Raw genomic sequence first — 44,186 nt, 5'->3', positions numbered from 1 at the left:
AGCGCCAACTCAATAGCGTCAGCTCAATGAGCGAAGCAAACAGCCCTTCCGATCATCAAGAGGAATCTGTTCGGGAAGAGCCCTCCGCCGAAGAGATGGTCGGTGTGTGGCACATCACCGGGATGGAGATGTGGGACGCAGACTACGTCAACATGGAGGCCCAGGCCTACATCCAAATTGAGAAGGGGGGCACCGGGGACGTCCAGTTTGGCTTGGTTACCGGGTCCATTGACGGATACGTTGAGGAGGCAGGCACCGACCCGCGGTTCACGTTCACGTGGGAGGGGCGTGGTGAAATGGACCCAGCGAGCGGAGGTGGGTGGCTGCGCCTTGCGGAGGAAAATCAGGCCCAGGGCATGATCACATTCCACAGGGGGGATCGGTCCCGATTTCAGGCCCGAAGAGCCTCTTGACGTCCAGAAACCGCTCGAAATGCCACTGAGAACCGATGGCCACCGCCTTCGACGACCACTCCCCGAACATCGATTGGGGAACTCAAAGCGGACGAGGACAGATTGAGGTTGACAAGAGCGGGTACCGCAGTTCGACGATCCGCGTCCTCAACATCGGCGAAATCCTGTGAGACGGAGACACCAGCAAAATAGAAAATGCCCCTGAACCGGCGTCTAGCGCCGCTCAGGGGCGTTTTTCTATCGGGGAAGAGCAGGTGCCCGAGGAGGGACTTGAACCCTCACGTCCTTGCGGACAACGGATTTTGAATCCGTCGCGTCTGCCAATTCCGCCACTCGGGCAGGAGGGGGCCAAACGGACATGATGGAGGGGCCGCTCGGCTGGCCCTTCGCTCAATTCATAGGGCAGCCCCTCGTTCCCACGTCCGGGCACGCTCAGGCCTCCATCTCGGCGTAGTGGTTGTGGAAACGAATAATGGCCTGAATGCCCTGCTGGAAACGGTCGAGGCCAAAGTGTTCGTTGGGGGAGTGGATCGCGTCGGAGTCGAGCCCAAAGCCCATGAGCACACTGTCGAGCCCCAGGTGCTGCTGGAAGTCCGCCACCACGGGGATCGTGCCGCCGTTGCGCACGAAGACGGGCTCGGTGCCGCGCACTTCGCCCATGGCCGTCTTGGCGGCCTGCATCGGCGGGGCAGACCGGTCGACGAGCACCGGATCCCCGCCGTGCAGCCGCCGCATCGAGAACTGCATCGTGTCCGGCACGGCCGCCTCCAGGTGGGCTTCCAGCTTGTCGTAAACGTCCTCCACCTGCTGGTCGGGCACGAGGCGCATCGAGAGCTTGGCGTGGGCCCGAGATGGGAGGACCGTTTTGGCGCCCTCATCGGTGTAGCCGCCCCAGATCCCGTTGACGTCCAGCGTGGGGCGGGCCGACAGGCATTCGAGCGTGGTGTAGTCGCCCTCCGTGCGGACGGCGTTGATGTCGAGGGCGTCCCGCCAGGACTGTTCGTCGAATGGAAGCTCGGCGTACGTCTTCCGCTCGGCCTCCGTCAGGTCCTGCACGTCGTCGTAGAAGCCGGGAATCGTGATGCGGTGATCGTCATCGTGAAGGCCCGCAAGAATGCGGCTGAGCGCATTGCACGGATTGTCCACGGCCCCGCCGAAGTTGCCGGAGTGGAGGTCGCGGTTGGGGCCTCGAAGCGTAATCTCGGCGTAGGCCAGCCCGCGCAGCCCATACGTGATGGACGGCGTGTCCGGCGAGAACATGGCCGTGTCAGAGATGAGCACGACGTCTCCGCCGAGCCGACTCCCGTTCGACTGGACGTACGCCCCCATGGCCATCGAGCCGGACTCCTCCTCGCCCTCGATGATGTATTTGAGGTTCACGGGCAGGTCTCCCTCCGCCGACAGGTACGCCTCGGCGGCCTTCACGTGCATGAACATCTGTCCCTTGTCGTCGCACGCCCCCCGAGCGTAGAGATTTCCGTCGTGCTGGGCCGGCTCGAAGGGGTCCGTGTCCCACTCCTCCAGGGGGTCCGGGGGTTGGACGTCGTAATGGCCGTAGACAACGACCGTAGGCTTCGCCGGATCGGTGATGTGCTCGGCGTAGACGAGGGGGTGGCCGTCGGTCGCAATGATCTCGGTGTGCTCCATCCCAATGCCGTCGAGGTGGTCGGCGAGCCACGCGGCGGCCCGCTCTACCTCGTCGTCATAGGCGGAGTCGGTGCTGACCGACGGGATGCGGAGAAGGGTCTTGAGTTCGTCGACGAACTGATCGGCGTGCGTCTCGGCGTAGGTGAGGGCGGTGTCCATGGAGGAGGGGTGTTGCGGAGAGCGGCGGTCGAAAGGCCGGACGCGAGGGCATTCCGGCCCGTGGATTCAAAGGGGGCGAAGATTTAGAAGAGCACCGAAGGGGAGGATACAGGAACGGCGGAAGCATGTCCAGCGGGGCGCCACACCGTTCTGAGTGTCGGCACCCCCGTCTCGCCGCCGGGCCGTCATGGGGCGTGCACGGCGTGCAGCAGGAGACGCGGGCTCTCGTCGGGGCTGTAGCGGCCCCCGTCGTAGTCCCCGAACAGCTCTACGACGTCGAGTCCCACCCGGGCGTACATCGCCGTCAAGTCGGACAGGGTGTAGAGGCGGACGCTTTCCTCGAAGGTGTCTGTCTGACCGTCGTGGTGGATGGTGATCGTTTTGTTTACGCGGCCGTCTTCAATCCAGCGGTCCTGGTAAATGGTGTGCCCGTCAGGGGTCTCGTGCTCGGAGGCGCCCAGCGACTCGGCAACGTAGGGCGCATTCAGGAAGTCCTGCAAGAACCAGCCGCCGGGACGGAGGGCCGTCGCCATGGCGTCGAGGGCACGCTCGTTCTCGGCATCCGTGTCGAAGTAGCCGAAGGAGGTAAACAGGTTGACGACCCCATCGGCACACCCGTCGCAGACCGGGGTGCGCATGTCGCCCACCTGAAAGGAAACGTGATCGGCGAGGCCGTTGTCGGCGGTTCGCGAGCGCGCCGCCGCGACGGCCTCCTCTGAGAGATCGAGGCCCGTCACGTGGTAGCCGCGCCGGGCGAGGACACGGGCGTGGCGGCCCCGGCCACAGCCGATGTCGAGAATGTGGGCCCGGGGGGATGGGGCGACTTCTCGCTCGATCAGGTCCACCACCCGCTCGGCCTCTGTCTCGTCCCGGTGATCGTACACGTGCGTGTACGCATCGCTCCAGAACCAGTCTTCGTACCAGGCCATAGTGGGAGAAGATGGGGCCGAGGGGACAAAACGGCGTGACAACGGGCCTAGTCGTCGCCAAGGGCCTCCTCGTAGGGAGAGATGACCTCTTCCACAGGGCGCGCGTCCGGATACCAGCTTACAATCTTGCGGACGACTTCGTCGAGCAGCGCGTCGGGGCACGAGGCCCCAGACGTAAGAAGCACGTCGACCGGGGGATCGTCGGCGGGAAACCAGTCTTCCGTCGATACCTCCTCCTGGACGTGCACGTCGAAGTGTTGAATCTCGGATGGGGCGTCGAACTCCTCGGCGTCCCGGATGAAGTAGGTGGGCATGTGCTCCTCGCACAGTTCCACGAGGTGGCTGGTGTTCGACGAATTGTAGCCCCCGACGATGATCCCAAGGTCGGCCCCGTCTTCGATGAGGGCCTGCGTCGCATTCTGGTTTTCCGTGGTGGCGTAGCAGAGCGTGTCGCTCGTGTCGGCGAAGTGCTCCTCCACGTCGGCCTCGCCGTAGCGGTCGGTCAGCGCGTCCCGCATGAGGTCGGCAATCGCGGCGGTCTCCTCTGCCAGCATGGTCGTCTGATTCACCACGCCGAGCCGGCGGAGGTCGGTCTCGGGGTCGAAGTCCTCCGAGTACTTGTCCTCGAAGTAGTCGTAGAAAAACGCGGTGTCCTTCTCGCCCCGGATCACCTTTGCCAGCTCTTGGGCCTCGTCCATGTCGCGCACGACGACCACCGGGCCGTCCTCCTTGGCATGGGAAAAGGTTGCGCGCGTCTCCTCGTGGTAGCGCTTGCCGTGGACCACAATCGAGTAATCGTCGTCCCCAATCTGGGCACTCTTGCGCCACACCTTTTCGACAAACGGGCAGGTCGTGTCGTACGCCTCGGTGTCGACGCCCTGCCGTTCGAGCTCCTGCTCCACCTCCAGCGTGGTGCCAAAGGCAGGAACGATGACCACATCGTCAGGCCCCAGTTCGTCGAAGGGGATCAGCTGCTCGCCCTTCGTGGTGCGCAGAAACTGGATGCCCCGTTCCCGAAGGTCATCGTTCACGTGGGGGTTGTGGATCATCTCCGAGAGCAGAAAGATCCGCTTGTCAGGGTTTTCCTCTAGGGCCTCGTAGGCGATCTCGATGGCCTGCTCGACCCCAAAGCAAAACCCGAAGTGTCGGGCGATCTTGAAGCGCACCGGACCGAAATCGATCACCGAAGGCTCAAGGTCTTTCTTGCGCGGATCGGTGGCCTGCCGCGCGTCCTTCACCGTTGAGATGATCGGACTCTCGTAGAAGGTCGGGACGTCAAACTGTCGCATGGGCACATGGGCATCGCGGGAGAGAGCGCACATTCCGTCCGGTCGTACGAGAGGGGGCCGGCGGTGATTCGGACGGGGCAAATGTGGAGGGCATGAAGGAGGAACAACCGGACGTGGGGTGCGCATGAGTGGCGAACCGTCCGCCCGATCTCATTCGGGGGGGCGGAGCGCAGCCTCTTTCCCGTCCGTGTACGCACCCGTGAGCACCCCCCAAGCCCGCATCGAGGCCATTGCCAACGCCGCCGCGGAGTGGCGAGAGCCGGACCATCCGCCCCGCAAGTCGGCTGTTGCCGACACCCTCCAAGCCCCCAACCGCTGGACGGAGGAGGCGCTCGACCATGCCCTCAACCGGTGGATGCAGCGCCTCACGCCGGAGGCCCTTGCCGATTGGCTCGGCGACGGGGCCCCTGAGACCCCGACAACCGTGGGGGTTTTGCACGGACCCTCCGGGCCGCTCGTGGGGCTCCGAGACGCTGTGGCGGTGTGGGCCGAAGGGCATGCGTATCTCGGGCACACGGCGAAGGCCTCGCCCGCCCTGCTTCCGGCCTTTTCGCGGGCCGTCGTGGACCGGGCCGACAACATTGACGCGGAGTTTGTTGGAAAAGAGCCACTCCTTGAGCGTGCCACCGCCGTGATGGCGCAGCCCGCCCGAGAGGGGGCCGACGCGGTCCACGAGGCGTGCGACGCCCACGGCATTGCTCCGGAGCATCGGCTCGTGCGCCCGTCGCAGGTCGTCGTGGCGGTTCTCGATGGACACGAGGGCGACGACGCTCAGGGGGGGCTGGCGGAGGACGCGCTGCTCTATGACGGCGGCGGGCACCGGCGGCTCGCACTCCTGTGGGCCCCGGTCGATCTGCCACCAGACCCGTACCTCGAGGCGATGGCGCGCTTTCGGGGCGTCTTCCCGGCGCACGAAGACACGCCGGGGGCCCTCCAGATGCAGAAGGCGTTTCTCGAGGCCCGCGACGCGCCCCACGCTCACGCCGAAGGGCTCGAGTTTCTAATGAGTCGGGGCGAACCAGACGTGCCGAGTCCCGAGGGGCACATCCGGTGGACGGAGTATGAAGACCTCGATACGGTGGCCCAATGGATTGAAGGGCACCGATCGGCCCTCGCTGCCGTCGTGGCCCGGAAGCCGCTACACGACCAGCTGCCCGAGGCCTGGCCCCTCCGCACCCCGGGCGATCTCCATCTCCCCCCCCTCATGGACGAGTCGGGGCATGCCATCGTGGACGTTCTCCGGGCCCTGCGCTGACGCTACCGCGCCTCCAGGTGGTCGGCCAGAATGGCCTCCACGTCCGGCTTCACGTGGCTCCAGTCCACGGTGGGGGCTTTCGATACGGTGACAAACTGGGGCGTGATGAACACGTCGTCCACGCCCGAGACCGAAAACAAGCGGTGAGCAAGCGGGTCGCCGTCGGCCTCCTCCGCCGACGAGTACGCGGCCATGCCGTCGTCGACGAACGGCCCCTCGTCTGTCGTGAACTTGAGGCTGTTCGGGTTCGGAGTGGGTTCCGCCTGGGGGGTGGCCATGGGCGTGCCGGAGCTAAGGTTGAAGGAGACGCAACTGTTTCCGGAAAACGCGAGGCATACGGGCGAGTTCACGACGGAACGACCGCCGGGGTTGTACGGTGAATTCACTTGCGTCTTCCGAAAAATATGGTATTTTGCGGCCCTTCACCTGTCACCCCTGTACTGCTCTGATTAGGTCATGGAGTCCCTTGACGACCGACCGTCGGCCCCGAATGCCGAACGTCCTGTGGAAGACGCGCCCGAGGGCGGCAAGGTGCGTCGCATCGCGGCCCACACGCAGGGGCTCTTCGCGGATCTGCGGGAGTGGATGGACCTGCGGGTCGACCTCGCGATTTTGGAGATGGAGGAGCGGCTCGACGCGTTCAAGAACGACCTGGCCCTCGGGCTCACGGTCGCCGTGTTCGCCTTCTTCGCCGCGTTCTTTTCGTTGACGACTGTGGCGCTGGGGGTCGGATGGCTGCTCGGGCACCCGTTCTGGGGCTTTCTTGCGGTATCGGTGGCGCTCCTCCTGATCATCGTGGCCCTGCGTGTGATGAAACCTGCCCTGATGCCGCCGTCCAACCTGCTGGACTCCCTCCGCGGAGAGCGGGCCGCACCGGACGAAGGGCCCTCGGCCCGTCCTGCCTCGGCCGCGGTGGATGAAGAGGACGCCGCCCAGCCGCGCGCGTCCACCTCCTCCACATCCAGCGTGGAGACGTAGTGGGGGCCTGGGCGCCCGCGGGCTCTTTTCGATCACTCTGTTCTACGCTCCCCTTTCCCCATGGACTCGGACTCAACCAGAGCGGACGTGGAGGCGCGCCTCCGAGAAACGGCGGACGCCATGGCCGATCGCTTTGACTCGCTTCAGGAGGAGGTGTCCACCACCGGGACCTCGCTGCGCGACTGGATTGTTCAGAACCCCCTGAAGAGCGTCGGCGGCATGCTGGCAGCCGGCGTGGCGGTGGGGGCGCTCTTCGGCGGCGGCCGCTCGCGACGCCCCGAGCACGCGGAGCTCTTGGATCAATACATCGACGCACTCCGCACGGAGGTCGAAGAGGCGATGGCGACGGGCGATACGCCGGGCGAGGCGGTAGAAAAGGCGCTGCGAGGGCGCGCCCCCCTCGTGGTATACCGGGGAGACGAGGAGACGTCGTCGACGGCCTCCGGTTCCGGCGGCAGTTTCCTGGGCGACAGCCTCGGCTTCGTGGTGCGCCTCGTGGCCCGCGAGGTGATTCGCGATCAGATCTTCTCTTGGCTCGGGGACACCGACGCGGAGGGGCTCGACGAGGAATTGTTTGAGTGAGGGGCAGGCCTCCGTTTCCGACCGCTTTTTTGCACGACCAACCGACACACATGCGATTGATTATCTTTGGCCCTCCGGGGGCTGGCAAAGGCACGCAGGCGGGACTGCTGGGCGAGCGCCACGGGATCACCCAGATCTCGACCGGGGACATCCTTCGAGACGCCATGGCCCAGGAGACCGAGCTGGGCAAGAAGGCAAAATCCTACATCGATGCGGGCGACTTGGTGCCAGATGCTCTGGTCCGAGACCTCGCGGAACAGGCCATCGCGGACGAGGGCTACGACGACTTCGTGCTCGACGGGTACCCACGCACCGATCAGCAGGCCGAATGGCTGACCGAATTCTTGGACGAAAATGGGACCCCGCTCGACGCCGTCCTCAGCATGGAGGTCCCCGACGACGCGCTCGTCCGCCGACTGAGCCGGCGCCGGGTCCACGACGAAACGGGAGAAACCTATCACCTGGACCACGACCCGCCGCCCGAAGACGTGGATCCCGACCTCATCGTCCAGCGCTCCGACGATGAGCCAGAGACCATCCGAAACCGGCTCGAGGTGTACCGGGAGGAGACCGAGCCGCTGGCGGCATACTACGAGGACCGTGACCTGCTCGTCTCGGTCGATGGGACCGGCGAAATTGAGGAGGTGTTTGGGCGCATCGAAGAGGCGCTCGACGCCCTCGAGCGCTAGGGCGTCCGCTGGATGGCTCCGCTGAGCACACTGGTCGACTTCCACTGTCTGATGGCTCCCTCTACAAAACGTGTGTCGTCCGAGGAGCACGTAGCGGCGCTGCGGACGCGCATCGACGACGCTCTGCCCCGGGTGGTCGACGGCCGATCGCCCGCCTCCCTCTACGACGCCGTGGAGCACGTACTGCGGGCCGGGGGGAAGCGGGTGCGCCCCATTTTGCTCCTCCTGGTGGCCGAGGCGTACGGCGCGTCCGTCGACCGGGCCCTGCCGGCCGCCCTCGCCGTGGAGGTCTTTCACAACTTCACGCTCGTGCACGACGACCTGATGGACGAGGACGACGAACGGCGGGGCGGGGCGACGGTGCACGTGAAGTGGGACCCCGGCACGGCGGTCCTCGCAGGGGACCTCATGATGGGCTTGTCCTACGACCTTCTGGGCCAGGTCGACGGGGCGGACGTGGAGGCGCTTCATGCGGTCTACCACCCCATGGTGGAAAGGCTCTGCGCCGGGCAGGCCCTCGATGCCTCGTTTGAGACCGAGGAGGCAGTCACCGTGGCGTCGTACCTGGACATGATCGACCAAAAAACTGGAGCGCTTCTGTCGGCGGCCTTCGAGCTGGGCAGCGTCCTCGGGGGGGCACCGGCATCGGAGCGCGCCCGCCTCGGCACGGCGGGGCGGCTCGTGGGACGGGCCTTTCAGATTCAGGACGACCTGCTCGACCTCATCGCCGACGACGAGGAGTGGGGCCGTGGGGTGGGGGGCGACCTCGTGCAGGGCAAAAAAACGTTCTTGACCCTGCGGGCGCTGGAACGGGCCGAGGGGGAGGAGCACGCCTGGTTCGCCCGCCTGGTGACCGACGGAGGCCTGCCCCGAGCGGACGTGCCCGAGGCCCGCGACCGGATGGCCGACCTTGGCATTTTTGAGGAGGCCCGGGCGGCCGTCCGCACCTACACCGAACAGGCCCACGACCATCTGGACCCCCTTCCGGACACGGCCGCGACCGAGGCGCTTCACTGGCTCCTCGATCGCCTGCAGGCCCGCGAATATTGATTCAGGTCGGGGCTGCGCTGCCCTGTCCGCCGCCGAACTCTGACTGGATGTCGACGTGCGGATCGCCCCCGTCGCCCCGCTTTCACCGCCCATGATTGAGCGTACGGTCACCATCCGCAATCGGGCCGGCCTGCATACGCGGCCCGCATCGATGCTCGTCAAGACCGCGTCTCGGTTTGACGCGGAGGTATACCTGCGTCGAGACAACTACGAGATCAACGGAAAAAGTGTCATCGGGGTCATGACCCTGGCCGCCGAGCAGGGCGCGACGTTAACGCTCGTCGTGGACGGGACAGACGAGACGGAAGCCGCCGACGCGCTCGAGGCGCTGTTCGAAGATGGGTTTGGGGAAGAGATGTAGGCCGTCTGTCCCGGCGCAGGACCGGGCTCCGTGCAAGCCGCCGACACCGCCCAATTATTGCTGTTATGGACGAACCGTCTACGGACGTGCCGGGCGACGACGAACGCATCATCGAGGGCACGGGCGCAGCGCCCGGCGTTGCCGTGGGGACTGCGTACCGTCACGAGGCGTCTGCACCGCGCGTGCATCATGGTGCCATCGCGCCGGATGAAGTAGACGCGGAGCTGGACCGCCTGGCCAACGCCGTGCAACGGGCCGAGCAGGAGCTGGAGACGGTTCGCACGCTGGCCCCGGACGCCCTGGCGGCGGACACCGATGCCATCTTTGAGGCACAGGCCCTGATGCTGCGCGACGAAGATGTCCTCCAGGCCATCCGGCAGCGGATTCGGGAGGAGAAGGAACCGGCGGGGACGGCGGTGCAAGAGGTGTTGGGGGCCCATCGAGAGCGCCTCGAAGAAAGCGACGACGCGCAGCTACGCACCGGGGCCGACGACCTTCTAGAGGTGGAGCAGCGACTGCTTCGGGCCCTGCGCCGGAGCACCACGATGGCTCACATTGGTGCTCAGTCGGTAGTGGTGGCTGAGGACCTGACGGCCACAGACCTCCTTCGCTTTCGTCAGCACGATCTGTTGGGCGCGGCCTCCGCCCAAGGCGGCCCCGCCTCTCACGCGGCCATCGTCGCCCGGGCGCTTGGGCTCCCGTTCCTCGTCGGGGCCGGGGAGGCGCTCCAGGCGGTGGCGTCGGGGGAGCGGGTTATCGTCGATGGGACCGAGGGCCGCCTGGTCGTTCAGCCCCGGGCCGCCACCGTCGAGGAGTATCGGCAGCGGTCGGCCGACACATCGCCGCCGATGGGGAGGGGGACGGAGAAGACGGGTCGTCCCCTTCAAACCACCGACGGCCATCCAGTGACGCTTCGGGCCAACGTGGGGCTGGAGGCGGAGCTCGACCGTCTCCGGTCTGGACCCGGGGACGGCATTGGGCTTCTCCGCACCGAGTTGTTTCTGCGGGCAAAGGGCGATCCGCGAGCGGTCCCCGAAGAGCAGCAGGTGGAGCTGTACCGAACCGCTGCGGAGGCTGCTGGAAGTGCAGGGGCGACCATTCGCCTCCTGGATTTGGGAGACAAGGACCGGGGGCCGGGCCGGGCTGCGGGGGCGCCCGAGAACGATCCAGTCTGGGGGTGGCGAGGCCTGCGCATGCTTCTGGACCGGCCCGATGAGCTCCTGCGCCCGCAGCTGCGGGCCCTCCTGCGGGCCAACCAGGAAGGCGTGCTTCGGGTCCTGCTCCCGATGGTCACGGACGTCGCGGAGGTGCGACGCGTGCGGCAGGTGATGGACGAGGAGAGCGATCGCCTCACAGAAGACGGCGTGCCCCACGACTCCAACCTTCCCCTCGGCATAATGGTAGAGGTGCCCGCCGCGGCCCTGCAGGCCCCTGCCTTCACCGAGCTTGTGGACTTCTTTTCTGTCGGCACCAATGACCTTACGCAGTATGTCCTGGCGGCGGATCGAGGCAGCGGCCGGTCCACTGTGCGGCACGATGCGCTGCACCCAGCCGTTCTTGGGCTGATTCTGCGCGTCGTGGAGGCGGGCCGGATGTCTGGCTGTCCGGTCGAAGTCTGTGGGGAAATTGCGGGCGATGTGCAGGCGGTGCCGGTGCTCCTGGGGCTTGGGGTCGACACCCTCAGCGTCTCGCTCCCGTCGCTCCCCGGGGTTCGCCGGATCATCCGGTCGGTCGGGTACGACGCGGCCAAGGCCCTCGCCCGCGACGTCCTGCAAGCGGACGACGCACAGGCGGTGCGCCGCCGCGCCCGAGCCTGGATCGACACCCATCTGTCGCCGGCCGAGACGGCCGGCTCGCAGGACGAGAACGCCCGGGACCCGACTGCCTCCGATTGATAATGTGCGGCGGCGCCAAGATCACGTCGGGTTCGTTCGGGCCCCCTCGTCTGTCACGACTCTTCCCGTCACTTCCAATTTCAAGACCATGTCCGACTCCATCCTCGACCGCGTAAAGGAAGACCTCACCGATGCCATGAAGGCGCAGGACGACGTGCGTCGGCGGTCCCTGCGCTCCCTCCGGGCGGCCCTCGCCAACAAAGAGATCGAACAGCGCCAGGGGGGCGACGAAGAGACCCTCAGTGCGCAGGAGGAACTGGCGGTCGTTCAGAAACAGGTGAAGCAGCGCCGTGACTCGATCGAGCAGTACGAAGAGGCCGGGCGGGACGACCTGGCGCAGAAAGAGCGGGCGGAAATCGAGGTCCTCGAGACGTATCTGCCGGACCGACTGAGCGACACCGAACTGGCCGAACGCCTCGACGCCATCATCGACGATGTGGGGGCCACCTCGATGGCCGACATGGGGCCGGTCATGGGACGTGCCATGGACGAGCTGCGTGGGCGGGTGGACGGCAATCGCGTGCGAGAGATGGTGCAAGACCGCCTCTCGGGCTAATTTTGTCTTTGGGGGCCTCCCCCAGAGAGGCCGAGGGGAACATGAAGGCCCCTGCGCCTGGAGCCTGTTTTCTCGCCCCTCAGGCCAGGTCGGGCTTCGGTGCTCCGCACGGTGAACCATATCGCCGCAGACCGCTTTACATCGCTGCACTTTTTCTTCATCTTTTGGGCGCGGTCCCACATCCAGTGCACCGGCGGTGTTGACATGCTGACTCTGCTCGACTGGTTCATTCTTCTCATTCTTCTCGCGGGACTGATCCGCGGGTATCTGGTGGGGGCCGTGCGTCAGGTGGCCAGCCTGCTTGGGCTCGTGGTCGCGCTTCTTTTTTCCGTAGAGTTTATGGGAGCGATGGGGACGCTCATCGTGGAAAGCCTGGGCCTTGCGTCGTCTGTCGCCCCACTCGCCGGGTTCACAGTGCTGTTTCTAGGGGTGTACCTTCTGTTTCTCGTCCTGGCCCGACTTCTGGAGCAGCTATTCGACACCCTGTCCCTCTCGGTTCTGAACCGGGCCGCTGGAGGAGCGGTCGGCGGGGTGAAGGCCGCGCTGCTCCTGAGCCTCCTCTTTCTGGTGCTTGCGGGCCTGGAGCTTCCGGAGGAGGAGACGCGGAACGACTCGGCTCTCTACCGCCCAGTCGCACAGCTCCTGCCCGAGACGATCGAGGCGACTGAGGACTGGTTCCCGGCGGCCAAGCGAGCGGCCGACCAGCTGGGGCGCCAGGTGCGGTCTCGGGTGGACCCTGTGCCTGGATCGTCTGAGCCCGAGGGGGAGCGGTCGAGCCCGTATTCCGACGTTTGGTGAGCCGCCCGGTCCGCCCCAGGAAGAGCCCTGTACTGCCCGATCACAGCTGCCACGTGCACCGCAATCAAATCGGCCCGTTCCTATGCCCGTACTCGGAAGCGACATCTCCATCGACCTCCACATTGTCGGGGACGTTGAGCTCGACACCATCCGTGGCCTCGTGCAGGAAAACGGACGCCTCCGTCCGGGGCTTGCAGGGGACCTGCAGCGGGCCATCGAGGACACGGCCCGTGAGGTCCTGGAGGGGGCAGGGACGGACGACTATACCCTGACCGTTGACCTGAACCTCGTGCGGGACCGGGTGCCGGGGGCGCCCCGCCAGCGGGTGGAGGCGGACCTGAACGTTGAGGGCGATCGTTCCGCCCTGGCCGCGGCAGACGATGCCCTGGATGCCCCGGAGCGGGCCCAAATTGCCGACGCGGCGGAGGCCGAGCTCAACGACCGCCTGCGGAAAAAGGAGTTGACCGACGTGGTGGACGCGACCGTCATCGTGACGCCCGTGGAATTTCGGTGAGGCGGGAGGGCCCGGAAACAGCGCGGGCGCATCGGGAATTTCCCGTAGCCCCCATTGGTTCTTCTTCTTGTCCGCGCTTGTTCGTTCCCGCGCATGATCCCGGTTCGTCTGGAGCTGAAAAACTTCTTGAGCTACGGCACGGAGGCCCCGTCTCTCGAGTTCGACCACTTCGACGTGGCCTGCTTGTCCGGGGGCAACGGGGAGGGCAAGTCGGCCCTGCTTGATGCGATGACGTGGGCCGTCTGGGGAGAGGCGCGCAAGTCGAGCGGCCGGCGCAAGCCCGACGAGGAGCTGATCCGGATTGGGACGCGACACATGCAGGTGTCGTTCACGTTCGACCTGGAAGACGCGCGCTACCGGGTGGTGCGCTCTTTCTCGCGCTCGGAAACGGGGAAGACCACCTCGTCCGACCTCGAGTTTCAGCTCAGCGACGCCGCGGGCGCGGAGTACCGTCCGCTGACGGGCGCCACCCAGCGCGAGACGCAGGCGCGCATCGAGGACACCCTGGGGCTGGACTACGACACGTTCATCAACTCGGCGTTCCTGCTGCAGGGCCGCTCCGACGAGTTTACGCAGAAGCGCCCCAGCCAGCGCAAGGAGATCCTCACCCGCATTCTCAACCTCAGCCGATACGAGGCCCTCGAGGACCGGGCCCGAGACCACTGGCGCGAGGCGAAAGAGCGGCAGCAGCGGGCCGCAGCGGAGGTGGAGCGCCTAGAGCAGGCCCTGGAGGACGTGCCGGACTGGGAGACGGAGCGCGAGGCCGTCCAGGCAGACATCGAGGCGCAGGCAGAGACCGTCGCCGACCTCCGCGACACGGAGAAGGCGCTGGCTCAAGAGCGGGCCGCCCTGGAGGCGACCGCCCGAGAGGTGGACTCCATCCGCGAATCGATTGCGGGTCTGGACGACCGCATCGAGGAGCACGCCGAGGAGATCGAGGCCCTCACGGGGCGCATTGAGGAGGCCGAGGCGCTTTTAGAAGACCGCACGGCCATCGCGGAGGCCTACGACGAGCATCAGGCCCTCGTAGAAGAGCGAGACGCGCTCGAGCAAATGCGCGAACGGCACCGCGCCGTTAAGCACGCGCTCGACGAAAAGTCGTCCGCCCTGCAGGAGCGACGCAACGACGTAGCGCGTCGCCTGGAGCGGTTGAGGGCCGAGCGGGCTGGGATCGAAGAGTCGCTGGCGGACTGCCGAGAGACCCTCACCCAGCGGGCCGAGGTGGAGACCCACCTGCGGCGGGCCCAGGCGGCCCGGCAGCGGGTGCCCGAGCGGAAGCGCGTGCGCCGGCGCCGGGACCAGCTGGAGCAGCGGAAGGCCGAGGCACGAGAGGCGATCGTGGGGGCCCGGCAGCAGCTTCGGGGCGAGATTGAAACCCTCCAGGCGCAGATCGAGGAGGAGGCCGAGGCCCTGGATCAGAAAGAGACGATTGAGGCGCGCATCGACGCGCTGCGCTCCAAGCGGGAGACGCGAAAGGCCCTGGATGAACGCATGGTGGAGGTCGAAAAGAAAGGGACCGCCCTGTCGCAGGCTGTGCAAGAGCAGGCGGGGCAGCTGGAAGCGCTGCGGAACGAACGCGAGCGAGAGGCCGAGGAGCTCCAGCGGTTTCGGGACGCCGACGGAGACGTGTGCCCGACCTGCGGGACTGAACTAACCGATGCCCACCGGGAGGAGGCGACGGCCACGCTCCAGGGGCACATCGACGAGCTTGACACGGCCATCGAGTCGGCGCAGGCGCGCCTGGACGAGGAAAAAGAGCGCCGGGCCAAACTGCGACGGACGTACCGCCGGCTTGCGGAGAAGCGGGAGGCGCTGGACGACGTGGGCGAGGCCCTCGCCACGGCCCAGGAGCAGAAGCGGTCGCTGGAAGAGACGGCGGAGGCGCTCGCGGCCCATCGCGAGAAGGCCGAGCGTCTCGGCCAGCGCCTCACAGAAGGACGTTACGCCGAGGGGGCGCGGCGGCGCTGGCAGGCCTGCAAACAGCGCCTCGCGGGCGTCGAGGTCGATGCGGACGCGTTTGAGGCCCTTCAGAACCGGGCGGCCCAGTTCGACCGGTACGCAGATCGGCTGCACGAGATCGAACGGGCGGCGGCGCGGCGCGAGGAGCTGACGCAGACGCTGAACGAGCGGGACGAGAAGATTGAGCAGCTTCGAGCGGCCCTGGAAGAAGACCGGGTGGCCGAGGACCTCCGGGCGGACATGGAGGACCTTCGAGAACAGATGGAGGCCCTTGATTTCGACCCGGACCGCTTTCAAGAAATTCGGGAGCGACTGCAGGAGCTAGACGACGTGCCGGACCGCCACAACGCCCTCGTCAACGCCCAGGAACACCGCAGCGAATGGGAGGAGCAGCGTGCTCGGGTGCGGACCCGGATGGAAGAGGCCGAGGCGGAGAAGGAGGCCTTGGAGGAACGCCTCGCAGAGTGCGAGTCGGCCTTGGCGGACAAGCCCGATGTGATCGCCGAGCAGGAGGCGGTATCCGAGCGGGTGGAGGCCGAAGAGGATGTGCTCAACGACTTGCAGCAGCGCCTTGGCAAGCTCGACGCCCAGCTAGAACAGGCCGCGGCGGACCGGGAGGCCCTGGAGGAGGCCCAGGAAGAGCGACAGGACGCCGTCGCCGACCGGCAGCGATACAAGCACCTCCGCGCCGCCTTCGGCAAGCACGGCATCCCGTCGCTTATCATCGAAGAGACGCTCCCCGACATCGAGGAGCGCGCGAATCACATCCTGGACCGGCTCACCGACGGCCGGATGCACGTGCGGCTGGAGACCCTGAAGGAGAAGAAAAGCGGCGGCACGAAGGAAACCCTCGAAATTATCATCACCGACGAGCACGGCGCCCCGCGGCCCTACGAGACGTACTCGGGCGGCGAGAGCTTTCGGGTGAACTTTGCCCTCCGCGTCGCCCTGGCCCAACTGCTGGCCGAGCGCAGCGGCGTGCGAGTGCGCACCCTGGTGATCGACGAAGGGTTCGGGACCCAGGACGAGGCCGGGATCGAGCGGCTCGTGGAGGCGATCCAGGCGATCCGCGAGGATTTTGCCAAAATCCTCGTCATCACCCACCTCGAACGGCTCAAGCGGGCGTTCCCGGTGCGCATTGAGGTTGAGAAGGACCCCTCCGTGGGCTCCACGTTCGAACTCGTCGGGGCGTAGCCCGAGCGTCGAAAACCGGCTCGACGGCCGATCTGCCGAACGGTGAAGGCGCGGTGACGTACAGCCCTACATCTGTTTTGCCCACGCCCTTTTTGCTGAGCACGCAAGCCCATGCCTGAGGACGAAATCGAGAAGCTCTACTACTCGATCGGGGAGGTTGGCGAGATCGTTGACCAGGAGCCCCACGTCCTTCGATACTGGGAGCAGGAGTTTGAGGTCTTGAGTCCCCGAAAGAACCGGGCCGGGCGGCGCGTCTACACGGAGGAGGACGTGGCGACGGTCGAGCGCATCCGTCATCTTCTGAAGGAGGAGAAGTACACGATCGAGGGCGCGCGGCAGGCCATCGCCCGGAGAGACGCGAGCACGGAGCCCGAGGGCGACCTCGAAGACGATTTGGAGGCCCTCCGCTCATTCCTTGTCGAGCTCCGCGAGCAGTTGGAGGAGTAGCCCTTGGCCGCATGCTGTGCTTTGAGCGGAAAAACAGGGCCCTCGGCGTGGGCTGAGGGGCCCCGTTCTGGAGGGCCCGGCACGGGTCTGTCGAAAGAGTGAAACGGACCCGCCATGCTCTGTCACGGATTTCTTCCGCCCATGCCGTCCGTGAAGTCGAAGGGGCGCCGCCCTTGAGGGCCCTCAGAGCGCGTCGAATGTCCACCCCTCGGCGGAGAGTGTGCTGAGAATGGTGTCCAGGGCCGGAAGGGTCACGTCCTCACAGATGGGGTTGTCGTGGAGGACGATCACGGAGCCGGGGCGCACGTGGCGGGCCACGAAATTTGCCACCCGGCGAGCCTGCGCCGTTTTCAGGTAGTCGCCCGGCATTACGTCCCACATCACCATCCGCTGGTTCTGCGCCGCACACCACTGGCGGAGGGCCTGCGTGGGATGGCCGTAGGGCGGGCGGAGCGCGCGGATCCGAGTGTCCGTGAGAGCCCGCAGCCGCCGCGTGGTGCGGACGAGTTCGTTCTGCAGCCGCTCGTGGGGCACAGACCACGGGTCGACGTGCGTGTAGGTATGGTTGCCGACCCGGTGGCCGGCCCGCACGATTTCCCGGGTCCGGTCCGGGTGGTCGTCCGCATGTTGGCCGACGAGAAAGTGGGTGGCCTGCGCGTTGTATTGCGCAAGCAGGTCGAGCAGGTCGTCCGTAAGCTCCTCGGTGGGGCCGTCGTCAAACGTGAGGTACGCGGTGTTGGCCTCCGCCCCCACCCGCCAGAGGAGGTCCGGAAAGAACCGGTGGAAGGGGCGAAGGCCGTGGGTGGCGAGGTAGGGAACGAGAACGCGCATTGCGGAGGGTGTGCGATCGGAGTCGATTCACAAGTCAGGCGAACGGGGCATTTCTATACTTCCGCGGTTGTCCCGGCGGGGCTTCTCTCCCTGAGGGATGTCATCAAGGCCCATCCGCCCGCGACAGGAATTGAGACCATAAGCATCAGAACGGTCGCGACGATGGATCGGAGCAGGCGGCGCTCCCCGAAGTGGGACGCGGCGGGAAGGGTGAGCAGCACGTCCGCGCCCATCTTGCCGAGGAGGGCGACAAGGATGGGTTGCCGCCAGGCCGGCAGGGCAACGGCAATGGCACTGCAGGCAAGCAGCACGGCATTGACCCCCCAGAGCCCCACCGCCTGGGCCTGCACGAACCGGGACGGTGAGCGGAGCGCGTGGTGGAACCGCTCGGCCTGCCTGCGGAGGAGGTCGACGAATGAGCCGGCGGCGGGGCGCGTCACGGCGGCCTGCAGCGCGGGACTGAAGGTAGACGGGGCGGACGAGGAAGGGCCCCGTGGCGCAGACCCCTCAGAAGGGGAGGGAGCCGAGGGGCGGGCGTCGGCGTCGAGGGCCCGGTTCGCCGTGCCGGGGCCGATGGGCAGGCCCAAGTGCGCAGCCCCGCCCAGAAGCGTCAGGCGGCCCATATGTTGCAGGGCTTCGAGCCGGGGCAGAAACAGGTCGTCGTGCTCTACCAGCGTGGGGCCGACCACGACCGAGGCATCGGCCCGGCACTGCCGCACCATCGAACGGGGCCACCCGGGCGGGACCTCGGCCCCGGGGGGGAGCGTCAGGATCACGTGGTCCGAGGCGGGGGCACTGCCGCCCGCCTTCGCAGTGGAGGCGTCAGGTCGCGCGACCTCGACGCGGTCCATCGGATACTCACACGACTCTAGGGCGTCTCGGAGGCGTGCCGCGTCCGCCCCCTGGCGAGGAACGACCGTCACGGGGGGCCACTCTGTGGGCGCGCTCGGCAGAGAGCGACGCCGGATGGCGCCAAAGCCCAGCGCCGCGGCCCCTGCCCCGAGCGCGTACGCTCCGACGAGGACGAAAAGAGTTGTAAGGACGACGGACGGCATGGGAAATCGTGGAGCGATGGAACGACCAGCTTGGAGGGAGGACGCTGTTCTACGGCCGGCGAAGCCGGTGGTGGGCCGGGCGCAGGGCGCGCAGGTCCTGATGAAGGGCAACCCGAACGCCCGTTACCCCCTCTGGGCTGACGCCGAGCGCAAGGTCGAGCGAGGGCACCTTGCGAAACGACAGCCCCACTCGGAGCCCGACGGACGCGGCCGGTCGCAGGGGGGCTGAGGTCTCGCTCACGTCCGGAGCATCGTCGAATGTGAGGTCGAGGGCCGCGTCGGTGAACACGTCGTCGTACACACTCGCGGCATGAAGACCCACATGGCCGTCGAGGCGAACCACGCCCAGGGGCTGGGCGAGGGGAAAGCGGTACAGTGCGCTGCCGATCAGACGGTCGGAGTCGACGAAGCGGTGTCGGGCCCATCCGGGGACCCGGCTGCCGCCAAACATGGGGCGCAGGTAGTAGGGCACGGAGGCCTCGCCCCGCGCGACGGTGTGGGCCAGCGACAGGTGTCCCACGAGACGGTGCGCGCCGCTGAGCGGCACCACCTTGTGGGCGCTGAGGTCCAAGCGGTCGAACCGCACGGAAGGGGACGCGACGGACGCGTACCGCGCCCAACCGCCGCGCAGGAGCACCCCACGTGTGGGACGAGGGCCTGGGGGACGGGTGTCGTACTGCACGTCGATGCCCACCCGGAGGCCGGTGTGGTCCGGCGACAACGGGCCGACTTGGCTGCTCGCCAGTTGCCGGAGGTGCTGCCGGGAGCGTGCGTCCAGATCGGGGGCCGTGGGGGTCGGCACGCGATCGACTCGATGGGCCGACAGGCCGACGTGCGGCTGGAGCAGCAGTCGCCGGTCGAGAAACTGCTGGCCGACCCGAATCCGGAGCTGGGCGGCGGAGCGCTCGATGGACTGCCGGGCGTCGGAGGATGCTCCGGGCCCGAGTCCGTAGAACCAGTCGCGGTTCGTATGGAGCCCGCGTGCGCTCACGAGCACGTATCGCCGGGCCCGCTCGGGGTTGGCGCTGGCCCAGGCCGCGGTGGCCACCTGCTCGTGCCGGGCCGGGGCCGCAGTCACGAGGGCCTGCGCATGACGACGCCCCAGGTGGTGTACCACGAGCCCGGCCCCGATGCCCACGCCGACCCGCGGGCTCCACGTGGCGAGGGGATAGAGTCGCAGGTTGATGCTCGGCGCGTCCGGAGCCCCCGGGAACGCCTGCCCGGCCGCCGGGGCCGCGGGCAGCCCCATCATCCCGGCGAGAAGAAGCACGAGTCCGACCCGGGCGCTCCGTCGGCGGAGGCGCGGCCTGGACGACCAGCGGAAAAAACGGGACAGAAGCGTGTGCATCAGTGGAAGCCGTCACCTATGTTGAAAGGGGTCCTGCCGCACGGCAGGGCGAGGGGGAGGTTTCAGTGTAACTGGTTCTTCCCGGTCAGTCATCAACCCCCGTATGCGAACCCTCGTAGTCGGAAGCGGTGGGCGAGAGCACGCGCTCGTCGAGTCCCTTGCTCAGAGCGATCAGGTGTCTGCCCTGTTCGCCGCGCCCGGCAATCCAGGCACGGCCCAGCAGGCCACCAACGTCGGCCTGGAGGCGACCGACCTGGCGGGACTGGTCGAGTTTGCGAAGACGGAGGACATCGATCTTACTCTGGTAGGGCCCGAACGGCCGCTCGTGGACGGGATCGTGAACCGATTCGAAGCGGCCGGGCTGCCCATCGTGGGGCCCACGAGGACCGCCGCCCAACTTGAAGGCAGCAAGGCCTTCGCCGATCAATTCATGGCCCGCCACGACGTGCCGACGGCCTCGTTTCGGGTGTTCGGCGCTGAGGAGGCCGACGAGGCCGCGGCGCACCTCGACGAGGTGGGGGCCCCGGTCGTGGTCAAGGCGGACGGCCTGGCGGGGGGGAAGGGGGCATTCGTGTGCTCCACCCTGGAGGAGGCTCACGACGCGCTGGGCCAAATCACGCGGCAACGGGCCTTCGGGGCGGCGGGCGACCAGGTCGTCATTGAGGAAAAAATGGAGGGCGAGGAGGTGAGCGTGCTTGCCCTCACCGACGGCGCGCACTACGTTCTCCTTCCCCCGTCCCAGGACCACAAGCCCATCGGAGAAGGCGGGACCGGCCCCAACACGGGGGGCATGGGTGCGTTTGCCCCGGCCCCGATCGTGGACGGAGCGCTGCTCTCCCGCATCTGCCGCGAGATCATAGAGCCGACCCTGCAGGGCATGCAGGCGGAGGGCACACCGTACCGCGGGGTGCTCTACTGCGGCCTCATGATCACGGAGGAGGGGCCGAAGGTGGTCGAGTACAACTGTCGCCTCGGTGACCCCGAAGCCCAGGTCGTGCTGCCGCTCGTGGACTCGGACCTGGCTGCAGTCTTCCGGAATCTGGCCGATGGCGACCTGCAAGGGGGCAATCTCCGGACCACCCCTGGGGCGGCGGCCTGTGTCGTGCTCGCTTCGGAGGGGTATCCCGTTGAGTACGAGACTGGGTTCGAGATTGATGGGATCGGGGGCGCGGAGGCCCTGGAGGGCGTGTCGGTCATTCACGCCGGGACACGACTCACGCCGGACGGCACGCTCGTGACCAGCGGCGGACGGGTGCTTGGCGTGACGGCCACTGGGGACGCCCTCCCGGCGGCCCTCGACCGTGCATACGACGGGGTCGACCGTGTTGAGTTTGAGGGCAAGACCTACCGCCGCGACATTGGGGAAAAAGGGCGGGCCCACCTGAACACGTCGTAAGAAACGGGGGTGTATGCTCCGCATTCGAGTTTTCTGCACTGGCCTCGGGCTCTTGCTGCTGGGCGGGGCTGTGGGCGTTTGGGGGGGTAGCCCCCCGGCCCAGGCCCAGGGACTGGATCGAGCGCCGCCGGTCCTTGCGCAGTTTGAAGAGGCACGGGCCCTGGCCGTCGATCCCCGCGGGCGGCTCTACGTCGCCGACGCGGGACGCGACGTGGTGAGCATCTACGAGTCCGATGGCACCCGCCGAGACGTGCTCGGGGGGGCGGGCACGCAGCCTGGAGCGTTCGACACGCCCTCGGACGTGGATCCGACGAACGGGCAGCTCCTCCTCGTGGCCGACACCCAAAATGGGCGCATCCAGCGCTTCTCGGAGGAAGGGCAGTATCTTGAGTCCCTGCCCGTCGGACGGACCGGGCGGCGGGGCCGTGGTGAGTGGACGTTTCAGGAGGGACGACGTGGACCCTCGGTCCAGGGGGATGGGCGGCCGATTGGGGTCGTGCGGGACGACGAAGGGGCTGTGTTCGTGCTCGACGCACAGGGCCGTCGTGTGTTGAAGTGGAGCGACCTCGGGCGGTCGGAGGCCCTGGTTCCTGGACGCGACGGACGGCTCCAGGACCCGGTCGCGATGGCTGTCGGGTCGGGCCGTCGACTCTACGTGGCGGACGCCGGCCAGGACGCGGTGCTCGCGTACGACACCTTCGGCACGTTCCGCCGCCGCGTGGCCGGGGGCTCCCTTCCCACCCTGCAGGCCCTCACCGTCCACCGCGGCCAACTGTGGATCGTTTGTGCCCGCCGCGTCCTTGTGTGGGACCGAACAGAGGGGATCGTCGCGGAGCACACGGTCGAGCTCTCCGAGCCGCTCGTCGACGTGGCGGTTCACGGGGACCGTGTGTACCTGCTGACCGAAACGCGCCTGCTTCGGCGGGCGGCCTGGGAGTGAGGCGCGGGCGCAGGCGTCGCGCTCGGAGGACGTCCGAAGAATTGTTCATGTTCGTCTCGTTCCGCCGCTGCGATTTCGTTTGTGCCGTACGCTCCGTCGATCGTTCGGGTGCTGGTGCTGTGTGGCGTGGGGGGGCTCCTGCTGGGCCAGGCGATGGCACAGGACACGACGCGGACCCTGACGGACCTGGGTCGTCACCGCGACACGATCGATACCTTTCAGCCGCAGCCGTACCCGCTGCGTCCGTTTGTCCTGCCGGGCAGCGAGACGATTCGGGTCGGCCCTACGCGCCTCGACACGTCGGAGTACCGGATCGAGGCGCGGACGGGGCGTCTGTGGGTAGACCGAGACGACCTCCTGGGCGCCCGCGATACCCTTTTTGCTGAGTACCGGACGTACCCGTTTGCATTTGAGGAGGTGTATCGCCGCCGGGCGCCCGACACGAGCGCCGCGGCCGATTCCGCCACGGTTGTTGTGGAGGAGACGGGGCCGGACACCACGGGGGGCGACCCCTTCGCGGGCATCGACATCGAGCGCAGCGGGTCCATCTCGCGGGGTGTGGTGGGGGGCACGCAGCGCGACGTAAGTGTGGAATCGGGGCTCCGCCTACAGGTGCAGGGCGAGGTGGCCGACAGCGTGTTCGTCCAGGCTCTGCTCACCGACGAGAACACGCCCATCCAGCCGGAGGGGACGACCCAGCGCCTTCAAGACTTTGACCGCGTATTCCTGTCGGTCGACGCCCCCCAGGGCACCGCCCGCCTCGGCGACGTGGACGTCGACCTTGATGGGGGCACGTTCGGTCAGTTTTCGCAGAAGGTGCAGGGGGGCTCGGTCGAGAGTGATGGGCTGGGTGCGGCGGTCGGGCTGGCAGAGGGGGAGGCCACGGCCTTTGGGGCGGTGAGTCGGGGACAGTTCCGCACGCAGGACCTCGAGCCGACCGACGGGGTGCAGGGCCCGTACCGGCTCCGCGGAGCCAACGGGGAGGAGGCCATTATCGTCGTGGCGGGATCGGAGCGTGTCTTTCTGGATGGGGAACGCCTCACACGCGGGCAAACCGAAGACTACGTGATCGACTACACGCAGGCCGAGATCACGTTTACTGCCAACCGCCTCATTACCGACGACCGCCGCATCACCGTTGAGTTTCAGTACTCAACGTCGCAGTTTACGCGGACCTTGGTCGGCGGGCGGGCGACGGCGGGGGCGTGGCGGGAGCGCGGCGGCGACCCTCGAGTCCAGCTGGGGGCTACGGTCGTCCGGCAGGCCGACGGACGCGACTTCCAGACGGCCCTCGACCTGTCCCGCCAAGACTCGCTCCGTCTCGTGCGGGCCGGGGACGAGACGGCGGTCCGGAGCGGAGCCCGCCGTGTGGAATTTGATCCCGACGCGCCGTACGTCCACTACCGCCGCGAGCCGATCACGGCGCCCGACGGGACGCAGGACACAATCTTCGTCGCTGTGGACGAGGCGCCGTCTCCGGACACGCCCGTCTTCCGGGTGCGCTTCACGCGGGTCGGGACGGGGCGTGGGGACTACCAGCGTGCGGGGGCGGAGACGAATGGCGTCGTGTACGAATACCTGGGGCCGGGCGATGGGGCCTATTCTCCCGTTCAGCCGCTTCCGGCGCCGACCCGAAAGCGCCTCGTCGACGTGACGGGGTCGGTCGAGCCGGTGCCGGGCATCGAGGTGTTTGGGGAGTGGGCGGGGTCCCTAAACGACCAGAATCGGTTCTCGGAGCGCGACGCGGGCGACGATCGGGGCCGGGCGTACGTGGCTGGGGTGCGGGCGGACCCGATTACGATGGAGGTAGGGGACACGGAGGTTGGAACGGTCTCAGGGCGGATTCGACGACGGCAGCGCGGGCAGCACTTTGTGACGTTTGACCAGACCCGCCCCATCGAGTACGGACGGCGGTGGAACCTCTCGCGCGGCGGGTCGGGGCTGCCGAGCCGCCTCCGCGACCGCGGCGATGAGACCGTGGACGAGGGGCAAGTGACCGTTGACTGGGGCGAGGGCTCGTCCCTCGAGGCGGGGCTCGGGCGGCTGACCGTCGGCTCGGCCTTCGAGGCATGGCGCCGCCGGGGGGCCCTTTCTCTCGATGAGGCCGGGTGGCCCCGGCTCTCGCTGCGCTCCGTTCGCATTGCCAGCACCGACCGCCCCGCGCAAGTCGATGGGGCTTGGCGGCGGCAGGCGGCCACGCTGCGCCAGCCCCTCTGGGACGGGCGCATAGAACCCCGCCTCGAGGTGAATCGGGAACGCCGCCGCCAACGGGTCCGCGGCACCGACAGCCTGACGGCCGAGTCGTTCCAATTCTTGGAGGTCCGTCCCGGACTGTCGTACGCCCAGGGGCCCGTGGAGGCGATCGGCAGTCTGGAGCACCGCACCGAGCAGGGGGCGGTGGACGGGTCGTTTCGGGAGGCCTCACAAACGTGGACGGCCCAGACGGAGGTGGCCTTTGATCCGCCGACGCCGTACCGGGTGTCCGTGCGGGGCGGACTGCGACGCCGGACCGTGAGCGATGTCTTCCGGCGCACCGAACAGCGGCGCGAGACCGAGTCGGTCGTCGTGCGGCTTGATGGGCGCGCCCGGCCGCTGGACCGGGCGGTCGACGCCCGCATGTTCTACGACGCGGCAACCGAGCGCACCCCGATTCAGCAAGAGGTGTACGTTCAGACGACGCCCGACCGTGGCCAGTACGTATGGCGCGACGCCAACGACGATGGCGTGCAGCAGGTCGACGAGTTTGTCCCCGAGACAACGCCCAATGAGGGCACGTACGTACAGCGCTTTGTGCCGTCCGACACGCTCGAATCTGTCGTGGACCTGCAGCTGCGTACCCGTCTCGCACTGCGGCCCCGGCGCCTGTGGCCGGCCGGGGACGAGTGGTGGAAGCAGGCGGCGCGCCAGATCACCACAGAAACGCGTGTCGAGGTGCGAGAGCAGAACCGGACCGACACCCCCACGGCCCTCTACCGACTGGACCCCGATGCATTTCGGCGGCCGGGGCGCACGATCGATGGCTCGCTGCGCCTCGAACAGCGCCTGGAGCTGTTTCGGGCCCGGCGAGACTATGGACTGGAGGCCTCTTGGCGGCAGGTGCGGGGCCTGACTGAGCGGGCCGCGGGGGGCGAGCGTCAGTTTCTGAATCGGTGGGAGGTGGAAGGAACGTTTCGCCCGGCTTCGTCCTGGGATCTCCGGGCGACGGGGACCGCGGAACGGGATCGGGTGCAAAGCGAGGCCTTCGACGAGGCGCGCAGTTTCGACATCCGCACACTCCGGATTCGGCCCAGTATTTCGTATCAGCCGGGCCGCCGGCTCGACGTGACCGCCGCGGGCGTATACGCTCGCAAACGGGATCGGGCCAAGGGGCGACGGGTTGACCTCTACACGCTGCCCCTCGAGGTGACGTGGCGTCGCGCGGGGCGCCTGCGACTCACGGCGAACGCCGAGGTGGCGCGCGTCGACCTCACGGGCGCGGCCGTCGGGCGGGCCCAATTCGAGTTGACGGACGGGCGGGGCCCCGGCACCTCAGCGCTCTGGGGGCTGCAGGGCCAGTACGCGTTCACGGACCGCCTCCGCGCCACGCTGTCCTACGACGGCCGTGCCCCCGCCACGACCGACCCCATCCACACGGTGCGCGTCCAGGTCAACGCCTCGTTCTGACGAATCGGCGGGCCCGGATTCAGCCCTACGAGCACGAATGCACGAATGGGCCGGTCTACTTCTCAGCGGGCGCCCGGTCCGGCTCCGCAAACTCGTCGTACGCCTCGCGGTGGATGGCAATCCCGGCGTCGCGCAGCTTGTCCTCGAGGGCTTCGTAGCCGCGGTCCAGGTGATAGACACGGAGGACGTCCGTGCGGCCGTCGGCGAGCATGCCGGCCATGACCAGGGAGACGCCGGCCCGGAGGTCCGTGCTCATCACCTTTGCTCCCTTCAACGGCGCCCCGCCGTGCACCGTTGCCGTGTTGCCGTCCACCTCGACCTCCAGGCCCAGGCGCTGCAGCTCCGGGACGTGCTTGAAGCGATCGTCGTAGATCGTGTCCGTCACCGTGGCCGTGCCGTCGGCGAGGCCCAGCAGGACGGTCCACTGAGCCTGAAGGTCGGTCGCGAAGCCGGGAAAGGGGGCCGTCTCGATGGAGACGGGGCGGAGCGTCTCGGGGCGGGTGACGGTCACGGTGTCGTCGCCGTAGGACACGTCGACCCCCGTTTCGGCCAGCTTTTCCTTGAAGACGGGCCCCAGGTGCTCATGGGTGCCCTCGTGGATGTCGACGGGGCGGCCGGGCTCGGCGGCCGTCGCGGCCATCAGGATGAAGGTGCCGAGCTCGATGCGGTCGGGCGTGTTGCGGAAGGTGCCCGTGTTGAGCGCGTCGACGCCCTGAATCTCGAGTGTGCGGGTGCCGAGGCCCTCGATCTGAGCCCCCATCTCCTGGAGGGCCCGTCCGAAGGCCACCACGTCGGGCTCCTTGGCCGCGTTCTCGATCTTGGAGCCGCCCCGGGCCGTCACGGCGGCGAGCAGAAGGTTGATTGTCGCCCCCACGCTCACCGGCTCGAGCCGAAAGGTGCCGCCGGTGAGGCCCCCGCTCGGCGTCGAAGCGTGTACGTAGCCCTCGTCCAACTCAATCTCAGCCCCGAACTCCTTCATGCCCTGAATGTGGAGATCGACCGGACGCGGCCCCCATGCGCAGCCCCCTGGGAGCGACACCTTGGCGGATCCGCATCGGCCGAGAAGCGCACCGAGCATGTAGAAGGAGGCCCGCATTTTCTTGACCATCTCGTAAGGGGCCACCGGCGTGTCGATGGTGGTCGCGTCCACCGAGAGGGTGTGGGCGTCGGGGTCAAAGGTCACGGCCGGCCCCCCATACCGGATGACCTTGGAGAACGTGCGCACGTCCCGCAGGTCCGGTACATTGGTGATGGTGGACGGACCCTCCGCCAAGAGGGTGGCGGCCATGAGGGGCAGGGCCGTATTCTTTGATCCACCCACAGTGAGGGGGCCCTGGAGGGAAGCCCCCCCGCGAACGACGAGTTTGTCCATTGAGCAACGAAGCTGGTGGGAAAAGGACGTGTGGAATCAAACTCAGTGCCGAAATTGTCGACGGACGAACACGCCAACCAGCGGAATTGTTCGTCGGCGCGATTGTCTGGAGGTGTGAAGACCCCACGGCGTCACGTCCGAATCAGCCGTCCCACTTCCGCGTTGGACATAGTCCCAATTGTCGTACTGGTTCACGACTGCCCACTGCACCGATCTCCTTCGTTTGATGGAGTGCGTCTACCTCGATCATGCCGCCACCACCCCCTTGGACCCTGAGGTGTTCGAGGTGATGAAACCGTACCTGCTGGAAGAGTACGGAAATGCGTCGTCCGTGCACCAGATGGGACGGCGGGCACGGGTGGCGATGGAAGAGGCCCGTGAGCGCGTCGCGCGCTGTTTGGGGGCCGAGTCGAGCGAGATTGTGTTCACCAGCGGGGGCACCGAGGCCGACAACCTGGCCCTAAAGGGAATGGTGGGCGCGGCGGGGGAGGCGACGCCGGACGCCGGTCTGGTGACCTCCACCGCCGAGCACAAGGCCGTCGTCGAGCCGGCGCAGCGAATGTTGCAGCAGGGGCGGCCCGTGACGCTTCTGTCGCCGGACGCCCATGGGGCGGTCACGCCAGAACAGGTCGAGGCGGCGATCGACGACGACACTGTCCTCGTGTCCCTGATGCACACGAACAATGAGATCGGGGTGCAGACCGATATTCCAGGCGTGGCGGCGGTCTGCGACGCGCACGACGTGCGTCTGCACTGTGATGCCGTGCAGGCCGCGGGCCTGCAGCCGCTCGACGTGGACAACCTCGGGGTGGACCTGCTGTCCCTGTCCGGGCACAAGTTTTACGGGCCGAAGGGCATCGGCGTGCTGTACGTCCGCAACGGGGTGGACCTCGGGCCGCTCGTGGAGGGGGGCTCCCAGGAGCGCGACCGGCGGGGCGGCACCCAGAACGTGGCCGGGGCCATCGGGCTGGCCGAGGCGCTGGAGCGGGCCGTGGCGGAGGCGGACGAACGGGCGGCGCGGCTGTCCCGGCTTCAGCGGCGCCTCGTGGAGGGGCTCGACGACGCGGTGCCCGGCCCGTACGTTCTCAACACGCCGCTGGACGAGGCGCCCGTTGCGCCACACGTCGTGAACGTGGCCTTTCCGCCGGACGGAGGCGATCCCGTGGACGGCGAGATGTTGATCTTGAACCTGGACATGCAGGGCGTGCTCGTCTCCGCCGGGTCGGCGTGCACGAGCGGCGCGCTGGAGCCGAGCCACGTCCTGACGGCCCTCGGCCTGGATCGGCCGACGGCCTCCGCCGCCGTTCGGTTCTCACTGGGGGCGAAGACGACCGAGGAGAATGTCGATGACGCCCTCGACACCCTTCACGCTACGCTCCAGCGCATGCGTTGACGTTGGGCGCGGCGTGGCGTCCCGGCAAGTTTCACGTTCGGCCCCTGAGTCACATGGACACTGCCCTTCTCGTCTTCGCCAAGGTCCCACGTCCGGGGGCCGTCAAGACGCGCCTCACGCCGACCCTGAACGCTGGCGAGGCGGCGCGCCTCTACACGGCCTTTCTGCGCGATACGCTGCGGCAGGCGGTGCGGCTCAGCGTGGACGTGCGGCTGTACCTGGCCCCGCCGCTGCCCGATGGCGGACTCGAGGCAGTGCCGCCCGACGTGAGCGTTCACGCGCAGGAGGGGGACGGGCTTGGCCCCCGGATGCAGCACGCCTTTCGAGAGACCCTCGAGGAGGGCTACGGGCAAGTCATTGGGATGGGAAGCGATCATCCAACCCTGCCGCCGTCGTTTCTGCGACGGGCGGACCAGGCCCTTCGCGAGTCCACCTCCCTCTGCATCGGGCCCACGGAGGACGGCGGATTCTACGTGCTGGGCATGAGCACCTTCTATCCGCAGCTGTTCGACGGCATGAGCTACAGCCATTCGGAGGTGTTTGCCGAGACCCTGTCCCGGGCCGGCCAGGCCGCAGCGGACATCGCGGTGCTTCCGCAGTGGTACGACGTAGACCGACCGGGCGACCTACGCCGACTGTTGACGGACAGCGATGAGCGTCCGGGGGCGGCCCCGAACACCCGGCGCATCGCGGAGCAGCTTAACCTCGAGGCGTTCGTTTGAGGGAGGGAAGGGCGACCGACGCCGTTTGGAACCGCTTCCAAAATACCCTATATTGCAGGGGCCCTGTTTTTACGCTCCTTCTTTCCACCCACTTCCCTTCGCGCCATGACCGGATCTCATCACACCTCCCACGCCGGTGACGGAGTGCCCGAAGACGACCTGGGCACGTTCCAGACCCTTGAGCAGTTCATTCTCGATCGCCAGGATACGTTCGCGCATTCAACGGGGGCCTTTTCGCGGCTTCTTCGCGACATCAGCCTGGCGGCCAAAATCGTAAATCGTGATATGCGCCGTGCCGGGCTCATCGACGTGTACGGCAGCACGGGCGAGCGGAACGTGCAGGGAGAGGTGCAGCAAAAGATGGACGCCCTCGCGCATCGCGAGTTCGTCCAGGCGCTCCGTCGCGGGGGGGAGTGCTGCCTGATTGGGTCCGAGGAGCACGCGGAGGCCATTCCCCTGAGTAGCGTCTCGGAAGAGGGGGATGGAAAGTACATTGTGCTGCTGGACCCGCTCGACGGCTCCTCCAACATTGACGTGAACGTGTCGGTGGGCACCATCTTCAGCATCTACCGGCTTCCGGACGGCTACGTCGAGGGGAAGCCGGAGCCGGAGGCGGCCTTGCAGCCGGGCACTGAGCAGGTGGCGGCTGGATACGTGGTGTACGGCTCCTCAACGATGCTGGTCTACACCACTGGCAATGGGGTGAACGGCTTCACGCTCGACCCGTCGATCGGCGAGTTTTTGCTGTCGCATCCGGACATCCAGACCCCGTCGCGGGGGCGGCTCTTTTCGATCAACAGCGGCTACTACCACTCCTTTAAGGAGGGCCTGCGCAACTACCTCGACTGGCTCCAGCAGCAGGACCCGGAGACCCGCCGGCCCGCGAAGACACGGTACATCGGTTCGTTCGTGTCGGACTTCCACCGCAACCTGCTGAAGGGGGGCATCTACATGTACCCGGCGACGGAGAGCAGTCCGGAGGGCAAGCTTCGCCTCATGTACGAGGCCAATCCGATGGGCTTCATTGCTGAGGAGGCCGGCGGCGCTGCGTCGGACGGACACGCGCGCATCCTAGAGAAGTCGCCCGACAAACTTCATCAGCGGACGCCCCTCTTCATCGGCAGCGAAGAAATGGTGCGCCGCGCCGAGGCCTTCCTGCAGGGCGAGTCGGAGCGAATGGAGGCGTGACGCAGGCGGCAGAGAGCGGCGAGGAAGAAGGGCGGGGGCGCTGCTTACCGTGATGTTCGTCCCGCACCGTAGGCCACGCGTCGCGCACTACGCCTCCACCCCGATCTGTGCGAAACCGGTGTACGGATGGAGCACCTCCGGCAGCTCAATCGACCCGTCGGGCTGCTGGTTGTTCTCGAGGAGGGCCGCCACGATGCGGGGGAAGGCGAGGCCGCTCCCATTGAGGGTGTGAACGAGCTCGGGCTTGGCCTCCGGCTCGGGCCGGTAGCGAATCTGCATCCGGCGGGCCTGGAAGGCTTCGAAGTTGGACACAGAGGACACCTCCAGCCAGCGTTCCTGGGCCGCGCTCCACACCTCCAGGTCGTACACCTTGGCCTGCGTAAAGCCCATGTCGCCGGTGCACATAAGGAGGCGACGGTAGGGAAGATCGAGCGCGTCGAGCGCGCTTTCGGCATCCTCCAAGAGCGCGTCGAGCGCCCGGTAGCTTTCGTCCGGGTGGACGATCCGCACGAGCTCGACCTTGTCGAACTGATGCAGGCGGTTGAGGCCGCGCACGTCGGCGCCATAGCTGCCCGCCTCGCGCCGCCAGCACGGAGAGTAGGTGCAGTACTGGCGGGGCAGGGCGCCGGCCTCGAGGATCTCGCCGCGGTGGAAGTTGGTGACGGGGACTTCGGCGGTGGGGATGGGGTAGAAGTCGTCCCGTGGGATGTCGTACATCAGGTCGTCCTTGTCCGGCAGCTGGCCGGTGCCCTTCGCGCTCTCCGGGTTCACGAAGAGGGGCGCCTGCATCTCGGTGTAGCCGCGCTCCCGCGCCCGGTCGAGGAAGAAGTTGAGGAGGGCTCGCTGAAGACGGGCCCCCTTTCCGAGGTAGAAGGGAAAGCCGCTTCCCGTCACCTTCGCGCCCCGCTCCAGGTCCACGAGCTGGTGCCGGTCGGCCAGCTCCCAGTGCGGGGCCGGATCGAAGTCGAACGAGGGTTTCGTGCCGAACGTCTCCTCCACCTCATTGTCGTCCTCGTCGGCCCCAACCGGCACACTCGGGTGCGGAATGTTGGGGAGCTGGAGCACGAGTTCGTCCTGCCGGGCCTTGGCCGCCTGCACCTCGTCCTCAAGGCGCTGGATCTCCTCTTTCATCGCGCCGGTCTTGTCGATGATCGCCTCGGCCTCTGCGTCCTTGCCCTCTCGCTTCAGCGTGCCGATTTGCTGAGAGAGCTCGTTCTGCCGGGCCTGCAGGTCCTGCAGTTCCGTAATGGCGGCCCGGCGGTCCTCGTCAACCTCCAGGAGCGTGTCCACGAGGTCGGGGGCGCCAATGCCTTTGGCCCGGAGCGCCTCTTTCACACGGCGGGGGGTGGTACGAACAGTATCGAGATCGATCATGTGGAGCGGAGAATCTGTCGTCTGTGATCCAGATGAAGTGGGAGGAAGGCTCTCAGGCTGAAGAGAACCCCTGCAGGGACGCCTGCACGTCGCGGAGGCCCTGGTCGAGGGAGCGCGGGGTGTAGTCGAGCTCGTCCCTGGCCTTGTCGATGACGAAGCCGGTGCGCGGGGGGCGCTCCACGTCGTCCTCGAAGAAGTCGCTCGACACGGGCTCGATGAGGGAGGCGTCGAGCCCAAACTCCGTCGCTACCGCGCAGGCGAGCTCGTAGACCGAGACGAAGTCGGCCCCGGAGACGTGGTAAACGCCCGTCTCTTCGTGGTGGAGCAGCCGCTCGATGCCGGCGGCCAGGTCGTCGACGTGGGTGGGCGTGCGGTGCTGGTCGTCGACGATGTGGAGGGGTTCGCCCTTCGACAGCTCGTCGGCGACCCAGAGGACGAGGTTTGACCGGCTCAGATTCTGGCCGGTCCCGTAGAGGAGGACGGTACGCACGATGGCCCAGTTGGCGCGCCCGGCCTCCCGCACCGCGTTCTCGCCGGCCAGCTTGGTGCGCCCGTAATAGTTGACGGGGTCGGGGCGGGCCGTCTCGTCGTAGGGGCCGCGCGTGCCGTTGAACACGAAGTCGGTGGATACCTGCACGAGGCGGGCCCCAGTGGTGCGGCAGTGCTTCGCCAGCCTCTTGACGGCGCGGGCGTTGACCGCCCACGCCTCGCTGCGGTGCTCGTCACACGCCGCCACGTCGGACATTGCGGCGCAGTTGACGACCACGTTGGGCGTAAAGTCCTCAAAGATCCGAGCAACGTCGTCCGGTTGGGTCACGTCGAGGGGCGCATAGCCGCACGAGCCGTCCTCGAACCGCGGCGTGTCATCCCGGGCGGTGGCCAGCACGTCGTACTCGCGATTCTGGCCGAGGCACCGGACGAGGGCCTGGCCGAGCAGTCCGTTGGCACCGGTAATGAGGACACGATTGAACAACATGGGAAAAGCCCGAGAGGTCAGGGGAGCCGGAGGTAGTACCGAAGGCCGGCGTTGGCGTCGATCGCCACCTGGGTAGTGGGCAAGAACTGGAGGGTCGGGGTCACATGCAAGAAAACCTCGAACCGTTCGGCGTAAAAATTGAGTCCAGCCTCGCCACTCAGGCCGAAGCGGAGGCGCGGCGACTGGCTGAGCCGCGAGGGGCCGGCCATCAGGCCGGGGCCCACGAACAGGTGGAGGGGCGAGTCGGGGACGGGACGTTCCCAGAGCCGGTGAATGTGGCCGATGATGAAGTCGTCCCCGTCGGTGCTAAAAATCCCATCGTACGCGATGGGGCTGGGGCGGTACCACTTCACGGCGAGCCCGCCGGGCTGCCCGACCTGGAAGCCAAGCCCCAGGGCATTGGGTTGCCGCTGCGCGAGGGCCGGGGCGACGTCGGCCACGACCGCACACAGCGACAGAAGAAGCACGACGAGAAGTGTGCGCCCTCGCTGGAGACGCGGCTGGGCCCTGCGCGGATCACGCTGTGGCATCTGTCGAGTGTTGTAATGCCGTCAGCATGTCTTCTTTGAGGCTCGACGCGTCCTCGAGCCCCTTGCGCCCGGCGAGCACGAGGCGGATGTCTCGGCGCTTGGCGGCAGCCGCGTAGCGCTCGTGCTCCTGGTCGGTCGTCGGGGCGACGTCTGGGACAGGCACGGGAGTGCCGTCCTCGTCCAGGGCGACGTACGTGTAGAAGGCCCGGTTACACTTTCGGTGTGTCTCTTCCAGGGGATTCTCGGCCCACACGTTCAGCTCCACCTCCATCGAGGTGCGGAAGGCGCGGTTGACGTGGCTCTCGATCACAACCACCTCGCCCTCCCGGATGGCCGACTGAAACTCTACGTTGTCCACGGCCGCGGTCACACACACGCGGTGGGCGTGCCGCTGGGCGGAGATGGCCGCACACTTGTCCATCAGGTGCAGCAGCCGACCGCCCATCATGTTGCCGAGGCCGTTCGTGTCGTTGGGAAGGACGATCTCGGTCATCTTGCACTCGGAGGCCGAGACCGGTTTGGGGGCGGGAGAGGGGCTCATAGGGACCAGGGGACGAGCAGGGAGAAGAGATGCACCGCGAGCGTTAGGTCTTCTGTTTCTTTTTCTTGGCGGCAGGGAAGAGAATGTTGTTCAGAATGAGCCGGTAGCCGGGCGATTGGGGGTGGAGCGAGAGGTCCGTGGGCGGATCTCCCACGAAGTGCTGGTAGTCCTCCGGGTCGTGGCCGCTGTAGAACGTGAAGGTGCCCTGCCCGTGGGCCCCATGAATATATCGGACCTGCGGACGATCCGGGGCCTCCCCGAGGACCACCACGTCCTCTTTCAGTACATCCTTGTTGAACGCGGTTGTCTGTCCAACAAAGCCCCGAACGGTCGCCACGTGATTTTGGGTAAGCATGCTGGGGACCGGGTCCCACTTGGCGCTGAACTCAAATAGCGTGAAGTAGTCCAGGGAGGGGTCCCGCATCTTCGGGGGCGGCGGGCCTACGTCAATGTTGGAGTGCTCGTACTCGCGGGCGTTCAGGTTTGGGGAAAAGTCCCGAAAGGCAAGGGTGTTTGCGAAGTCGAGTTGCTCCAGCGCGTCTGGGTCCACCGGGTCCCCGTCGTACTCCTCCGGTACAATGTCGGTCTGATGGGCGGCGAGAGCAATGTCGAAGGTTTCGGTGCCGGAGCACATCGAAAACAGAAAGCCGCCCTGCGAGACGTACTGTTTGAACCGCTGGGCCACGGCCCGTTTGAGCTGGCTCACCTTGCGAAACCCAAACTTCTTGGCCGCCGCCTCCGCCTTGTTCTGCTTCTGGATGTACCAGGGCTCGTTGCGGTAGCGGATGAACTTGCCGAACTGGCCGGTGAAGTCCTCGTGGTGCAGGTGCAGCCAGTCGTAGGACGCGAGGTCGCCGTTGAGCACCTCCTCGTCGTAGATCACGTCGTGGGGCACCTCCGCGTACTCCAGGGCCAGCCGCACGGCGTCGTCCCACGGCACGGCCCCTTCCGGCGCGTAAACAGCAATCTCGGGGGCCTTCTCCAGGGGCACGACAGACTTGTTGCTGCCGTCGGCCTCCACCTCTGCGATGATCTTTGACGCCTGCCCGGCACTGACGGTTGTGAAGCTCACGCCACGGACCTGCAGCTCCTCTCGGACGGTCTCGCTGGCCTCGGTGAGAAACGACCCGCCGCGGTAATTGAGGAGCCAGTCGACCGTCTGCTCTTCCTGGAGCGTTGCGTAGACGGCGCCGTAGGCCTTCAGGTGGTTTTCTTGCTGCGCGTCCATCGGGATGAGCAGGTCTTGGGCCGTCGCCGAGGGCGCGGAAAGCAGGCCCACCGCGAGCACGACGGCAGTGAGGAGAACAGACCGGAAGCGCATGGCGGAGCGTGCACGGTTTGAGAGAAGCGTCTGCGAGACGAAGGGAGCACCCCTACCCCTGTGAGTGGCGAAGCGTGCGGAGGCGCCCCCGCGCATCGCCAGTGAGGAGGGAGGCGGGGTACTCCGTAAGGAGTCGCCGAAAGGCTTGTGCGGCGGCCCCGGGGCGGCCGCTGGCTTCGAGGAGGGCCGCGGCCCGGAAGAGGCTGCGGTCGGCGTAGGGGCTGCGCGGGTGACGTTCCGGGACGGCCCGGAAGGCCGTGAGGGCCGCCGCGGTGTCGCCGCGGGCGAGGTGGAGGTCGCCCTGCCGGAACCGGGCATCGTCGGCGAGAGGATGCCGCGGGTGCTGCTGTAGGAGCGTGTCGAGCATGGACAGGGCGGGGCCGTGGGCACGCTGTCGCTGGGAGAGCCGAGCCCGGGCGAAGGTGCGAAGGGCCGTGTCCGAAGAGTCGGGGCCGCGGGCCTCCTGCAGAAGGGTCTTCAGCTCGATGGCGTCGTTGGCCACGTCCGCCGATGGGTTCTCGCTGATGGACGTGGCTCGGGCCATCGCGGCGTCGAACTGGCCTCGGTAAAAGTGAAGAAGTGCCAGCTCATACTGGGCTAGGTCGGCAAAGTCGCTCGATTGCGCGCTGGCGGCCAGGCGCGAGAAGAGCAGGCGGGCTCGGTCGAGGGAGTCTCGGAGCACTGCGATGCGACCCCGGTGGTACTGCCCCTCGTCGGCCGCCTCGGTATCCGAGTAGTTCGACACGAGCTGGTCAAGCGCCTCCTGGGCCTGGTCGAGCGCGCGGTACACATCGATCTCAAGCGTGCCGAGGCGGAGCAGTGCCTCTGGATGGTCCGAGTGTTGCGGGTTGTTTTGCAGGAAGCTCTTGTAGGCGGCCCGGGCCCTGGCATACCGGGCCGAGTCCTCCGCGGTCGAGGTGGAGTCGGCGCCCTGGCGGGCCCACCGGCGATAGAAGTCCCCGAGCAGCTTCTGGGCCTTGGGGGCGACGGTCGACGCTGGATGTTGCTCCTGGATGGCCTCGCAGGCCCGGGTGGCCACGCCATAGCGCTGTGCATCGGCGGCCTGCTGGGCAAACCGGAAGAGAATTTGTCCCTGCCGCTCCCCGAGCCGGTCGAGGGCCCGGTACTCGTCAAACGCAGCGGCGTAGTCGTCCCGCTCCGTATAGAGCCAGGCCAGGAGTTCTCGGTACGCCTCGTTCAGGGGGGTCTCTTGGACCGTCTGCTGCAGCACCTGAATGCTGGCCTCGAGGCCTTGTCCCTGTTCCACGAACGTCTGAAGCTGGTTTCGGACGTAGTTGAGCCGGCCGGGCGCCTCGCTCAGAAGCGCGACGTACTCCTGCATGGCCGCCTCGAACTGCCCATCGAGGCCGTACAACTGCGCCAGCTCGGTCCGGAACGCGCCGGGGCGGTTGAGGGCGTCACGTCCCTCGCGAAGGACCGCGATGGCCTTGCGGAAATGACGGACCTCCGCCAGGACGTTGTAGACCGTCCGGTACGTCTGGGGCCTGCTTGGGGCGAGGGCGACCGCCCGGTCCCACGTGTCGTTGGCGGCATCCACCTCGCCTTTCTGGTATAAAAGCCGGGCCTTCTCGGCGAGAAGTGAAACGGTGGGGGCAGAGTCGATTCGGTCGTCTACCAACTGGAGGGCGTCGTCGTAGCGCTTAATGCTCTCGTAGGTCTGCTTCAGCTTTCGGTAAAATGCCGTGTTCTGGGGGGCGTCGGTGTAAAGGTCTTCGAGGAGAGGAAGGGCGCGTTCGGGCTGGTCGGCACGGAGGAACCCATTGGCCCGCTGGAATTTCTTCAGTTGTGTACTGTCGGGCTGCTGGGCGTGCGTGGGAGCGGTGGGCACCCCGAGCAGGAGGCTCACCCCGAGAACGATCGTCACGAGACGCATCGCCCGGACGGAACCGGGCCACGAAGAAACGGGCGGTATCACGACGGAGCGGAGAAGCCGTGTGGGGGGCAGATCCCCAATGGTCGGGGGACGAAGCAATGCAAACAGTGACGAGTACCATCCTACGACACGCCCAAGACGGACGTTTCCCGGGTTGAACAGGCCGAGCGGAGCGGCGACGGGCATGAGGACGCGGCGATGTTCACCATCCCAGTGCGGTACATTCCCCCATGGAGACAGTCTCACAGAACGGCACCTCGGACCCGGAGCCCCGGCAGCTTGCCCTCCTTGGGGCGACCGGGTCGATTGGGACGCAGACCCTTGAGGTGGTGCGCCTTTTCCCGGACCGGTTCGATGTCCGGGTGCTCACCTGCCGCCAGAATGTGGAGCGCCTCGCCAAGCAGGTGCAGGAGTTCCGCCCCGCGTGCGTGGCTGTCGGGTCCGCCGAGCGGGCCGAAGCGTTCGAGCGAGTGCTGCCGGCAGACGCGCCGGACGTTCGGGTGCTCGTTGGGACGGAGGGGCTCTGCGAGGCCGCCACCTGGCCGGGCGTAGACGTGGTGATGGGGGCGGTGGTCGGCTTTGCCGGCCTGCGGCCTGTCCTAAGGGCCTTAGAGGCGGGCACGCAGGTCGCCCTCGCAAACAAAGAAACGCTCGTCGTCGGAGGGCCGCTGGTGGCTCAGGTGCTGGACGAGGGAAATGGGGAGTTGATTCCGGTTGACAGTGAGCACTCGGCAATCTTTCAGTGCCTGGCGGGCGAGTCTGAGCGGTCGGTGGAGGATCTCGTGCTGACGGCCTCTGGAGGGCCCTTCTGGAACCGTCCGGCCGAGACGTTTTCGGACATAACCGTGGAGGAGGCCCTCGACCATCCGAACTGGTCGATGGGGGCGAAGATTACGACCGACTCCGCCACGATGATGAACAAGGGACTGGAGGTCATCGAGGCGAAGTGGCTCTTCGACGTGCCGGTCGACCGCATTCAAGTGCTCGTGCACCCACAGTCGATCGTGCACTCGATGGTGTCGTTTGCCGATGGGGCGGTGAAAGCCCAGCTTGGGGTGCCGGACATGAAGGTGCCCATCCAGTACGCACTGAGCCAACCGGCCCGCTGGCCCGCCCCCCACGAGCGACTGGACTGGGATGAACTGTCACGCCTCGACTTCGAGCGTCCGAATCTGGACAAATTCCCGTGCCTGCAACTCGCCTATGATGCCCTTGAGGCAGGCGGCACGGCCCCGGCGATCCTGAATGCCGCCAACGAGGCGGCCGTGGGTCGCTTTCTGGATGAGCAAATGGGTTTCCTGGGCATTCCCCGCGCCATTGAGCGCGCGCTCGGGCAGGTCCCGGTGCAGGCCGATCCCACCCTCGACGATCTGGTAGCGGCGGATGCGGAGGCCCGTGGGCTTGTCGAGGAACTCCCCCTGCCGGCATCAAATTCAACCGAGCGGTGAACTCGTCGCTGTCTCCCCCCTGAAGCGGCGTTGACTTCCCCTCGGTTTTTGATGTGCTCGTATGGAGCTTGTGATTAGCGTTCTCACGTCCACCCTCTGGGTGCTGCTGGCGCTCACCATTCTGGTGTTCGTCCATGAGCTGGGCCATTTCTTGACAGCGAAGTACTTCGGCATGCGGGTGGAGCGCTTTTCGATCGGGTTCCCCCCGACGCTGTTTGGGCGGACGTACGGAGAGACCGAGTACGCGGTGGGGGCGACCCCATTGGGCGGCTACGTCAAGATCAGCGGCATGATCGACGAGAGCCTGGACACCGACCACGTGGAGACCGATCCCGAGTCGTGGGAGTTTCGGGGGAAACCGGTTTGGCAGCGCATCATCGTCATCAGTGCCGGGGTGATTTTCAACGCCTTCTTGGCCATCCTCATCTTTGGGGGGCTAAGTTGGAGCGAAGGGGATACCTACATCCCCGCGAAGAACGTGGAACAGGTGTATGTGGAGGAGGGGTCGGTGGCCCACGACCTGGGGCTTCGCACGGGCGACCGCATCGTGGAGGTAAACGGCACAGCCTTTGAACGCTTCTCTCAGGTGGAGCCGTCGTCGCTCATCGCGGCGGACACCCTGACGATTTCCGTGGTGCGGGAGGGAGGGCGGCAGCTGATTACCGGGCCGCCCGACATCATCTCGCGGCTGAGCCGCGCTCAGAACAACGACCAGGGCTTTGGGCTCGGGTTTCAGCCCCCCCTGATCGGGGCCGTGGAGGCGGGCAGCCCGGCCGACTCGGCAGGGCTGCGGACGGGAGATCGGGTCTACGCCATTCAGGGGGACACGGTGCGGTTCTGGCGAGAGATGAGCGCGCGGCTGCAGCAGGCCGAGGGGGCGCGGGTGGCGATGCGTTGGTTCCGCCCAGACTCCCTCGTCGGAACGGTGGATCGACCGCGGTCGCCGCGAGTGGTTCGGCGGACGAGCCAGGGGGTCGTCTTTGCGGACTCGGTGACTGCGCGGTACGATGCGGATCGGGAGCGGTATCTGCTCGGGGTTCGGAGTCCCAGTGCCAGTTCGGTGACGCGGCAGGCGCTCTACGACGAATTTGGGATCCAGACCGTAACGTACGGAGCCCTGGATGCCCTCAGGGCAGGAGCCGTGGAGACCTGGACCCTCAGCCGAAACATTGTCGTCACCCTGAAGCGCATCGCTGAGGGACGCGACAGCCTGACCGACAGCCTGGGCGGGCCCGTCATGATTGCCGACGTTGCCAGTGAAGCGGCGGCCGCCGGGGCCGTCCCGTACTGGCGGCTCATCGCGGCGCTCTCAATCACGCTGGCCATCATGAACATCCTTCCCATCCCGGCGCTGGATGGGGGGCAGCTGCTGTTTCTGCTCTACGAAGCCGTCACGCGGCGGCGCCCGTCCGTGCGGGTCCGTCTAGTGGCGCAGCAGGTGGGCATGATCTTGCTGATCGGCTTCATGGCGTTCCTCATTTTCAACGACATCCTGCGGCTGTAGGCGAGCGGGTTACACGACCAGATGGCTCGCACTGCGGGCGCGGCGGGTTGACACAAAATGTGCAGAGGCGGCCGTTGACCTTCGAGGGGGTACCTCGTAGATTGCGGTCCCGCTGCACTTCTGAGCGCTGGAGAGGAAGCGCCTCATCATGCGTACACTCGGACGGAGCGAAGCAGTCCCATGGCATCGTCCCAAAATCCCTCGGCGAACGGATCGGCACCGCACACGGCGGCCGAGCGCAGCGACGACGAGCGGCAGCGTGCCCTTCGCGACCGCGGCGCGCTCCCGACCCACATCGCCTGCATCATGGATGGAAATGGGCGGTGGGCCCAAGAGCGAGATGAGGCACGGGTGGTGGGCCACCACGAGGGCGTTGCCTCTGTGCGGGACGTGACGGAAGCCTGTGCGGAACTCGGGGTCGACTACCTCACCCTGTACACGTTCAGCACTGAAAACTGGGAGCGGCCCGATGCCGAGATCGATGCCCTGATGGAACTCCTTGTGCAGACCGTGCAGGAGGAGCGGGCCACCCTCATGGAAAACGGGGTGCAGCTCGAAATCATCGGCGACGTGTCCGAGCTCCCGGCGTCGTGCCAAGACGCCCTCCGGCAGACCAAGCGCGACACGGCCGACAACGACCGCTTGACGCTCACCCTTGCGCTCTCCTACAGCGGACGCTGGGACATCCTGCGGGCCGCCCGCGACCTGGCCGCCAAGGCTGAAGAGGGGGAGTGCTCGCCGGACGACATTGACGCCGCGCTGTTTGAAGAGCAGCTCGCCACATCGGGCATGCCGGACCCTGACCTCCTGGTGCGGACCGGAGGGGAGTATCGGCTTTCGAACTTTCTGCTCTGGCAGAGTGCCTACGCCGAGCTCTACATCACCGATGAGTTTTGGCCGGCGTTTCGGCGGGCCCAGCTGTACGAGGCCGTTCGCAGCTACCAAGATCGGGACCGTCGGTTCGGTCGCATTGAGCGCTCCCCTGCCAATGGGTCGTAGCTTAAATAAATGGGTCGTGGCTTAGCGTAGGTGATCGCAAACTGCCGTCCGTGGGTGGGAAGAATAATTCCCGGGGAAGGCGCGTTAAGAGACACACGCATGCGTCGTGCCCCGAAACTGCCCGTAGGGAGTCCTGTTTTAGCGGGCTGATTGGCATCTAGTCGCGTCGTCTTCGAATGAGCGTTCCACTGGTATGCGTCTACGGCTGTCCGCCCTTGCATTTGCTGTGCTTCTCAGCACGCCCGTCCTGGGGGTTGCTCAGACGACGAGCCCCGCACCGCGCTCTACGTACATGATTGAGGACATCCAAGTGCGCGGGGTGGACGATGCTCAGACGCGCCAGTTTGTGATTCAGTCGAGTGGCCTCACGACGGGCCAGGAGATCGCCCTCCCGTCCGGCGAGGCCGTGGGCCAGGCCATCCGTGCCATCTACGACCTGCGGATGTTTTCGGATGTGTCCATCCGCCGGGCCAATTCGTCTGGTAGCAACGTGACACTCATCATCGACGTGACGCCTGAGCCCACCCTCACGGCCTATGAGCTTCGGGGCATCGACGGGGGGGACCGCGAGGACCTCAAGAAGAAGATTCCTCTTCTCAAGGGCAGTCCCGTCCGGCCGTCCGATGTGGAGCGGACGAAGCAGATCATCAAAAACTTCTACGAGGACGAGGGCCATCTGCGCACTGAGGTGGACGTACAGCGCACGGAAACCCAAGGCAATCGCGTTCGGCTCGCCTTCAATGTTGACCGGAAGGACGAGATCGAGGTCGAGCGCATTCGCTTCTTCGGCAACGAGCGGTTCGACGACGGGGACCTTCGAGGCGCGATGGAAGAGACGCGAGAGAACCGCTGGTGGCGCATCTGGAAGGGCGAGCAGTTCAAGCAGGATGCCTACGAGGACGACCTCAATCTCGTCATCGATCTCTACCGTGAGCATGGCTACTACGACGCCCAGATCGTTCAGGACTCGGTGTATTACATGGGCGATGGCGGGCTTGGGATTGACGTCGAGGTGCGGGAGGGAACGCAATACTATGTACGTGAGGTCACGTGGGAGGGCAACAGCGTCTACCCGGATCGTGTCCTGTCTGAGCAGCTAGGGCTCACGGAGGGCCAGGTCTACAACGGCAAGGCCCTCGACGAGAACCTGTACGGTAGCGGGCGAGAGAGCGGGGTGCTGGGCCTCTACATGGACCGGGGGTATATGCGGGCGGATGTGCAGCCGACGGTGCGGGTCGTAGGAGAGGACTCGTTAGACATCACGATGGACGTGCGGGAGGGAGACGTGTACAACTTTGGCGACATCAACATCAGCGGCAACACGAAAACCAAGGATTACGTCATCCGTCGGGAGCTCTACACAGTGCCCGGCGACCGGTTCAGTCGAAGTGCAATTCAGGAGTCCATCCGCCGGCTGAATCAGCTAGATTACTTTAGTCAGGAATCCCTGTCCGGAGGCCCTGACATCAGCGTCGACCCGGAAGAGAAGGAGGCCGACGTAAGCTACAGTGTCAAGGAGGTGGGGAGCGACCAGTTGCAGCTCTCCGGAACCTTCGGGCAGTTCGGGCTCGTCCTTCAGCTCGGATTTCAGTTCAACAATTTCTCGGCCCAAAACCTGTTTGAGGGAGACGCGTGGCGTCCGCTTCCGTCCGGCGACGGGCAGAAGCTGAGCGTGAACGTCCGGACCAACGGCACCTTCTTCCAGAACTACTCGCTCTCCTTTACGGAGCCCTGGTTTGGGGGAAGCCCGACGCCGGTCGGGGGCTCGGTGTCGTACTCGAAGTACACCCGTTCGGTCTTCGGCGGGCGCAGTGCCTCCCGGGGGATCCGGGACGGGCGATTTCAGAACATCTCGGCGAACCTCTTCGTCCGCCAGCGCCTGAACTGGCCCGACGACAAGTTTATGGTGGGGTCGCGTGTGGGCTTTCAGCTGTACGACAACCGGGGCCGTGACGCCAGCACCGGAGAGCGGCGGCCGCTCTTCACCAGTGTGCCTTTCGGAACGAACCAGTCCATCACGTTCCGGCAATCGCTGAGTCGCAACTCGGTGGACAACCCCACCTTTCCGCGCACCGGCTCGAACGTTTCGCTCTCGGTGGAGGTGGCCCCCCCGATCGGCGAGCTGGTTCAGTATCACAAGTGGCGCCTGGATACCAGCTGGAACGTGCCGGTCGGGGACAACTTCTCGTTCGGGGTCGGCACCAACTTCGGCTACATTGGCTCCATCACGGGCGATCCCGTCCGATTCGAGACCTTCGAGGTCGGCGGAACGCCGTTCGACTACCAGGGGGGCACGTTTGGGACGGACCCGGTCTTCATGCGCGGCTACCCGCGCGGTGTGATCGGGCCGCTCAACCGCACCCGTGGGGGCAACCTGCAGCCGCAGGGCGGCCAGGTGATGAACAAGTACACCTCCGAGTTTCGGTGGAAGGCGGTCGAGTCCCAGCAGCTGCAGGCCCGCCCGTACGTGTTCCTCGATGCGGCCAACGCGTGGAGCAGCCTGAACGCGTATAGCCCCGACGACCTGTTTCGGTCGGCCGGAGTTGGGGTGAAGCTATTTCTCCCCATCGTTGGCATGATCGAGTTCAACTACGGGTATAACTTCGACCCCCATCGGTCGCTCGACACGGGCGGGGTGGAGGACCCGGGGTGGTCGTTCCAGTTCTCGCTGGGACAGGGCTTCGGGGGAGGCGGCGGGGGACGTTAGAACTGACGCATTCCTGACCATTCGGCAGCACAGGCCAGTTGCATACCCAGGAGTCATGCAGAATCAGCGTCGCGACGGTAGGCGCGGTGGCAGGACATCGACCGGGCTGACCCGGCGCATGGTTCGGATCGCCGTGCTGGGAGCCGTGCTGTGCGGGGCTTGGAGCGGTGGGGCTCACGCCCAGCAAAAAATTGGCTACATCGACTCCCAGACGATCTTAGAGGCGCTTCCCGAATACGCGACCGTGCAGCAAGAGCTCGATCAGCTAG

Annotated in this window: 37 protein-coding genes, 1 tRNA gene and 1 pseudogene; 24 read left to right on the top strand and 15 right to left on the bottom strand. The window is 66.7% G+C overall.

What is annotated here, in order from left to right; all coding sequences use genetic code 11:
* A partial coding sequence (locus V5A20_RS02475) for a hypothetical protein (protein WP_332326641.1) occupies positions 1-413 on the top strand: 413 nt, incomplete at its 5' end.
* A gap of 35 nt (positions 414-448) precedes the next feature.
* Positions 449-583: a hypothetical protein gene (locus tag V5A20_RS02470; RefSeq protein ID WP_332315586.1), complete on the top strand. Its 135-nt coding sequence runs from the start codon at positions 449-451 to the stop codon at positions 581-583.
* Positions 584-668: 85 nt separating this feature from the next.
* Here V5A20_RS02470 and V5A20_RS02465 read toward each other — a convergent pair.
* From V5A20_RS02465 to V5A20_RS02450, 4 genes are all read right to left on the bottom strand, one after another.
* Positions 669-752: transfer RNA gene (locus V5A20_RS02465), tRNA-Leu, on the bottom strand.
* A gap of 93 nt (positions 753-845) precedes the next feature.
* Positions 846-2,219 carry a dipeptidase gene (locus V5A20_RS02460; protein WP_332315585.1) on the bottom strand — a complete coding sequence of 458 codons (1,374 nt, stop codon included), beginning with the start codon at positions 2,217-2,219 and terminating at the stop codon, positions 846-848.
* 185 nt (positions 2,220-2,404) lie between these two features.
* The gene (locus tag V5A20_RS02455; RefSeq protein ID WP_332315584.1) at positions 2,405-3,148 is read right to left on the bottom strand and encodes an SAM-dependent methyltransferase; all 744 of its coding nucleotides are present in this window, start codon (positions 3,146-3,148) and stop codon (positions 2,405-2,407) included.
* 47 nt (positions 3,149-3,195) lie between these two features.
* Positions 3,196-4,437, bottom strand: coding sequence for a 4-hydroxy-3-methylbut-2-enyl diphosphate reductase (locus tag V5A20_RS02450; RefSeq protein WP_332315583.1), 1,242 nt, complete (start codon positions 4,435-4,437; stop codon positions 3,196-3,198).
* A gap of 199 nt (positions 4,438-4,636) precedes the next feature.
* On the opposite strand from V5A20_RS02450, the gene V5A20_RS02445 reads away from it, so the two are divergent.
* The gene (locus V5A20_RS02445) at positions 4,637-5,692 is read left to right on the top strand and encodes a hypothetical protein (protein WP_332326640.1); all 1,056 of its coding nucleotides are present in this window, start codon (positions 4,637-4,639) and stop codon (positions 5,690-5,692) included.
* A 2-nt stretch (positions 5,693-5,694) separates the two neighbouring features.
* Here V5A20_RS02445 and V5A20_RS02440 read toward each other — a convergent pair whose 3' ends face one another.
* Entirely contained in the window at positions 5,695-5,970 is a 276-nt protein-coding gene (locus V5A20_RS02440) for a NifU N-terminal domain-containing protein (RefSeq protein ID WP_332315581.1), read from the bottom strand.
* 178 nt (positions 5,971-6,148) lie between these two features.
* Between V5A20_RS02440 and V5A20_RS02435 the strand changes: the two genes are divergently transcribed.
* From V5A20_RS02435 to V5A20_RS02385, 11 genes and pseudogenes are all read left to right on the top strand, one after another.
* Positions 6,149-6,670, top strand: coding sequence for a phage holin family protein (locus V5A20_RS02435; protein ID WP_332315580.1), 522 nt, complete (start codon positions 6,149-6,151; stop codon positions 6,668-6,670).
* 60 nt (positions 6,671-6,730) lie between these two features.
* A complete protein-coding gene (locus V5A20_RS02430) occupies positions 6,731-7,252 on the top strand; it encodes a hypothetical protein (RefSeq protein ID WP_332315579.1) in 522 nt (173 codons plus the stop codon).
* A gap of 50 nt (positions 7,253-7,302) precedes the next feature.
* The gene (locus V5A20_RS02425; RefSeq protein ID WP_332315578.1) at positions 7,303-7,941 is read left to right on the top strand and encodes an adenylate kinase; all 639 of its coding nucleotides are present in this window, start codon (positions 7,303-7,305) and stop codon (positions 7,939-7,941) included.
* Positions 7,942-7,992: 51 nt separating this feature from the next.
* A complete protein-coding gene (locus tag V5A20_RS02420) occupies positions 7,993-8,991 on the top strand; it encodes a polyprenyl synthetase family protein (protein WP_332326639.1) in 999 nt (332 codons plus the stop codon).
* A gap of 91 nt (positions 8,992-9,082) precedes the next feature.
* Positions 9,083-9,352, top strand: coding sequence for an HPr family phosphocarrier protein (locus V5A20_RS02415; RefSeq protein ID WP_332315576.1), 270 nt, complete (start codon positions 9,083-9,085; stop codon positions 9,350-9,352).
* A 65-nt stretch (positions 9,353-9,417) separates the two neighbouring features.
* Positions 9,418-11,247: a phosphoenolpyruvate--protein phosphotransferase gene (gene ptsP, locus V5A20_RS02410; RefSeq protein ID WP_332326638.1), complete on the top strand. Its 1,830-nt coding sequence runs from the start codon at positions 9,418-9,420 to the stop codon at positions 11,245-11,247.
* An 88-nt stretch (positions 11,248-11,335) separates the two neighbouring features.
* Positions 11,336-11,803 carry a GatB/YqeY domain-containing protein gene (locus V5A20_RS02405; RefSeq protein WP_332315574.1) on the top strand — a complete coding sequence of 156 codons (468 nt, stop codon included), beginning with the start codon at positions 11,336-11,338 and terminating at the stop codon, positions 11,801-11,803.
* A 204-nt stretch (positions 11,804-12,007) separates the two neighbouring features.
* On the top strand, positions 12,008-12,601 hold the full coding sequence (locus tag V5A20_RS02400; protein WP_332326637.1) for a CvpA family protein: 594 nt from the start codon (positions 12,008-12,010) through the stop codon (positions 12,599-12,601).
* An 82-nt stretch (positions 12,602-12,683) separates the two neighbouring features.
* Positions 12,684-13,115 (top strand): hypothetical protein, encoded by a 432-nt coding sequence (locus tag V5A20_RS02395; protein WP_332315572.1) that lies wholly within the window; start codon positions 12,684-12,686, stop codon positions 13,113-13,115.
* Positions 13,116-13,208: 93 nt separating this feature from the next.
* Positions 13,209-16,124 (top strand): annotated as a pseudogene (locus V5A20_RS02390) (AAA family ATPase); the annotation flags it as partial.
* A 255-nt stretch (positions 16,125-16,379) separates the two neighbouring features.
* A complete protein-coding gene (locus V5A20_RS02385) occupies positions 16,380-16,715 on the top strand; it encodes a MerR family transcriptional regulator (protein ID WP_332315570.1) in 336 nt (111 codons plus the stop codon).
* A gap of 183 nt (positions 16,716-16,898) precedes the next feature.
* Here the strand turns inward: V5A20_RS02385 and V5A20_RS02380 are convergent, their stop codons facing one another.
* The 3 genes from V5A20_RS02380 to V5A20_RS02370 are packed head-to-tail and all read right to left on the bottom strand — an operon-like array spanning position 16,899 to position 19,871.
* Entirely contained in the window at positions 16,899-17,546 is a 648-nt protein-coding gene (locus V5A20_RS02380) for a polysaccharide deacetylase family protein (protein ID WP_332326635.1), read from the bottom strand.
* A gap of 53 nt (positions 17,547-17,599) precedes the next feature.
* On the bottom strand, positions 17,600-18,601 hold the full coding sequence (locus tag V5A20_RS02375) for a hypothetical protein (RefSeq protein ID WP_332326634.1): 1,002 nt from the start codon (positions 18,599-18,601) through the stop codon (positions 17,600-17,602).
* Between the two features lie 49 nt (positions 18,602-18,650).
* The gene (locus tag V5A20_RS02370) at positions 18,651-19,871 is read right to left on the bottom strand and encodes a BamA/TamA family outer membrane protein (protein ID WP_332326633.1); all 1,221 of its coding nucleotides are present in this window, start codon (positions 19,869-19,871) and stop codon (positions 18,651-18,653) included.
* Positions 19,872-20,052: 181 nt separating this feature from the next.
* Between V5A20_RS02370 and purD the strand changes: the two genes are divergently transcribed.
* From purD to V5A20_RS02355, 3 genes are all read left to right on the top strand, one after another.
* Positions 20,053-21,345 carry a phosphoribosylamine--glycine ligase gene (gene purD / locus V5A20_RS02365; RefSeq protein WP_332315316.1) on the top strand — a complete coding sequence of 431 codons (1,293 nt, stop codon included), beginning with the start codon at positions 20,053-20,055 and terminating at the stop codon, positions 21,343-21,345.
* A gap of 13 nt (positions 21,346-21,358) precedes the next feature.
* Positions 21,359-22,285, top strand: coding sequence for an NHL repeat-containing protein (locus tag V5A20_RS02360; protein ID WP_332315317.1), 927 nt, complete (start codon positions 21,359-21,361; stop codon positions 22,283-22,285).
* Between the two features lie 81 nt (positions 22,286-22,366).
* Positions 22,367-25,948, top strand: coding sequence for a hypothetical protein (locus V5A20_RS02355; RefSeq protein WP_332326632.1), 3,582 nt, complete (start codon positions 22,367-22,369; stop codon positions 25,946-25,948).
* A gap of 55 nt (positions 25,949-26,003) precedes the next feature.
* On the opposite strand, the gene murA is transcribed toward V5A20_RS02355, so the two are convergent.
* Positions 26,004-27,320 (bottom strand): UDP-N-acetylglucosamine 1-carboxyvinyltransferase, encoded by a 1,317-nt coding sequence (murA, locus tag V5A20_RS02350; protein WP_332315319.1) that lies wholly within the window; start codon positions 27,318-27,320, stop codon positions 26,004-26,006.
* Positions 27,321-27,498: 178 nt separating this feature from the next.
* Here murA and V5A20_RS02345 point away from each other — a divergent pair, with 178 nt between their 5' ends.
* The 3 genes from V5A20_RS02345 to fbp all read left to right on the top strand — a co-directional run bounded on the left by V5A20_RS02345 (position 27,499) and on the right by fbp (position 30,623).
* Positions 27,499-28,713 carry a cysteine desulfurase family protein gene (locus V5A20_RS02345; protein ID WP_332326631.1) on the top strand — a complete coding sequence of 405 codons (1,215 nt, stop codon included), beginning with the start codon at positions 27,499-27,501 and terminating at the stop codon, positions 28,711-28,713.
* 53 nt (positions 28,714-28,766) lie between these two features.
* Complete coding sequence (locus V5A20_RS02340) at positions 28,767-29,435, top strand: TIGR04282 family arsenosugar biosynthesis glycosyltransferase (protein ID WP_332315321.1); 669 nt, start codon at positions 28,767-28,769, stop codon at positions 29,433-29,435.
* A gap of 105 nt (positions 29,436-29,540) precedes the next feature.
* Positions 29,541-30,623, top strand: a complete 1,083-nt coding sequence (gene fbp, locus V5A20_RS02335) for a class 1 fructose-bisphosphatase (RefSeq protein WP_332315322.1) — start codon at positions 29,541-29,543, stop codon at positions 30,621-30,623.
* An 87-nt stretch (positions 30,624-30,710) separates the two neighbouring features.
* Here the strand turns inward: fbp and serS are convergent, their stop codons facing one another.
* The 6 genes from serS to V5A20_RS02305 are packed head-to-tail and all read right to left on the bottom strand — an operon-like array spanning position 30,711 to position 37,259.
* Positions 30,711-31,997 (bottom strand): serine--tRNA ligase, encoded by a 1,287-nt coding sequence (serS, locus tag V5A20_RS02330; RefSeq protein WP_332315323.1) that lies wholly within the window; start codon positions 31,995-31,997, stop codon positions 30,711-30,713.
* Positions 31,998-32,049: 52 nt separating this feature from the next.
* A complete protein-coding gene (gene rfbD / locus V5A20_RS02325) occupies positions 32,050-32,973 on the bottom strand; it encodes a dTDP-4-dehydrorhamnose reductase (protein WP_332315324.1) in 924 nt (307 codons plus the stop codon).
* Positions 32,974-32,990: 17 nt separating this feature from the next.
* Positions 32,991-33,503, bottom strand: a complete 513-nt coding sequence (locus tag V5A20_RS02320) for an RNA polymerase subunit sigma-54 (protein WP_332315325.1) — start codon at positions 33,501-33,503, stop codon at positions 32,991-32,993.
* Positions 33,490-34,044: an acyl-CoA thioesterase gene (locus V5A20_RS02315; RefSeq protein ID WP_332315326.1), complete on the bottom strand. Its 555-nt coding sequence runs from the start codon at positions 34,042-34,044 to the stop codon at positions 33,490-33,492. Before V5A20_RS02315 ends, V5A20_RS02320 begins: the two co-directional genes overlap by 14 nt.
* Before the next feature lie 43 nt (positions 34,045-34,087).
* Positions 34,088-35,365 carry an asparagine synthetase B gene (locus tag V5A20_RS02310; RefSeq protein ID WP_332315327.1) on the bottom strand — a complete coding sequence of 426 codons (1,278 nt, stop codon included), beginning with the start codon at positions 35,363-35,365 and terminating at the stop codon, positions 34,088-34,090.
* Between the two features lie 52 nt (positions 35,366-35,417).
* Positions 35,418-37,259, bottom strand: coding sequence for a tetratricopeptide repeat protein (locus V5A20_RS02305; RefSeq protein WP_332326642.1), 1,842 nt, complete (start codon positions 37,257-37,259; stop codon positions 35,418-35,420).
* 230 nt (positions 37,260-37,489) lie between these two features.
* Here V5A20_RS02305 and V5A20_RS02300 point away from each other — a divergent pair, with 230 nt between their 5' ends.
* The 4 genes from V5A20_RS02300 (at position 37,490) to bamA (ending at position 43,917) form a co-directional block, all read left to right on the top strand.
* On the top strand, positions 37,490-38,707 hold the full coding sequence (locus V5A20_RS02300; RefSeq protein ID WP_332315329.1) for a 1-deoxy-D-xylulose-5-phosphate reductoisomerase: 1,218 nt from the start codon (positions 37,490-37,492) through the stop codon (positions 38,705-38,707).
* A 61-nt stretch (positions 38,708-38,768) separates the two neighbouring features.
* Positions 38,769-40,211, top strand: coding sequence for an RIP metalloprotease RseP (rseP, locus tag V5A20_RS02295; RefSeq protein ID WP_332326630.1), 1,443 nt, complete (start codon positions 38,769-38,771; stop codon positions 40,209-40,211).
* 180 nt (positions 40,212-40,391) lie between these two features.
* Positions 40,392-41,210 (top strand): isoprenyl transferase, encoded by an 819-nt coding sequence (locus V5A20_RS02290; RefSeq protein WP_332315331.1) that lies wholly within the window; start codon positions 40,392-40,394, stop codon positions 41,208-41,210.
* Between the two features lie 193 nt (positions 41,211-41,403).
* The gene (bamA, locus tag V5A20_RS02285) at positions 41,404-43,917 is read left to right on the top strand and encodes an outer membrane protein assembly factor BamA (RefSeq protein WP_332315332.1); all 2,514 of its coding nucleotides are present in this window, start codon (positions 41,404-41,406) and stop codon (positions 43,915-43,917) included.
* The last annotated feature ends 269 nt before the right edge of the window (positions 43,918-44,186 follow it).

It is taken from the genome of Salinibacter sp. (assembly GCF_036626415.1).
Classification (GTDB): Bacteria; Bacteroidota; Rhodothermia; order Rhodothermales; family Salinibacteraceae; genus Salinibacter.
Note: the sequence above shows the minus strand (reverse complement) of the source record. Positions and strands in the feature narration are given on the sequence as shown.

What these genes read in the sequence shown, in the direction of transcription:
- V5A20_RS02310 (WP_332315327.1), bottom strand. Translation starts at nt 35,365, where the DNA reads ATGCGCTTCCGGTCTGTTCTCCTCACTGCCGTCGTGCTCGCGGTGGGC.
- V5A20_RS02380 (WP_332326635.1), bottom strand. Translation starts at nt 17,546, where the DNA reads ATGCGCGTTCTCGTTCCCTACCTCGCCACCCACGGCCTTCGCCCCTTC.
- V5A20_RS02440 (WP_332315581.1), bottom strand. Translation starts at nt 5,970, where the DNA reads ATGGCCACCCCCCAGGCGGAACCCACTCCGAACCCGAACAGCCTCAAG.
- rseP (WP_332326630.1), top strand. Translation starts at nt 38,769, where the DNA reads ATGGAGCTTGTGATTAGCGTTCTCACGTCCACCCTCTGGGTGCTGCTG.
- V5A20_RS02470 (WP_332315586.1), top strand. Translation starts at nt 449, where the DNA reads ATGGCCACCGCCTTCGACGACCACTCCCCGAACATCGATTGGGGAACT.
- purD (WP_332315316.1), top strand. Translation starts at nt 20,053, where the DNA reads ATGCGAACCCTCGTAGTCGGAAGCGGTGGGCGAGAGCACGCGCTCGTC.
- V5A20_RS02415 (WP_332315576.1), top strand. Translation starts at nt 9,083, where the DNA reads ATGATTGAGCGTACGGTCACCATCCGCAATCGGGCCGGCCTGCATACG.
- serS (WP_332315323.1), bottom strand. Translation starts at nt 31,997, where the DNA reads ATGATCGATCTCGATACTGTTCGTACCACCCCCCGCCGTGTGAAAGAG.
- V5A20_RS02300 (WP_332315329.1), top strand. Translation starts at nt 37,490, where the DNA reads ATGGAGACAGTCTCACAGAACGGCACCTCGGACCCGGAGCCCCGGCAG.
- murA (WP_332315319.1), bottom strand. Translation starts at nt 27,320, where the DNA reads ATGGACAAACTCGTCGTTCGCGGGGGGGCTTCCCTCCAGGGCCCCCTC.
- V5A20_RS02320 (WP_332315325.1), bottom strand. Translation starts at nt 33,503, where the DNA reads ATGCCACAGCGTGATCCGCGCAGGGCCCAGCCGCGTCTCCAGCGAGGG.
- V5A20_RS02430 (WP_332315579.1), top strand. Translation starts at nt 6,731, where the DNA reads ATGGACTCGGACTCAACCAGAGCGGACGTGGAGGCGCGCCTCCGAGAA.
- V5A20_RS02425 (WP_332315578.1), top strand. Translation starts at nt 7,303, where the DNA reads ATGCGATTGATTATCTTTGGCCCTCCGGGGGCTGGCAAAGGCACGCAG.
- ptsP (WP_332326638.1), top strand. Translation starts at nt 9,418, where the DNA reads ATGGACGAACCGTCTACGGACGTGCCGGGCGACGACGAACGCATCATC.
- V5A20_RS02305 (WP_332326642.1), bottom strand. Translation starts at nt 37,259, where the DNA reads ATGCGTCTCGTGACGATCGTTCTCGGGGTGAGCCTCCTGCTCGGGGTG.
- V5A20_RS02420 (WP_332326639.1), top strand. Translation starts at nt 7,993, where the DNA reads ATGGCTCCCTCTACAAAACGTGTGTCGTCCGAGGAGCACGTAGCGGCG.
- V5A20_RS02375 (WP_332326634.1), bottom strand. Translation starts at nt 18,601, where the DNA reads ATGCCGTCCGTCGTCCTTACAACTCTTTTCGTCCTCGTCGGAGCGTAC.
- V5A20_RS02385 (WP_332315570.1), top strand. Translation starts at nt 16,380, where the DNA reads ATGCCTGAGGACGAAATCGAGAAGCTCTACTACTCGATCGGGGAGGTT.
- V5A20_RS02340 (WP_332315321.1), top strand. Translation starts at nt 28,767, where the DNA reads ATGGACACTGCCCTTCTCGTCTTCGCCAAGGTCCCACGTCCGGGGGCC.
- fbp (WP_332315322.1), top strand. Translation starts at nt 29,541, where the DNA reads ATGACCGGATCTCATCACACCTCCCACGCCGGTGACGGAGTGCCCGAA.
- V5A20_RS02360 (WP_332315317.1), top strand. Translation starts at nt 21,359, where the DNA reads ATGCTCCGCATTCGAGTTTTCTGCACTGGCCTCGGGCTCTTGCTGCTG.
- bamA (WP_332315332.1), top strand. Translation starts at nt 41,404, where the DNA reads ATGCGTCTACGGCTGTCCGCCCTTGCATTTGCTGTGCTTCTCAGCACG.
- V5A20_RS02290 (WP_332315331.1), top strand. Translation starts at nt 40,392, where the DNA reads ATGGCATCGTCCCAAAATCCCTCGGCGAACGGATCGGCACCGCACACG.
- V5A20_RS02450 (WP_332315583.1), bottom strand. Translation starts at nt 4,437, where the DNA reads ATGCGACAGTTTGACGTCCCGACCTTCTACGAGAGTCCGATCATCTCA.
- V5A20_RS02315 (WP_332315326.1), bottom strand. Translation starts at nt 34,044, where the DNA reads ATGAGCCCCTCTCCCGCCCCCAAACCGGTCTCGGCCTCCGAGTGCAAG.
- V5A20_RS02455 (WP_332315584.1), bottom strand. Translation starts at nt 3,148, where the DNA reads ATGGCCTGGTACGAAGACTGGTTCTGGAGCGATGCGTACACGCACGTG.
- V5A20_RS02435 (WP_332315580.1), top strand. Translation starts at nt 6,149, where the DNA reads ATGGAGTCCCTTGACGACCGACCGTCGGCCCCGAATGCCGAACGTCCT.
- V5A20_RS02405 (WP_332315574.1), top strand. Translation starts at nt 11,336, where the DNA reads ATGTCCGACTCCATCCTCGACCGCGTAAAGGAAGACCTCACCGATGCC.
- V5A20_RS02400 (WP_332326637.1), top strand. Translation starts at nt 12,008, where the DNA reads ATGCTGACTCTGCTCGACTGGTTCATTCTTCTCATTCTTCTCGCGGGA.
- rfbD (WP_332315324.1), bottom strand. Translation starts at nt 32,973, where the DNA reads ATGTTGTTCAATCGTGTCCTCATTACCGGTGCCAACGGACTGCTCGGC.
- V5A20_RS02460 (WP_332315585.1), bottom strand. Translation starts at nt 2,219, where the DNA reads ATGGACACCGCCCTCACCTACGCCGAGACGCACGCCGATCAGTTCGTC.
- V5A20_RS02395 (WP_332315572.1), top strand. Translation starts at nt 12,684, where the DNA reads ATGCCCGTACTCGGAAGCGACATCTCCATCGACCTCCACATTGTCGGG.